The sequence below is a fragment of the Burkholderia sp. Bp8991 genome (assembly GCF_003853795.1).
Lineage (GTDB): Bacteria > Pseudomonadota > Gammaproteobacteria > Burkholderiales > Burkholderiaceae > Burkholderia.
The window spans coordinates 56291-112912 of the sequence record NZ_QTQJ01000021.1 but is presented as its reverse complement, the minus strand read 5'-3'; the positions used below and the strand labels follow the sequence as shown (position 1 = coordinate 112912).

Below are 56622 nucleotides of genomic sequence, written 5' to 3'. Positions count from 1 at the left end.
GTGCGGCCGCGCTGAACGAAGTCGTGCCGCGCGCGCTGGCGCTGCTGACGCCGGACGAGCGCCCGCGCGTCGTGCACCAGGCCGGCGCGAAGCACATCGACGCGCTGAAGGCGAATTACGAAGCGGCCGGTTTCGCGGCCGGCGAAGACGTGCGGCTCGTGCCGTTCATCGACGACATGGCGAGCGCGTACGCGGCGGCGGATCTCGTGATCTGCCGTTCCGGCGCGATGACGGTGTCGGAGATCGCGGCGGTGGGCGTGGCGGCGCTGTTCGTGCCGTTCCCGTACGCGGTCGACGACCACCAGACGACCAACGCCGCGTTCCTCGCCGATGCGGGCGCGGCGGTGCTGGTGCAACAACGCGACCTGTCGGCGGAACTGCTCGCCGACTGGCTGCGCGGCCAGTCGCGGGCGTCGCTCGCGGACATGGCGGAGCGTTCGCGCTCGCTGGCGAAGCCCGAGGCCACCGACGAAGTCGCGCGTGTCTGCGCGAAGGCGGCCGGCGCGAACCTGGAAAAACTGCAATGAAACACATCGTCAAACACATTCATTTCGTCGGGATCGGCGGCGCGGGCATGAGCGGCATCGCCGAAGTGCTCGTCAACCTCGGCTACGAGGTCAGCGGCTCCGACCTGTCGCGCAACGCGGTGACCGACCGTCTCGAGGCGCTCGGCGCGCGGATCGCGATCGGCCACGACGCGGCGAACATCGAGGGCGCGAACGCGGTCGTCGTATCGACGGCCGTGCGCTCGGACAACCCCGAGGTGCTGGCCGCGCGTAGCCAGCGCGTGCCGATCGTGCAGCGCGCGGTGATGCTCGCGGAACTGATGCGCCTGAAGCAGGGCATCGCGATCGCCGGCACGCACGGCAAGACCACGACGACGAGCCTCGTCGCGAGCGTGCTCGCGGCAGGCGGCCTCGACCCGACCTTCGTGATCGGCGGCCGGCTGATCAGCGCCGGCGCGAACGCGCGGCTCGGCACGGGCGACTTCATCGTCGCCGAGGCCGACGAGTCGGACGCGTCGTTCCTGAACCTGTATCCGGTGATCGAAGTCATCACGAACATCGACGCCGATCACATGGACACTTACGGCCACGATTTCGCGCGGCTCAAGCAGGCGTTCATCGAGTTCACGCAGCGCCTGCCGTTCTACGGCAGCGCGGTGGTGTGCGTCGACGATCCGAACGTGCGGCAGATCATCCCGTTCATCTCGAAGCCGGTCGTGCGCTACGGGCTGTCGCCGGACGCGCAGGTGCGCGCGGAAGACATCGACGCGCGCGACGGCCGCATGCACTTCACGGTGATCCGCGAAGGCCGTGCGCCGCTCGCGGTGGTGCTGAACCTGCCGGGCCTGCACAACGTGCAGAACGCGCTCGCGGCGATCGCGATCGCGACCGATCTCGGCGTGGCGGACGACGCGATCCAGCTGGCGCTCGCGGAATTCAACGGCGTCGGCCGGCGCTTCCAGCGCTATGGCGAGGTGCCGAGCGCGGACGGCGGCCAGTACACGCTGATCGACGATTACGGCCACCACCCGGTCGAGATGGCCGCGACGATCGCGGCCGCGCGCGGCGCGTTCCCGGGCCGCCGCCTCGTGCTGGCGTTCCAGCCGCACCGCTACACGCGCACGCGCGACTGCTTCGACGATTTCGTCAACGTGCTGTCGACGGTCGACGCGCTGGTGCTGACGGAAGTCTATGCCGCGGGCGAAGCGGCGATCGCGACGGCCAACGGCGACGCGCTGTCGCGTGCGCTGCGCGCGGTGGGGAAGGTTGACCCGGTGTTCGTCGCGACGGTCGACGACGTGCCGGATGCATTGGCGAAGGTCGCGCAGAACGGCGACGTGGTGATCACGATGGGCGCGGGTTCGATCGGCGGCGTGCCGGCGAAGCTCGTGCAACACACTCAACAGAAGGCATGACATGAGCGGGATCGATCCGAAACGTTTCGGCAAGGTGGCGGTGTTGTTCGGCGGCGAATCCGCCGAGCGCGAGGTGTCGCTCACCTCGGGCCGCCTCGTGCTGCAGGGCCTGCGCGACGCGGGCGTCGACGCGCATCCGTTCGACCCGGCCGAGCGGCCGCTGTCGGCGCTGAAGGACGAAGGCTTCGTGCGCGCGTTCAACGCGCTGCACGGCGGCTACGGCGAGAACGGCCAGATCCAGGGCGCACTCGATTTCTACGGGATCCGCTACACGGGCAGCGGCGTGCTCGGCTCGGCGCTCGGCCTCGACAAGTTCCGCACGAAGCTCGTGTGGCAGCAGACGGGCGTGCCGACGCCGCCGTTCGAGACGGTGATGCGCGGCGACGACTACGCGGCGCGCGCGACGGACATCGTCGCGAAGCTCGGCCTGCCGCTGTTCGTGAAGCCGGCGAGCGAAGGCTCGAGCGTCGCGGTGCTGAAGGTGAAGACGGCCGACGCGTTGCCCGCCGCACTGTCGGAAGCGGCGACGCACGACAAGATCGTGATCGTCGAGAAGAGCATCGAAGGCGGCGGCGAATACACCGCGTGCATCGCCGGCGATCTCGACCTGCCGCTGATCAAGATCGTGCCGGCCGGCGAGTTCTACGACTACCACGCGAAGTATGTCGCCGACGACACGCAGTACCTGATTCCGTGCGGGCTGCCCGCCGAACAGGAAGCGGAACTGAAGCGTATCGCGCGCCGCGCGTTCGACGTGCTCGGTTGCACCGACTGGGGCCGGGCGGACTTCATGCTCGACGCCGCCGGCAACGCGTATTTCCTGGAAGTGAACACGGCCCCCGGGATGACCGATCACTCGCTGCCGCCGAAGGCCGCGCGCTCGATCGGCATCAGCTATTCGGAGCTGGTCGTGAAGGTGCTGTCGCTTACGCTCAACGACTGACGCAGGAACGGAACGACGTATGTGGAACAACGTTCGCCAACTCAACCTTGCCGCCAGCGCGCTGTACGCGCTGTTGCTGCTCGTGTTGGCGGCGGCCGGCTGCTACTGGCTGATCCAGCGTCCGACGTTCGCGCTGCGCGAAATCCGGATCGATGGTGACACCGAGCACATCAACTCGCCGACGGTGCGTGCGGGCGTGGTCGGCCGGCTGAAGGGCAATTTCTTCACGGTCGATCTCGACGCGGCGCGGGCCGCGTTCGAGCAGATGCCGTGGGTGCGCCACGCGAGCGTGCGCCGGGTGTGGCCGAATGCGCTGGCTGTCACGCTCGAGGAGTACAAACCGCTCGGGACCTGGGGCAGTGCGCAGCTCGTGAGCGTCGACGGCGAGCTGTTCACCGCGAACCAGGGCGAACTGGATCAGGAATTGCCCGCGTTCGACGGCCCGGAGGGCAGTGCGAAGGAAGTCGTCACGCGGTATCACGACTTCGCGAACTGGTTTGCGCCGCTGAAGGCGGCGCCGGAAGAAGTGACGCTGTCGGCGCGCTACGCGTGGACGGTGAAGCTGTCGAACGGCATGCAGGTCGAGCTGGGCAAGGAACGCAACAGCGAGTCGCTGCATGACCGGAGCCAGCGCCTCGTCGCCGCGTGGCCGGCCGTCACGGAGCGTTGGGGCAACGACATCGAGTACGCGGACCTGCGTTATCCGAACGGATTCGCGATTCGTGCGGCAGGCATGCGGTTCCTGACCGATACCGACAAGCGCAAGAAGTAACGAGAGATCACACGCAAGAGCACTTTATGAGCAAAGACTACAAGGATCTGCTGGTTTCCCTCGACATCGGCACGTCGAAGGTGGTGGCCATCGTCGCCGAGCTGAAGGGCGAAGGCCATTACGAGGTGATCGGCCTCGGCCAGAGCGAGTCGAAAGGTCTGAAGAAGGGCGTGGTGGTCAACATCGAGGCCACCGTGCAGTCGATCCAGCGCGCGCTCGAGGAAGCCGAGCTGATGGCCGACTGCAAGATCACCAACGTGTTCACGGGGATCGCCGGCAGCCACATTCGCAGCTTCAACTCGAGCGGGATGGTCGCGATCAAGGACAAGGAAGTCACGCAGACCGACGTCGCGCGCGTGATCGAGACCGCGAAGGCGATCAACATCCCGACCGACCAGCAGGTGCTGCACATCCTCACGCAGGAATTCATCATCGACGGCCAGGAAGACGTGCGCGAGCCGATCGGCATGAGCGGGATCCGCCTCGAGGTGAAGGTGCACATCGTGACCGGTGCGGTCAGCGCCGCGCAGAACATCGTCAAGTGCGTGCGCCGCTGCGGGCTGGAAGTGAACGACCTGATCCTGCAGCCGCTCGCGTCGTCGCTGGCCGTGCTGACTGAAGACGAGAAGGATCTCGGCGTGGTGCTGGTCGACGTCGGCGGCGGCACGACCGACATCGCGATCTTCGCCGAAGGCGCGATCCGCCACACCGCGGTGATTCCGATCGCCGGCGACCAGATCACGAGCGACATCGCGATGGCGCTGCGCACGCCGACGCCGGACGCGGAAGACATCAAGGTCGGCTACGGGATCGCGAAGCAGGCGCTCGCCGATCCGGACGAGATGGTCGAAGTGCCGGGCCTCGGCGAACGCGGTCCGCGCACGCTGTCGCGCCAGGCGCTTGCCGCCGTGATCGAGCCGCGCGTCGAGGAACTGTTCTCGCTCGTGCAGCAGGTCGTGCGCGAGTCGGGTTACGAAGAACTGCTGAGCTCCGGCGTGGTCATTACCGGCGGGGCTTCGATGATGCCGGGCATGGTCGAGCTCGGCGAAGACATTTTCCTGAAGCCGGTGCGCATCGGCGCGCCGGAATACGCAGGCGGCCTCGCCGACGTGGTGCGCAACCCGCGCTACTCGACGGCGATGGGCCTGCTGGTCGAAGGCAGTGCACAGCGCATGCGCGGTCGCAAGGTCGCCGTGCAGTCCGGCAACGCGGGGCAGATCTTCTCGCGGATGAAGGAATGGTTCCTGAGCAACTTTTGACATACCGAATCGAAATTCGCGCCGGTGCCGGCGGCTGGCGCGCGACAGGGGGTTGCCCGATCTCCTGCCGAATAACGGCCGAGTAGTTCTATTTTCTTGACGGAGGCAACAATGGAATTCGAAATGCTGGAAACCGAAACCAACGGCACCATCATCAAGGTGGTCGGCGTTGGCGGCGCTGGCGGCAATGCCGTTCAGCACATGATCAACCGTGGCGTGCAGGGCGTCGACTTCATCGTGATGAACACCGACGCACAGGCGCTGTCGCGTGCGCGCGCACCGTCCGTGATCCAGCTCGGCAACACGGGCCTCGGCGCCGGCGCGAAGCCGGAAATGGGCAAGGCGGCGGCGGAAGAGGCGCGCGAGCGCATCGCCGACGCACTGCGTGGCGCGCACATGGTGTTCATCACGGCCGGCATGGGTGGCGGCACGGGCACGGGCGCGGCGCCGGTGGTCGCGCAGATCGCGAAGGAGATGGGCATCCTGACGGTTGGTGTCGTCAGCAAGCCGTTCGAATTCGAAGGCGGCAAGCGCATGCGCGTCGCGGAAGCAGGCTCGCAGCAACTGGAGGATCACGTCGACTCGCTGATCGTCGTCCTGAACGACAAGCTGTTCGACGTGATGGGCGATGACGCCGAGATGGACAAGTGCTTCCAGTGCGCGGACGACGTGTTGAACAACGCGGTTGCGGGCATTGCCGAAATCATCAATGTCGATGGCCTCGTGAACGTCGACTTCGAAGACGTGAAGACGGTGATGGGCGAGCAGGGCAAGGCGATGATGGGCACGGCGACGGTCGCCGGCGTCGATCGCGCACGCCTCGCGGCGGAACAGGCCGTGGCGAGCCCGCTGCTCGAAGGTGTCGATCTGTCGGGCGCGCGCGGCGTGCTGGTCAACATCACGTCGAGCCGTTCGCTGCGCCTGTCGGAAACGCGCGAAGTGATGAACACGATCAAGAGCTACGCGGCGGAAGATGCCACGGTGATCTTCGGTGCGGTGTACGACGACGCGATGGGCGATGCGCTGCGCGTGACGGTCGTGGCGACGGGTCTGGGCCGTGCGGCGAAGAAGCAGCAATCGGCTCCGATGACGCTGCTGCGCACCGGCACCGACAACCAGCCGGTCAACGTCTCGCACGGCTATGCGCAGCCGCAGCACGTCAGCACGGCCGACTACGGCGCGCTCGATACGCCGGCGGTGTGGCGCAACTCGCGCGAAACCGCGGCATCGCACGTGCAGGCGCTGCAGGAGAAGGGTGTCGACACGTACGACATCCCGGCTTTCCTGCGCAAGCAGGCTGACTGACGACGCACACAGGCGAAGCCGCGGCAAGTTTGCCGCGGTAACGCCGGCGTGACGGATGCCACGGACCACGACAGGCCGCGTCGGATGCGACGCCGGGCCGGGAAACGTGCCCTCTTCGCTCGAGCGAGGCGGGATGGGCCGTGCTGTCCGCAACACGCTGAAAAACCGTATCGCTATGAGGGACCAGCCATGATTCAAGTGGGCGACGCGCTGCCCGACGCGCAACTGTTCGAGTTCATCGACGACGCGCGCGAAGGCTGCACGCTGGGGCCGAATGCCTTCAGCGTGCGCGACCAGGTTGCGGGAAAGCGGGTGGTGATCTTCGGATTGCCGGGAGCTTTCACGCCGACCTGCTCGGCGCAGCATGTGCCGGGCTATGTCGAGCACGCCGAGCAACTGCGCTCGGCGGGCATCGACGAGCTCTGGTGCGTGTCCGTCAACGACGCATTCGTGATGGGCGCATGGGGACGTGATCTGCACACCGCGGGCAAGGTGCGCATGATGGCGGACGGCAGCGCTGCTTTCACTCATGCGCTGGGGCTGACGCAGGATTTGTCCGCGCGTGGCATGGGAATCCGTTCCCTGCGCTACGCGATGGTGGTCGACGACGGTGTGGTCAAGACGCTGGCCGTCGAAGCGCCGGGCAAGTTCGAAGTGAGCGATGCGGCGAGTGTGCTCGCGACGTTGAAGTCCTGATCGTGCGGTGCGCCGTTGCCTGCCGGCAACGCTGCTCACCGGCCTCAGGGCAGTTGTAACACGGGCCGATGACCGGAAACGCCTCCGTTCCGGGCATCGGCCCGTCCCGTATCGGCGCGGGTAACCAGTCGAAACAGATTGATACGCAGTTTCAAACAGCGTCGAATAGGGAATTACGCTATAATCTCACCTATCGAATATAACTCCTGATTGATATTCTCAATCAAGACGAAGAACACCATGTTGAAGCAGCGCACCATCAAATCGATCGTGAAGACCGTGGGCATCGGTCTCCACTCGGGCCGCAAGGTCGAACTGACGCTCCGCCCGGCCGCGCCGGGCACGGGGATCGTATTCTCGCGCGTCGACCTGCCCACGCCTGTCGACATTCCGGCATCCGCGATGTCGATCGGCGACACGCGGCTCGCGTCGGTGCTGCAGAAGGATGGAGCGCGCGTGTCGACCGTCGAGCACCTGATGTCGGCGTGCGCCGGCCTCGGCATCGACAACCTCTATGTCGATGTGACGGCCGAGGAAATCCCGATCATGGACGGCAGCGCCGCGTCCTTCGTGTTCCTGATCCAGTCCGCGGGCATCGAGGAGCAGAACGCGCCGAAGCGCTTCATCAAGGTGAAGAAGCCGGTCGAAATCCGCGACGGCGACAAGTTCGCGCGTCTCGATCCGTATTTCGGCTTCAAGCTGAAGTTCACGATCGACTTTCGTCACCCGGCCGTCGACAAGACCGGCCAGGAACTCGAGGTCGATTTCGCGAATACGTCGTACGTGCGCGAGATCGCGCGTGCGCGCACGTTCGGTTTTGCCCATGAAGTCGAAATGATGCGCGAGCTGGGTCTCGCGCGCGGCGGCAGCATGGACAACGCGATCGTGCTCGACGAGTACCGGATCCTGAACAACGACGGGCTGCGTTACGACGACGAGTTCGTGAAGCACAAGATGCTCGATGCGATCGGCGACCTGTACGTGGTCGGCCATCCGCTGCTGGCGTCGTACACCGCGTACAAGTCGGGGCACGGGCTGAACAACGCGCTGCTGCGCGAACTGCTCGCGCACGAAGACGCGTACGAGATCGTCACGTTCGACGATCCGCAGGCTGCGCCGAAGGGCTTCGCGTTCGACGCGCAGACGGCCTTCGCCTGATCGGCGTCCGGCGCGCCGCGATAAAAAGCGACCCTCGGGTCGCTTTTTTATTGGGCGGCCGGCCCGCACGGGCGGTGGCGGTGCGCGTTCAGCGCGACGACTTCGCACCGTGCCGTGCGGCCATCCGCGCGAGCGCGGCCTGCAGCGGCGATGGCTCGAGGTGATCGGCGAGCTCGCGCAACGCGGCGGCGCCGACGGTCGTCATGCGCGCCTGCTTCACGTGCGGCGGTTCCGGCGCGTCCTTCGGCCGCACGCGTACGCGCAGCGCCGAGACCGGCCAGCCGCGCTTCTGGAGATCGGCGAGCAGGCGCGGCTCGACCTGCCGCAGGCGGGCCGCGAGCGCATTGTGCGCGGCAAAGAGGGTCAGGGTGCCGTCCTTGATGGAGCCCGGTTCGACATGACTCGCAAGATAGTCGGGCAGGAGCGCCGCGAGGTCGCGCTGCAGCGACGCGACCTGTTCGACGCCGGCGCGCAGCGCCGCGAACGCGTCGGTGCGGTTGAGCACTTCGGACACGGGTTGCGGGCGATATGCGGGGAGCGGGCCGAAACGCTTGGAAAATCGGTTCATCGAGGCATTCTTCGGGCGCGCACGGGCGCGGACGTCGACGCCGATTGTACCCGCGCCGGCTCCCGCACGGGCGGCTTTCGGGCCGTGCGCCCGGTTGCCTGCACGGGTTCGGCGTGCGGCGTGGGTCGGGCCGGGACACCGGCGCATGCTTCCTCGCGTGCTAAAATTCCTCGTTTGATTCCACTAATTCGCTAAGCCGCCGAGGCTCGGGCGTCGGGGCGCGCAACACGCGCCGGGCGCCGGTGCTGCGACGCAGGATCCGATCCGATGACAACCGGTTTTCTCCAGAAAATTTTTGGCAGCCGCAACCAGCGGCTCGTCAAGCAATACCAAAAGACCGTCGCGACGATCAATGCGCTCGAAACGCAGATCGAGAAGCTGACGGACGACCAGTTGCGCGGTAAGACGGATGAGTTCCGCCAGCGGATCGCGGGCGGCGAGTCGCTCGACAAGCTGCTGCCCGAGGCGTTCGCAGTCTGCCGGGAGGCGAGCCGCCGCGTGCTGAAGATGCGCCATTTCGACGTGCAGCTGATCGGCGGCATGGTGCTCCACTACGGCAAGATCGCGGAAATGCGCACCGGCGAGGGCAAGACGCTCGTCGCGACGCTGCCCGTGTACCTGAATGCGCTGGCCGGCCGTGGCGTGCACGTGGTGACGGTCAACGACTACCTCGCGCAGCGCGACGCCGAATGGATGGCGCGCCTCTACAACTTCCTCGGTCTGTCGGTCGGCATCAACCTGTCCGGCATGGAGCACGACCAGAAGCAGCAGGCCTACGCGTCGGACATCACCTACGGCACGAACAACGAGTTCGGCTTCGACTACCTGCGCGACAACATGGTCTACGAGACCGACGCGCGCGTGCAGCGGGCCCTGAACTTCGCGGTCGTCGACGAAGTGGACTCGATCCTGATCGACGAGGCGCGTACGCCGCTGATCATCTCGGGCCAGGCGGAAGACCACACCGAGCTGTACGTGCGGATGAACGCGCTGCCGCCGCTGCTCGAGCGCCAGATCGGCGAGGAGAAGGCCGATGGCACGGGCGTCGAGAAGCCGGGCGACTACACGCTCGACGAGAAGTCGCGCCAGGTGTTCCTGACGGAGTCGGGCCACGAGAAGGCCGAGCGGCTGCTCGCCGAGTGGGGCCTGATCGGCGAGGGCGAGAGCCTGTACGCGCCGCAGAACATCACGCTGATGCACCACGTGTACGCGGCGCTGCGCGCCCACACGCTGTTCCACAAGGATCAGCACTACGTCGTGCAGAACGGCGAAGTGGTGATCGTCGACGAATTCACGGGCCGCCTGATGGCGGGCCGCCGCTGGTCCGACGGCCTGCACCAGGCGGTCGAGGCGAAGGAGCACGTGAAGATCCAGAGCGAGAACCAGACGCTCGCCTCGATCACGTTCCAGAACTACTTCCGGATGTACGCAAAGCTCGCGGGCATGACGGGCACGGCGGACACCGAAGCGTACGAATTCAACGAGATCTACGGCCTCGAGACGGTCGTGATCCCGACCAACCGTCCGCCGAAGCGGATCGACAAGCAGGACCAGATCTACAAGACGGCCAAGGAGCGCTACGACGCGGTGATCCGCGACATTCGCGAGTGCTACGAGCGCGGTCAGCCGGTGCTGGTCGGCACGACCTCGATCGAGAACTCGGAACTGCTGTCGCACCTGCTGAAGCAGGCCGGGCTGCCGCACGAGGTGCTGAACGCGAAGCAGCACGAGCGTGAAGCGGCGATCGTCGCGGAAGCCGGCCGTCCGAAGCGCATCACGATCGCGACCAACATGGCCGGTCGCGGTACCGACATCGTGCTCGGCGGCAACGCCGAGAAGCAGGCCGCATTCATCGAAGCCGACGAAGCGATCCCGGCCGACGAAAAGGCGCGCCGCATCAAGCAGTTGCACGACGAGTGGGAAACGCTGCACGAGCAGGTGAAGGCCGCGGGCGGCCTCCACATCATCGGCACCGAGCGCCATGAATCGCGCCGGATCGACAACCAGCTGCGCGGCCGTGCGGGCCGCCAGGGCGATCCGGGCTCGTCGCGCTTCTATCTGTCGCTCGACGATCCGCTGCTGCGCATCTTCGCGGGCGACCGCGTGCGCTCGATCATGGATCGCCTGAAGATGCCGGAAGGCGAGGCGATCGAGGCCGGCATCGTCACGCGTTCGATCGAATCGGCGCAGCGCAAGGTCGAAGCGCGCAACTTCGACATCCGCAAGCAGCTGCTCGAATACGACGACGTGTCGAACGACCAGCGCAAGGTGATCTACCAGCAGCGCAACGAATTGCTCGAAGCGCACGACATCACCGAGACGATCTCGGCGATGCGTCACGGCGTGATCACCGAAGTCGTCCGCCAGTTCGTGCCGGAAGGCAGCATCGAGGAACAGTGGGACGTGCCCGAGCTCGAGGAAGCGCTGCGCAACGACTGGCAGCTCGACCTCGCGATCCAGGAAATGGTGAACGAGTCATCGTCGATCACGGCCGAGGAGATTCTCGAAGCCGTGACGACCGCCGCCGACGAGCAGTACGAGGCGAAGGTCGCGCTGGTCGGCCGCGAATCGTTCAGCGCGTTCGAGCGTTCGGTGATGCTGCAGACGGTTGACCGGCTGTGGCGCGAGCACCTCGCGGCGCTCGACCACCTGCGCCAGGGCATCCACCTGCGCGGCTATGCGCAGAAGAACCCGAAGCAGGAATACAAGCGCGAAGCGTTCGAGCTGTTCGCCGCGATGCTCGACGCGATCAAGCAGGAAGTCACGCGCATCGTGATGAACGTGCAGATCCAGTCGCCGGAGCAACTCGAGGAAGCCGCCGAGCAGATCGAGGAGCGCGGCGGTCATCTCGAAAACGTCGAGTTTCAGCACGCCGACTACGCGGAATCCGGCGCGCCGGTCGCGAACGTCGCGGCCGCCACCGCGGCCACGGCGACGGCCGACATGGTCGGCAGTGCGATGACCCACAGCGGCCCCGGCGGCGAGATGCCGAAGGTCGGCCGCAACGACCCGTGCCCGTGCGGCAGCGGCAAGAAGTACAAGCAATGTCACGGGAAGCTGTCATGATCGGCGGCGGCGCGCATCCGCGTGCCGCTTCGTTCGCAGCTTCGAGTCAGTGACGTGAGTTGCGGCGGCCCGCGCGTGCGGCCGCCGGTTCTTCCAATCGATGCCGGCGCGTGCCGGCATTTTCCATCCGGCAGGTGTGCCCCATGGCTGTCAATTTTCCGTCGATCGATCCCGCCCAACTCCATCCCGTCGCCGGCGTCACGCTCGGCTGGGCGGAAGCGAACATCCGCAAGCCGAATCGCAAGGACGTGCTGGTCATCTCCGTCGACGAAGGGGCGACGGTCGCTGGCGTATTCACCGAGAACCGCTTCTGCGCCGCGCCCGTGATCGTGTGCCGCGAGCATCTCGCGAAGGTGCGCGCGGGCGGCGCGGGCATCCGCGCGCTCGTCGTGAACACGGGCAACGCGAATGCGGGCACCGGCGAGCCAGGCCTCGCGAACACCCGCGAAACCTGCGCGGAACTCGCGCGTCTCGCGGGCCTCGACGCCGCACAGGTGCTGCCGTTCTCGACCGGCGTGATTCTCGAGCCGCTGCCGATCGACCGCCTGAAGGCCGGGCTGCCGGCCGCGCTCGCGAACCGCAAGGCCGCGAACTGGTACGACGCCGCGCAGGCGATCATGACGACCGACACGCTGCCGAAGGCCACGTCGCGCCAGGTGACGATCGACGGCCATACGGTCACGCTGACGGGCATCAGCAAGGGCGCGGGCATGATCAAGCCGAACATGGCGACGATGCTCGGCTTCCTCGCGTTCGATGCGAACGTCGCGCAGCCGGTACTCGACACGCTCGTGAAGGAAGTGGCCGACCGCTCGTTCAACTGCATCACGATCGACGGCGACACGTCGACGAACGACTCGTTCATCCTGATCGCGTCGGGCAAGAGCACGCTGCCCGCGATCACGTCGACCGACTCGCCGGCTTATGCGGCGCTGCGCGATGCAGTGACGCAGGTTGCCCAGCAGCTGTCGCAGCTGATCGTGCGCGACGGCGAAGGCGCGACGAAATTCATGACGGTGCAGGTCGAGGGCGGCAAGAGCGTCGCCGAGTGCCGCCAGATCGCGTATGCGATCGGGCATTCGCCGCTGGTGAAGACGGCCTTCTATGCATCCGACCCCAACCTGGGCCGGATTCTCGCGGCGATCGGCTACGCGGGCGTCACGGATCTCGACGTCGGCAAGATCGATCTCTATCTCGACGACGTGCTCGTCGCGAAGGCCGGTGGCCGCAACCCGGCTTATCAGGAAGAGGACGGCCAGCGCGTGATGAAGCAGAGCGAAATCACGATTCGCGTGCTGCTCGGCCGCGGCGACGCGCAGGCAACGGTCTGGACGTGCGACCTGTCGCACGATTACGTGAGCATCAACGCGGACTACCGCTCCTGATCGGGAGCGCTCGAACGACATGGACAAGCTCGAACAGTTTCTGACGCGCGCGGAAGCGCTGCTCGGCCGCCTCGAGGGGATGCTGCCCCCGGCGCCGGCGGCCGTCGACTGGAACGCCGCCACCGCGTTCCGCTGGCGCAAGCGCCAGGGGCGCGGCTATCTGCAACCGGTGCCGGCAGCGTCGACGATCACGCTCGACGACCTGCACAACATCGATCGGCAGAAAGGGCTGATCGAGCAGAACACGCGACAGTTCGTGCAGTGCAAGCCGGCGAACAACGTGCTGTTGACCGGTGCCCGCGGCACCGGCAAGTCGTCGCTGATCAAGGCGTGCCTGAACGCCTATGCGAAGGACGGGCTGCGCCTGATCGAAGTCGACAAGGACGATCTGCACGATCTCGGCGACATCGTCGAGGTGATCTCGCAGCGTCCGGAGCGGTTCATCGTGTTCTGCGACGACCTGTCGTTCGAGGACGGCGAATCGGGCTACAAGGCGCTGAAGGTCGCGCTCGACGGCTCGATCGCCGCGCAGTCCGACAACGTGCTGATCTACGCGACGTCGAATCGCCGCCATCTGCTGCCCGAGTACATGAGCGACAACGAGTCGTACAAGCATCTGCCGGACGGCGAGATCCACCCCGGCGAAGTCGTCGAGGAAAAGATCTCGCTGTCGGAGCGCTTCGGCCTGTGGGTCAGCTTCTACCCGTTCAAGCAGGACGACTACCTCGACATCGTCGCGCACTGGCTGCGCCATTTCGGTTGCGCGGACGCCGAGATCGAGACGGCACGCGGCGATGCGCTCGTCTGGGCGCTCGAGCGCGGTTCGCGTTCGGGGCGTGTCGCATGGCAGTTCGCGCGCGACTGGTCGGGTCGCAAGGAGCAGGCATGAGCACGGATTCCGTAACGAGCGCCGTGCGCGCGCCCGACGGCCGGAAGGTGACGGAAGTCGCGGTCGGCGTGATGGTGCAGCCAGACGGTCGCTACCTGCTCGCGCAGCGGCTGCAGGGCAAGCCGTATGAAGGCTATTGGGAGTTTCCGGGCGGCAAGCTGGAGGCCGGGGAGAGCGTCGAGGACGCGCTGGCGCGCGAGCTGCACGAGGAACTCGGCATCGAAGTCACGGCCAGCCACCGCTGGCATACGCTCGAGCACGATTATCCGCACGCGTACGTGCGGCTTTATTTCTGCAAGGTGACGGGCTGGACGGGCGAGCCGCACAGCAAGGAAGGGCAGGCGTTCGTATGGCAGCAACTGCCGGTCGAGGTCGCGCCGCTGTTGCCGGCGGCGCTGCCGGTGCTGGAACTGCTCGAGAAGGAAGCGGCGTCGCAATGACGCCGTGACGGCTCGCCTGGAAGGCGGGCCACATCCGCCCATGAGCGGTGCCGTGCGCCGCTCAGCTATCTCGGCGGCCGTCGGTGCCGTCTTCCTCCGACGACGGACCCTCGTCGGAGGACCCGCCGATCCGGTACTTTTCCGCGGCCCATGCACCGAGGTCGAGCTGCTTGCAGCGGGCCGAACAGAAGGGACGGAACTTGTTTTCAGGCGTCCAGCGCACTTCTGCGCCGCACGAAGGACATTTCACAACGGTAGTCATACGAAAGCGTCGAACCGGCACACGGCCGTTACAGATTGCACAGTGTCAGATGGAACGGCACGTCGATGTCCACCGCGCGCGGCCGCACGTCGCCGTCCTGCATGGTGAACCGTACCCACAACATGTATTTGTTGGCGCTCGCTTCGGGAATCACGCGCAGCTCCGGCGGCACGCGCACCTGCATCAGCTGATAGGTGCGCCCCGACAGCATCTGCTGGTAGCTGCCCTGCATCGCCATCACCTTCGACGCCTGGCCCGATTCGCGAGCGAGCCGCAGCACGATCGCCGCGGCATCGCGCAGCGGCAGCAGCGGCAGGATCCATTTCGCGATGTCCTGGCGCCGCTGTTCCGCGGGCCATTGCTGCCACGCGTAGTACGACGGAAGGTCGAACTTGCACGTGCCGCCGGGAATCACCGCGCGGCTGCGGATGCTGGCGAGCCACTCGTTGTCGACCAGATGCTGCCCGGTCTTGCCCTGCATCTGCGCAAGATTGGCGAGCGTCTGCTCGATTTCACCGAGCACGGACTCGAGCGCATTCTGTTCGATGCCCGGATTGCCGCGAAAGGGGGCGAGCGTCTGGCGTTGACGTTCGAGCTCTTTCATCAGATCCGATTTCAGGTCCGCGCGGCCCGTGACCTCGGCGATTTCGAACAGCGTCGTCAGCGCGACGTGATGCTCACGCGGGTCCTCCTGAGCCAAAAAGAACGCGAAGCGCTCGAACAGGTCTTCGAGGCGCAACAGCGTGCGAATTCGCTCGTTGAACGGATACTCGTAAAGAATCAAGCGCGCTCGCCTCTAGGGTAGGGATTGAAACAATGCAGGACATTCTAATGCTCACTGTCTACCCTAGCAACGCACCAATTTCGTACACCATCACGATCGCACGCCGCGATCAGTGCGCGGCAGCCGCCAATGCGAGATAGCGTTGGTGCAGTGCATCGACCTGCGCGGCGAGCGCATCGGGTGTCGTCGCGTCGTTGACGATCACGTCGTCGGCCGCTGCGAGACGCGCCTCGCGCGTTGCCTGTCTCGCGATGATCGCTTCGACCTGTTCGCGCGTGAAATCATTGCGTCGCATCACACGTGCGATCTGCGTTTCGACCGGACAGTCGACCACGAGCACACGATCGCTGCGCGCCTTCCAGTTACCTGACTCCACGAGCAGCGGCACGACGAAGATCACGTAAGGGCCTTGCGCTGCGCGGGCTTCGCGATCGGTTTCGGCGCGGATCAGCGGATGCGTGATCGCCTCGAGGCGCCGGCGTGCGTCGTCGTCGCTGAAAATGAGTGCGCGCATCTTCGCGCGATCGAGCGAGCCGTCGGCCGCGACGAAGTCCGGTCCGAATGCGTGTTCGATCGCGGGCATCGCGAGACCGGCCGGTGCGGTGATGCGGTGCGCGATCAGGTCGGTGTCGACGAGCGATGCACCGCGTGCGGCGAACAGGTCGGCGACGGTCGTCTTGCCGCTGCCGATGCCGCCGGTCAGTCCTATTGCAAACATGTGAGCCTCCGCCGGGCCGCCGCGCGGAAGCGAAGCGCCTCCCCGCGACGCAGCGAACATGGCGGACGCCGGCAGCGTGTCATGTCAGCCGCCGAGCGCCGAATAGAAAGGGGTACCGAAAAACAGCGTGGCGACGCCGCCTGCCGCGAGGAACGGGCCGAACGGAATCGGCTCCTCGAAGCGCATGCGCCCGCGCCAGGTCGCGACGAGCCCGACGAGCGCCCCCGTCACCGCGGCGAACAGCACGACCTGCGGCAGCGCGGCCCAGCCCATCCACGCGCCGAGCGCGGCGAGCAACTTCAGGTCGCCGAAGCCGATGCCCTCGATGCCGCGCAGCCACTTGAACAACCAGTAGACCGACCACAGGAACAGGTAGCCGGCCATCGCGCCGACCACGGCCGAACGCAGCGACGTGAACGTGCCGCCGAGATTCAGTGCGAGCCCGGCCCACAGCAGAGGCAGCGTCATCGAATCGGGCAGGTAGCCGGTCTGGATATCGATCGCGCTCATCGCCAGCAGCGCGGCGCACAGTCCGAACGCGGCGAGTGCGGCAACGGTGGGGCCGAACGCGGCGAGCGAACCGGCGGCGAGCAGCGCACCGGCGAGCTCGACGAGCGGATAGCGCACGCCGATCGCATGGCCGCACTGACGGCAGCGCCCGCGCAACAGCAGGTAGCTCACGAGCGGGATGTTTTCCCACGCACGCAGCACGTGACCGCAATGCGGACAGGCGCTGCGCGGGCGCCACAGATCGTAGTGCGGCGGATAGCCGTCGTCCGGCGGCGAGCTTGCGCTGCCGGTTGCTTCCGCGATTTCGGCCTGCCACGCGCGCTGCATCATCACCGGGACCCGGTGCACGACGACGTTCACGAAGCTGCCGACGCACAGGCCGAGCACGACGGCGAACGCATACTGCACCGCGAGCGGCAGCATCGCCAGCGCGTGCAACGTGCTGTCGGGCGAGTCGAAAACGGTGGTCAGGGGCGCGGGCGTCATGGGGCTCGGGTTCGGGCTTGAAAGGCGACAGAATCGGTTGCGATGCTACACCACGTTGCCCAGCTGAAGGATGGGCAGATACATCGCGATCACGAGGCCGCCGACGAGCGCACCCAGGACGATCACGATCAGCGGCTCGCCGAGCGCGGCGAGCGCATCGAGGCGCGCGTCGAGCTGACGCTCGCATAGCGCGGCGATATCGGCGAGCATCGTGTCGAGCGCGCCGGTTTCCTCGGCGACGGCGATCGGCTGCACGACGTCGTCCGGGAAGCAGCCCGCCGCGTGCATCGCATCGGCGAGACGCGCGCCGCGCAGCACGTGCGTCGCGATCTGCGCGGTGGCCTGCTCGAACACCGGATGGCCGGCGGTGCGTTCGAGCGTGGCGAATGCATCGGCGAGCGGGACGCCCGCACCGAGCAGCGTTGCGAGCGAGCGGCACCAGCGCGCGGTGGCGAACCGCGTGAGCGCGCCGCCGACGAGCGGCGCATCCAGCACGTGCCGCGCGGCCGTGTAGCGCAGCGATGGCGAGCGCCGCAGCGCGTGACGTGCGGCGAGCCCCGCCACCGCTGCCCCGGCGACGAACGTGCCGCCCCAGGCCGAGGTCGCGGACGAGAGGGCGAGCAGGGCTCGGGTCGGCGCCGGCAAGGCCGCGCCGAAGCCGTCGAAGATCTGCCGGAACGTCGGCACGACCCACACCATCAGCGCGGCCGAGATCGCGAGCGCGAACACGATGACGGCGACCGGGTAGGCTAGCGCGGCACGCAGCTTGCGCCATTGCGCGTCGGCACGTTCGCGGTGCTCCGCGACGCGGGTCAGTATGGTGCCGAGCGCGCCCGATGCTTCGCCTACCTCGATCAACTGGCGATACAGCGTGCCGAACTGGGACGGGTAGCGTGCGAGCGCGGCGGCGAAGCGTTGCCCGCCGACGATCTCGCGTGCGAGGCCGGCGGCGATGCGCGGCAGCCCGTCGCGCGTGCGGGTGCGCGCGAGCATCTCGAGCGACGGTGCGAGCGGCAGTCCGGCCTGCAGCAGGCTCGCGAGCTGACGCGTGAAGCGCGTGACTTCCCGCGCGCCGGCCGACGGCGGCCGGGCCGTGCCGCGGACATCGAGCGACAGCACCGTGACGCCGTCGCGCGCGAGCGCCGCACGTGCGGCGGCGGCATCGAAGGCGATGATGTTCCCGCGGCATGGCGTGCCGTCGCGACGACGGCCACGCCACGCGAAACGCGTCTCGTGCGGCGGTGCAGGCATCGCGATCACGCGTCGGGCGTCGCGGCCAGTGCTTCCGCGACGCTCGTCGTACCGTCGCGAACGTGCGCGAGTGCCGCGTCGCGCAGACTACGTACGCCCTCGGCTGCCGCGCATTGCGCGAGCGCACCGACGCTTGCGCGTGCGACGATGCGTTCCGCCATCTCCGGTGAAACCGGCATCGTCTGATGCAGGCCGATGCGGCCTCGATAACCGATGCCGTGACAGGCGGCACAGCCGCGCGCGACGAACGGGCGCCACCCGGATTCCAGTGCTGCCGGATTGCAGCCTGCTTCGCGCAGCGCGCGCACCGACGCGTCCGAACGCACGCGGCAGGTGAGGCACAGGCGCCGCACGAGGCGTTGCGCGGTGACGAGGCGCAACGCGGCGGCGAGGTTGTATGGCGCGACGCCGATGTCGAGCAGTCGCGCGACGGCTGCCGGCGCGTCGTTCGTATGCAGCGTGGACAGCACGAGGTGCCCGGTCTGTGCGGCCTTGATCGCGACGTCGGCCGTCTCCGCATCGCGAATCTCGCCGACCATGATGACGTCCGGGTCCTGACGCAGCAGCGCGCGCAGCGCAGTGGCGAACGTCAGCCCGGCTTTTTCGGCGACGCCGACCTGGTTGATGCCGTCGAGCTGGATCTCGGCCGGATCCTCGACCGTGCACACATTGTGCGCATCGCGGTCGAGCATCTGCAGCGCGCAGTAGAGCGACAGCGTCTTGCCGCTGCCGGTCGGCCCGGTCACGAGCACGAGACCGTGCGGCGCGCGTATCGCGGCTTCCATCGCCGCGGCCTGCCGCGCGTCGAAGCCGAGACGCGCGAGCGTGAGGTCGGGCGGCAGCGTTTCGAGGCGGCGCAACACGAGCTTCTCGCCGAACAGCGTGGGCAGCGAGCTGACCCGGTAGTCGCCGCGCGTGCCGCCGTCGACCGCGATGCGCAGCCGGCCGTCCTGCGGAAGCCGGCGCTCGGCGATGTCCATGCGGGCGAGCACCTTGATCCGCGTCACGAGCGCGTCGCGCAGATGAGCGGGCGGCCGCGCGTGTTCATGCAGGACGCCATCGATGCGCAGGCGGATGCGCCAGCCTGCTTCGAACGGTTCGACGTGGATGTCGGACGCGTCGCGCACGCGGGCGGCGTGCAGCGTGTCGGTCAGCAGCCGTACGGCGGGCGAGTCGTCGAGTTGCGCCGCATCGAGCGACCGCGGTGTTTCGGCGGGCGATGCGTCGGTGGAGACAGGCGGCCGCTGCGTGTGCAGCGGCGCCCCGGGAAGTGGGAAGTGCATGTGAGCCGGCGCTCGGCCGCCTGTTGATCGTGACCGGCAAATGGTCTCGTATCGTGCGCGGCGCCGACAGTCGGCCGTTCGGCTAGCGCGCGCCGCGTGCGCGCGTGCTGCGCGGCTTGAAGAGCTTGACGGTGCGCACGGCCTGGTCGTCGCTGCGCATGACCTCGAGCATCACGTCGCGGATCTTCAGGCACACGTCGCCTTCGGGGATTTCCTCGAGGATTTCGAGGATCAGGCCATTGAGCGTCTTCGGTCCGTCGGTCGGCAGTTGCAGGTGCAGCCAGCGGTTCAGTTCGCGCAGCGGCATGCTGGCGGCGACGATGCATTCTCCGTTCTCGTTCCAGCCGCCCGCGCGTTCGCCGCGCGGCATCGACGTCGTGAATTCGCCGATCAGTTCCTCGATGATGTCCTCGGGCGTGACGAGCCCCTCGAGTTCGCCGTACTCGTTGACGACGAGCGCGGTCCGCTGGCGGCTTTCCTGGAAATACTGGAGCTGCTGGACGACCGGCGTGCCCGACGGCACGTAGTACGGCTCGGCGAGCAGCGTGCGCAACGTTTCGCGGTCGAAATCCTGGTTGTGCAGCCCGGTGAGCGTCTTGCGGACGTGCAGCACGCCGAGCACCTTGTCGATGTCGCCTTCGTAGACGACAAGGCGGTTGTGATAGCAGGTCTCGAGCTGATGCAGGATGTCGTCGAGCGGCGCGTAGAAGTTGAGCGACTCGATCTGGCGGCGCGGCACCATCACGTCGTCGACCGTGATGTTCTCGAGGTCGAACAGGTTGAGCAGGATGCTGCGGTGCTTGGTCGGCATGAAGCTGCTCGACTCGAGCACGATCGCGCGCAGCTCGTCGGCGGACATCCGCTGGTCGCGGCCCTTCTTCGTATTGATGCGCAGCATCCAGAGCACGCCGTTCGCCAGTTCATTGACGAACCAGACGACCGGCTTGAACACGCGCATCAGCGGCGCGATCACGAGACTGGCGGGCAGCGCGATGCGTTCGGGAAAGGTCGCGCCGACGATCTTCGGCGCGATTTCCGCGAACACGATGATCAGGAACGCGACGATGCCGGTCGCGATCGACAGCGCCAGGTTGTTACGGCCGAACGTGTGCAGCGCGAGCGACGTCGTCAGGACCGGGATGATCGTGTTGAACAGGTTGTTGCCGATCAGGATCACGCTGAGCAGCAGGTCGGTGCGCGTGAGGAGACCCTGCGTGGTTTTCGCACCGAGCACGCCCTGGCCGGCGAGATGCTTCAGCCGATGGCGGTTGAGCGCCATCATCGCGGTCTCGGAAATGGAAAAGAAGCTGGAGCAGAGGAGAAGCAGGAAGACGGCGCCGATTTGCGCCCATAAGGGAATTTGGTCCACGCGTCAGAAGGGCAGTGAAGGACAGGGATGGAGGGAATATAGCAGAGGCCGGCGGCCGGGATGTGTCGTGCGCGACACGCGCGCTCGCGAGACCAGGCAGAAGAAGGCAAAAAAAAACCGTGCACACGGTGCACGGTTTTTTCAAAATCTGGTCGGGGTGAGAGGATTCGAACCTCCGGCCTCTACGTCCCGAACGTAGCGCTCTACCAGGCTAAGCTACACCCCGATTTTTTGCTCTTCCGACTTCGCCGCTTTCGTTCAGATCGCTGCGTCGTCACAAGCAAGAACGTAACTATAACGATGTTTTTTCGAAAAGGGAATACCTTGATGAAGAAATTTTTCGAAAAGCGGTTCGTGTCGTGGTCGCCGCGCGCTTACGACTGTCGCGACGTCGAGTACGAGCACAGCGCGAGCAGGCTTTCCTTGTAGATCGAATCCGGGAACGCGGCGATCGCGGCCGCGGCGGCCTGTGCTTCCTGGCGCGCGCATTCGAGCGTATGGTCGAGCGCGCCCGAACGCGTGATCGCGTCGAAGATCGTGTCGAAGCGATCGGTGCCGCCTTGTTCGATCGCCTCGCGGGCGAGCGCCGATTGCTCGGGCGTGCCGCGTTCGATCAGATAGATGAGCGGCAGTGTCGGCTTGCCTTCGCGCAGGTCGTCGCCGGCATTCTTGCCCATCGCTTCGGCCGTGCCCGCGTAGTCGAGCCAGTCGTCCATGATCTGGAATGCGGTGCCGATCCGGCGGCCGTATTCGGCGGCGGCGGCTTCGGTCGGCGCATCGGCGCCGGCGAGCACCGCGCCCAGGCGGGCCGATGCCTCGAACAGCTTCGCCGTCTTGTAGCGGATCACCTGCATGTAGCGCGTCTCGTCGACGTCCGCGTCGTGCATGTTCAGGAGCTGCAGCACTTCGCCTTCGGAAATGATCGTCGTCGCTTCCGACAGGATTTCCATCACGCGCATCTTGCCGACGCCGACCATCATCTCGAACGAACGCGAATAGAGGTAGTCGCCGACCAGCACGCTCGCCGCGTTGCCGAACAGCGCGTTGGCCGTCTGGCGGCCTCGCCGCAGTTCGGATTCGTCGACGACGTCGTCATGCAGCAGCGTGGCCGTGTGGATGAACTCGACGACGGCGGCCAGCACGTGCCGCTGGTGCGACGTCTCGCCGAGCGCGCCGGCGACGAGCAGCAGCAGGGCCGGACGCAGCCGCTTGCCGCCCGCGCCGATGATGTACTCGGCGATCTGGTTGATCAGCAGCACGTCGGACGCGAGGCTTTGCCGGATAACGCGATTCACCTGCTCCATGTCGCTGGCGATCGGGGCGAGCAGGTGGGCGGCGCTGAGGGTGGGGGAGGCGGTGGACGACGACATGATGATCGAAATGGGTGATGCCGCGGATTATAAGTCGAATCCGCGATATGCCGGTCTGTCGGACGTGTCTGCCCGGTGATTTTGGCCGTCCGGCCAGGGCTTGCGGGCGGCAATCGTGGATCGGCTTTGACTTGGGTGCTAAGCCCATGTATAATCACGTGTTTTCCGCGCGTGGTGTGCGGAAAAATTGGATCCAGAGTGAGGTTCTCAATGTACGCGGTCATAAAAACCGGCGGCAAGCAGTACAAGGTTGCCGTTGGCGAAAAACTCAAAGTAGAACAGATACCGGCTGACATTGACGCTGAAATCACGCTCGACCAGGTTCTCGCAGTGGGCGAAGGCGAATCGATTAAGTTCGGTACGCCGCTGGTCAGTGGGGCTTCCGTCAAGGCCACCGTTGTGTCGCACGGTCGTCATGCCAAGGTCACCATCTTCAAGATGCGTCGCCGGAAGCACTACCAAAAGCACGGCGGCCACCGCCAGAACTACACTGAGCTGCGCATCGACGCGATCAACGCGTAAGCGCCTCGGTAAAGGAGCAATCAGATGGCACACAAAAAGGCAGGCGGCTCTTCCCGGAACGGCCGCGACTCCGAGTCGAAACGTCTCGGCGTGAAAGTGTACGGCGGCCAGGCGATCAACGCTGGCGGCATCATCGTGCGTCAGCGCGGTACGCGCATGCACGCTGGCGAGAACGTCGGCATGGGCAAGGATCACACCCTGTTCGCGCTGGTCGACGGTCACGTCAAGTTCGCGACCAAGGGCGCGGACAAGAAGCATCTGGTCATCGTTGTCCCGGCGGCTGCCTAAGTTCAGGCACCCACGGGCTTCGTAGCCGAAAGGCCCCGCAGTCTTCGCGGGGCCTTTTTTTATTTGGCCGCCGGGCGCATGTGCGCGCCGGCGGCTGTCGCGACACTGGCGGGCAATCGGCCGAACGGCAGATTGTTCAAGCATGCCGGCGCGCGGCACAATAGCGGAAATACTGGTCGGAGTGACGAATGAAGTTCATTGACGAAGCACGAATCGAAGTCATCGCCGGCGACGGAGGCGATGGCAGCGCGTCGATGCGCCGCGAGAAATTCGTTCCGTTCGGCGGGCCGGACGGCGGCGACGGCGGCCGGGGCGGCAACGTCTACGCGATCGCCGACCGCAACATCAACACGCTGATCGACTACCGTTACGCGAAGAAGCACCTGGCGCGCAACGGCGAAAACGGTCGCGGCTCGGATTGCTACGGCAAGGGCGGGGACGACGTCACGCTGCGCATGCCGGTCGGCACGGTCGTGACCGACATGGATACGGGCGAGCTGATCGCCGACCTGACCGAGCACGATCAGCAGGTGATGCTCGCGAAGGGCGGCGCAGGCGGTCTCGGCAACCTGCATTTCAAGTCGAGCACGAACCGCGCGCCGCGCCAGAAAACCGACGGCAAGCCCGGCGAACGGCGCATGCTGCGGCTCGAGCTGAAGGTGCTCGCCGACGTCGGTCTGCTCGGCATGCCGAACGCCGGCAAGTCGACCTTCATCTCGTCGGTGTCGAACGCGAAGCCGAAGATCGCCGACTATCCGTTCACGACGCTCGCTCCGAACCTTGGCGTCGTGCGGGTCGGCCCGAGCAAGAGCTTCGTGATCGCCGATATTCCGGGGCTGATCGAGGGCGCCGCCGAAGGCGCGGGCCTCGGCCACCAGTTCCTGCGACACCTGCAGCGCACCGGCGTGCTGCTGCATCTCGTCGATCTGGCTCCGTTCGATGAAAGCGTCGACCCGGTCGCTGAAGCGACCGCGATCGTCGGCGAGCTGCGCAAGTACGACGAGGCGCTGTACGAGAAGCCGCGCTGGCTCGTCCTCAACAAGCTCGACATGGTGCCGGAAGACGAGCGCGAGGCGCGCGTCGCCGATTTCCTCGACCGTTTCGGCTGGGACGGCCCGGTGTTCGAGATTTCGGCGCTCACGGGCCAGGGCTGCGAAGCGCTCTGCTACGCGATCTACGATTACCTCGCCGAGCATTCGGACGCACATCGTGCGGCGGAAGAGGAAGATCTGGCCGCGGACGTGCGGTTCCGCGATGCGCCGCAAGCCGATGGCGGCGCGACGCCCGGCGACGACGCCTGAGCGGGCCCGACACGCACCGGGCATCGCGTCCGGTGCCTGAATTCAATTGCGCCCGGCCGGGCAGGCATCAGATACAGGAGACGGCGCACGATGCGTTCGATCATCGCGGATTCGAAGCGATTGGTGGTGAAGGTGGGCTCCAGCCTCGTGACCAACGACGGCAAGGGGCTCGATCATGCTGCAATCGGCCGCTGGGCGGCCCAGATCGCCGCGCTGCGCGCGCAGGGCAAGGAAGTGGTGCTCGTCAGCTCGGGCGCGATTGCGGAAGGGATGCAGCGGCTCGGCTGGAGCAAGCGTCCGCGCGAGATCGACGAGCTGCAGGCCGCCGCCGCGGTCGGCCAGATGGGGCTCGCGCAAGTTTATGAAAGCCGCTTTACCGAGCACGATATCCGCACCGCGCAGATCCTGCTGACGCACGCCGACCTGGCCGATCGCGAGCGCTACCTGAATGCGCGCTCGACGCTGCTGACGCTGCTGCGGCTCGGCGTCGTGCCGATCATCAACGAGAACGACACGGTCGTCACCGACGAAATCAAGTTCGGCGACAACGACACGCTCGGCGCGCTCGTCGCGAACCTGATCGAAGGCGATGCGCTGATCATCCTGACCGACCAGACGGGCTTGTTCACCGCCGATCCGCGCAAGGATCCGAATGCGACGCTGGTCGCGGAAGCCAGCGCGGGCGCGCCGGAGCTCGAGGCGATGGCCGGCGGCGCAGGCTCGAGCCTCGGCCGCGGCGGGATGCTGACGAAGATCCTCGCGGCGAAGCGCGCGGCGCACAGCGGCGCGAACACCGTGATCGCGAGCGGCCGCGAAGCCGACGTGCTGGTGCGGCTGGCGGCGGGCGAGGCGATCGGCACGCAGCTGATCGCGCGCACCGCGCGGATGGCCGCGCGCAAGCAATGGATGGCCGATCACCTGCAGGTGCGCGGGCACGTCGTGATCGATGCGGGCGCGGTCGAGAAGCTGACGGCCGGCGGCAAGAGCCTGCTGCCGATCGGCGTGATCGGCGTGCAGGGCGCGTTCGCACGCGGCGAGGTGATCGCGTGTGTCGGCCCCGACGGGCGTGAAGTGGCGCGCGGCCTCACGAACTACAGCAGCGCGGAAACGAAGCTGATTCACCGCAAGCCGAGCGGCGAGATCGAGGCGGTGCTCGGCTACATGCTGGAGCCGGAGCTGATTCACCGCGACAACCTCGTGCTCGTGTGACCGTTCGGCCAGGCGTCGCGAGACAGCAAAAAGCCCGCATCGCGCGGGCTTTTTGTTGTGACGAAGCGAAACGAGGCCGGGCAGCCGGCCTCGGTTGTGCGGTCAGCGCAGCTGGCTCATCGCGGTGCGATGGAACTTGATGTTCTCGAGGATCTGCTGGGTCGTGCCCTGCGGCATCTTGTTCGCGCAGAAATAGTCCTGGTACAGCGCCGAGTGGTACGCGTTCAGCTCGCCGTTCTCGATGCGACGCCAGTCGTTCTCGACCGTGCGGTCCCAGCCGTCGTGATCCGAATTCAGGCCTGCATACTGACGCCATTCGTAGGTGTCGCAGCGGATGCCTTCGTAGTTCACGTTGCGCGCGCCGGCCGGGCTCGTGATGACGACTGCGTAGCGCACGACGCCGTCGCTGCCGACCGCGAGCGACTTCGCATCGACGGAGAACTTGAGCGGCGTGTTCTGCGACACGTTGAACGGCAGCAGATCGCCCGCTTGCGGCAGCGGCGGCAGCGTGTCGACCGGGTTTTCCTTCCAGTTGCCCTGGCGGTCCAGCAGGTACACGAACTCGCTGTCATCCTTGTTGGTCGGCGTCTTCGAATTCGCGCAACCGGCCAGCGTGGCCGCCGCGACGATCGATGCGAGCGCGAGAGCAATCGCTTTCAATATGCATTCCTCGTAAAAAAAGGGCGCGACACCAAGGTCGCGCCCGGTCATGCAGTCCGACTCGTCATTTGCCGACGATCACGCGGGGCGGCATCTCGTCGAGCGTGCTCGCCTCCACTTCGATCTCGGAACAGACCACCGATGTGTCGACAATCGTCAGCGTCTGCTGGGCCTGCGCGCCGATGACGCGCGGATAGCGCGACAGACGCGGCCCACGCGGCTTTTCGGCTCGCTGCGCCGGGCGGCGCAGGAAGCGCGACAGTTCCGTCAGCGCCAACTGATAGACATCCCGCTTGAACTCGATCACCGCATCGAGCGGCACCCAGTACTCGTTCCAGCGCCACGCATCGAACTCCGGGTGGTCGGTCGCGCGCAAGCAAATGTCGCAATCGCGTCCGACCATCCGCAGAAGGAACCAGATCTGCTTCTGGCCGCGGTAATGTCCGCGTACTTCGCGCTTGATGAACTTGTCAGGCACCTCGTAACGCAACCAGTCGCGAGTGCGGCCGATTATCTTGACGTGTTCCGGGTGCAGGCCCGTCTCCTCGTGCAGCTCCCGGTACATCGCCTGCATGGGGGTCTCGCCGTACTTGATCCCACCTTGAGGAAACTGCCAGGAATGCTCGCGGAGCCGCTTGCCCCAAAACACCTCGTTGCGCGCGTTCAAGAGGATGATGCCGACGTTCGGGCGAAAGCCTTCACGATCCAGCATACAACCACCTTCGAATCCTTTAAAATTGCTTTGATTATAAACAGATAACGGGCGCTGCGCACCGTGACGGAGCGAAACCGCGCGGGGTACACCGGCTGAATTGTCCCTGATTTGTCTGCTAAGTCATCTGCGCCATCGTCGTTCGTCGCGCGCAGCTTTTTCACCTTGAAACTTTTTCGGGCGCCCCGCCTGGGGGCGCCGTATTTGGAACCGTCCGCATGAAAGCTTCCCGTTTCTTTATCGGCACCCTCAAAGAAGCACCGGCCGACGCAGAGATCGTCAGCCACAAGCTGATGGTGCGCGCCGGCATGATCCGTCGCGTCGCCGGCGGCATCTACAACTACCTGCCGGTCGGCCTGCGTTCGATTCGCAAGGTCGAGGCGATCGTGCGCGAGGAAATGAACCGGGCAGGCGCCATCGAGCTGCTGATGCCGGCCGTGCAACCGGCCGAGCTGTGGCAGGAATCGGGCCGCTGGGAGCAGTACGGCCCCGAACTGCTGCGCTTCAAGGACCGCAAGGACAACGACTTCGTGATCGGGCCGACGCACGAGGAAGTCATCACCGACATCGCGCGCAACCAGATCAAGAGCTACCGGCAGATGCCGGTGAACTTCTACCAGATCCAGACGAAGTTCCGCGACGAGATCCGTCCGCGCTTCGGCGTGATGCGCGGCCGCGAGTTCATCATGAAGGACGCGTATTCGTTCGACAAGGACGCGGCCGGCCTGAACGAGTCGTATCGCAAGATGTACGACGCATACGTGCGCATCTTCACGCGCCTCGGCCTCGAGTTCCGCGCGGTTGCGGCCGACAGCGGCTCGATCGGCGGCAACTTCTCGCACGAGTTCCACGTGATCGCCGATACCGGCGAGGACGCGATCGCCTACTGCCCGACGTCCGACTTCGCGGCGAACGTCGAAGCGGCCGAAGCGCTGCCGCTGATCGCCGAACGCGCGGCACCCGCCGAAGCGATGGAAAAGGTCGCGACGCCCGGCAAGGCGAAGTGCGAGGCCGTCGCCGAACTGCTGTCGATCCCGCTCGAGCGTACGATCAAGTCAATCGTGCTCGCCACCGACAACGAAGGCGCCGAGCCGACCATCTGGCTCGTGATGCTGCGCGGCGACCACGACCTGAACGAGATCAAGGTGTCGAAGCTGCCGGGGCTGAAGAACCACCGCTTCGCGACCGAGCAGGAAATCGTCGAGTGGTTCGGCACGCCGCCGGGCTACCTCGGCCCGGTCGGCACGAAGAAGCCGGTGAAGGTGATCGCCGATCGCACGGTCGCGAACATGAGCGACTTCGTCGTCGGCGCGAACGAGGTCGACTATCACATCGCCGGCGTGAACTGGGGCCGCGACCTGCCGGAGCCGGACGTCGCCGACGTGCGCAACGTGAAGAAGGGCGATCCGTCGCCGGACGGCAAGGGTGAGATCGACATCTGCCGCGGCATCGAAGTCGGCCACGTGTTCCAGCTCGGCACCAAGTACTCGGAAGCGATGGGCGCGACGTTCCTCGACGAGTCGGGCAAGCCGCAGCCGATGCTGATGGGCTGCTACGGCGTCGGCGTCACGCGCATTCTCGGCGCGGCGATCGAACAGAACTTCGACGAGCGCGGCATCATCTGGCCCGAGTCGATCGCGCCGTTCGAAGTCGTGCTGTGCCCGATGGGCTACGATCGCAGCGACATGGTCCGCGAGGCCGCCGACAAGCTGTACGCGGAACTGGCCGCGGCCGGCATCGACGTGATCCTCGACGATCGCGGCGAGCGCCCGGGCGTGATGTTTGCAGACTGGGAATTGATCGGCGTGCCGCATCGCCTGGTGATCGGCGAGCGCGGCCTGAAGGAAGGCAAGATCGAGTATCAGGGCCGCCGCGACGCCGAGGCGACGCTGCTGCCGGCCGACGCGGCCGCGGCGACGGTGACGGAGAAGATCCGCGCCGCGCTCGCGCGCTAAGCGCTTCGACCGGAGGATACGGTGGAATACACCTTCCTGTCGGCCACCGTGCTCCTCGTGCTGATCACGGATCCGCTCGGCAACATCCCGCTGTTCATCACGGCGATGCGGGATGTGCCGCGCGAGCGGCGCGTGAAGCTGATCCTGCGTGAAGTCGGGATCGCGTTCGTGATCCTGCTGTTCTTCATGGTGGTCGGCGACCGCTTCCTGCGGATGATGAACCTCACCGACCTGTCGCTGCGGCTCGGCGGCGGGATCGTGCTGTTCCTGATCGCGCTGCGGATGATCTTCCCGCATCCGGACGGCGCGCTCGGCAGCGATCCGCGCGCCGGCGGTGAACCGTTCATCGTGCCGCTCGCGATTCCCGCGCTCGCCGGGCCGTCCGCGCTCGCGACGGTGATGCTGCTGACGTCGCAGGCGCCGGGCAAGATGTTCGAGTGGGTCGGCGCGCTGACGGTCACGATGATCGTCTGCGCGATCACGCTGGTGCTGGCCGAACGGATCCAGCAGTGGCTCGGCGAGCGAACCGTCGCCGCGTTCGAGCGGCTGATGGGTCTCGTGCTCGTCGCGATCTCGGTCGAGATGCTGCTCGCCGGCATCAAGGCGTTCGTGCACCAGCTGCAGATGTAACGCGTTGGTGCGTACCGACGAAAAAATGCGGCGCTCCGGGTAACCGGAGCGCCGCTTTCCATTTATATAGCGGGCAGGGCGGCGATCAGACGTTCGCGGTCAGCGCACGGATCGTCGGCAGGTTGCGCCAGTAGCCCTTGGCGTCCATCCCGCAGCCGAACACGTAGCGGTCGGGCACCGAGAAGCCGCAGAAGTCGGGATGCAGCGGTTTCGCCTTCGTGAGCGTCTTCTCGCACAGCACCGCGGACATGAAGCGCTTCGCGCCCATGTCGAGGATGCGGTCGCGGATCGCGGCCATCGTCTCGCCTTCGTCGAGGATGTCGTCGAGCACGAGCACGATGCGGTCCTTCACCGATTCGCGCGGCGCGACGCGCCAGTGCATCTCCGGGCTGCCCTGCGTCGTGTTGCGGTAGCGGGTCAGGTGGATGTAGTCGAATTCCAGCGGGAAATCGAGATGCGGCAGCAGCATCCCGGTAAACACCGCGGCGCCGCCCATCACCGAGAGGACGAGCGGGAACGCGTCGCCGATCTCGGCGCGGATCGCTTCGGCCATCCGGGCGATCGACGCGTTGACGGCGTCCGCCGAGACGATCTCTTCGGAGTGTTCGAAAATGTGGAGGGCTTCTTCGCGGTTCATGAGTTCTGGCGGGCAGTCGGTATACAAATAAGAATGAAGCAGAACGGCTGGCGCGCGCTACGGCAAAAACCCGCGCGCCGGCCGACGGGCGGAATCAGCGCATGCCGGGCATCATGCCCTTCAAGCCGCGCATCATCTTCTGCATGTTGCCGCCCTTCAGCTTCTTCATCATCGTACGCATCTGGTCGTACTGGTTCAGCATCCGGTTGACTTCCTGCACCGGCACGCCCGCGCCGGCTGCAATGCGGCGCTTGCGCGTCGCCTTGATGATTTCGGGTTTGGCGCGCTCGGCGGGCGTCATCGAGCTGATGATGCCTTCCATCCGGCGGATCGACTTCTCGGCCTGGCCCATGTCGGCGCCGGCCGCCGCCTGCTGGAACTGCGCGGGCAGCTTGTCCATCAGCGACGACAGGCCGCCCATGTTCTTCATCTGCGAGATCTGCGCGCGGAAATCGTTCAGGTCGAAGTCGCCGCCTTTCTTGACCTTGTCGGCGAGCTTCTGCGCGGCCTGCACGTCGACGCCGCGCTGCGCTTCCTCGACGAGCGCGAGGATGTCGCCCATGCCGAGGATCCGGTTCGCCATCCGGTCCGGGTGGAACACCTCGAGGCCGTCGAGCTTCTCGGCGACGCCGACGAACTTGATCGGCTTGCCCGTGATGTGGCGCACCGACAGCGCGGCACCGCCGCGCGAATCGCCGTCGAGCTTGGTCAGCACGACGCCGGTGAGCGGCAGCGTGTCGTTGAACGCCTTCGCGGTGTTGACCGCGTCCTGGCCGAGCATCGCGTCGACGACGAACAGCGTTTCGGCCGGCTTGAGCGTGCCGTGCAGCGCGGCGATTTCCTGCATCATCGCCTCGTCGATACCGAGGCGGCCGGCCGTGTCGACGATCAGCACGTCATGGTAGTGGCGCTTCGCCCAGTCGACGGCCGCGAGTGCGATGTCGACGGGCTTCTGGTCCGGCGTCGACGGGAAGAAATCGGCGCCGACCTGTTCGCTCACCGTTTTCAGCTGCATGATGGCGGCCGGGCGATACACGTCGCACGACACCGTCAGCACCTTCTTCTTGTACTTCTCGCGCAAGAGTTTCGCGAGCTTGCCGGCGGTCGTGGTCTTGCCGGCGCCCTGCAGGCCGGCCATCAGGATCACGGCGGGCGGCGTGACCGCGAGGTTCAGCTCGGCGGCCTTGCCTTCGTAGTCGCCGCCGATCACGGCGGTCAGTTCCTTCTGGACCACGCCGACGAGCGCCTGGCCCGGCGACAGGCTGCTGATCACTTCCTCGCCGAGCGCCTTTTCCTTGACCTTGGCGATGAATTCGCGGACGACCGGCAGCGCGACGTCGGCTTCCAGCAGCGCGAGACGCACCTCGCGGAGCATCTCCTGGGTGTTCGCCTCGGTAAGCCGGGCCTCGCCGCGCAGCGTCTTGACGACGCGCGCCATCCGTTGAGTGAGATTGTCGAGCATGGGGAGCGATGGACAGTGGGGCCCGAAGGCGCAACGGAACCGTACAAAAGGGAGCCGTCGCGGGAAGGGGGCCTAGTGTAAACTTCGAACATGGATATTGTACTGTATGCCCTCACCGCATTCCTGTACGGCGGCCTCGCCGTCGCAGGCTGGCGCACGCACCGCCAGGGTGCGACGCCGCTCGTCGCGAGCGTGCCGGCCGTGCCGGTGCCGGCGTCCGCCGCGTCGGGAATGAGCGGCGCCGGCCGCGCGCTGCTGTTCGCGGCGCTCGTCGCGCACGGCGTGCTGCTGCACACGACGATCTTCCCGCACGACGCGATGGTCTTCGGCTTCGCGTTCGCGCTGTCCGCGATGTTCTGGCTCGGCGCCGGCATCTACTGGATCGAGAGCTTCTTCTTCCCGCTCGACAGCCTGCGCCTGCTCGTGCTGCCGCTCGCGTGCGGCGCGTCGCTGCTGCCGCTCGTGTTCGGTGGCGTGCGGGTGCTGCCTTATGCCGCAGCGCCGCTGTTCAAGATGCACTTCCTGATCGCGAACATCGCGTACGGCCTTTTCGCGATCGCCGCGCTGCACGCGGTCCTGATGCTGATGGTCGAGCGGCGCCTGCAGTCGCTGAGGAGCGGCGGGCGCGACGGCTCGACCGGCTGGATCGCGAGCTGGCTCGAAACGCTGCCGCCGCTGCTCACGCTCGAGAAGCTGCTGTTCCGTCTGATCGGCGCCGGCTTCGTGCTGCTGACGCTGACGCTCGCGTCGGGGATCCTGTTCAGCGAGCAGGTCGATGCACGCGCGCTGCGGCTCGATCACAAGACCGTGTTCGCGGTGCTGTCGTGGCTGATGTTCGGCGGCCTGCTGGTCGCGCACAAGACGTCGGGCTGGCGCGGGCGCGGCGCCGCGCGCTGGGTGCTCGTGTCGTTTGCCGCGCTGCTGCTCGCGTATGTCGGCAGCCGGTTCGTTTTCGAGGTGCTGCTGCACCGCTCCGTGGTTTGAACGCAGGTTTCCGATGCGACAGATTCTTCTCCTGATTCTTCTCTTCTTCGCGGGTTCGTGGCTCACGCGCAAGCTGCGCCAGGCCCAGGAGCACGCGCAGGCGCGCGCCGGCCGCGGTGGCGGCAACGACGGCGCACCGGGTCCTGGCGCCGGGGCGGCACGCCCGAACGGCGACGCGCGCTCGCTGCCCGAACCGATGGTGCGTTGCGCCGAGTGCGGCGTGCATACGCCGCAGGGCGACGCCGTCGCCGCGGGCGGCGAATACTTCTGCAGCACCGAGCACGCGCAGCGCCACGGCGCACACGCGAGCGGCCACGACGCCCGATGAGCGACGCAGCGCTGCTGTCGGTCGACGCGAACGGCTGGGTGCGCGAAGCGCGCCACGCGCCGTCGCCGAATTTCGAGGCGCGGCCCGCGGGCGCGGTGCCGACGCTCGTCGTCGTCCACAACATCAGCCTGCCGCCCGGCGAGTTCGGCGGCGATGCGATCGAGGCGCTGTTCCTGAATCGCCTCGATTGCGATACGCACCCCTATTACCAGCGTCACCTGCGCGACGTGCGCGTGTCCGCGCACTTCCTGATCCGCCGCGACGGCGAACTCGTGCAGTTCGTGTCGTGCGACGAGCGTGCATGGCATGCGGGCGCGTCCGAGTTCTTCGGCCGGCCGCGCTGCAACGACTTCTCGATCGGCATCGAACTCGAAGGTGCGGACGACGTGCCGTTCGACGCGGCGCAGTACGCGACGCTCGGGGTGCTCGCACGCACGCTCGCCGCGCGCTACCCGATCGATGCGGTGGCCGGGCATTCCGACGTCGCGCCGGGCCGCAAGACCGACCCGGGTCCGCACTTCGATTGGCAACGCTTCGCGAGCGATGCCGGGTTTTCCGCCGAATACTTTCCTTTCCGTCAGCACTGATCGCAGGGTTTTTGAGCGGGCGAAATTTTTTTTTCCGACCAATGCCTTGTCGCGTCTGCCCGTCCGGGCGGCCGGGTTGATGTCAATACCTCCGGCGAAAATTCTCCGTTTTGATGTCGCCGGAATGTCCACTATACTTGGTGCCAGTTGAGCGGTTCTGTACTAGATATAGTGTGTGTCGCAGGGGAAACCCGAGCGGCACCGGCCGGCGGGCAACGCCGGCGGCCAGGGTTCTCAGTGCGGCGCGCCAGGCCGGGCGGTCCGGGCGTCGCAATCAAGCGCAGCGAACTTCGACGGGGCAGCGTACACATGACGAAGCACACGACCGGATCGGTTGTCGCGCATCGACCGAACCGGCTTCCCCGACGCATCGCTCGCCTCTTACCGCTCGCGCATCCGATAGCGCAGCGTTCGTTTTAATCCGCGGTTCTCTCCGCACCATCCAACACCAGGAGCTTTGCACATGCAAACCACCGACAACGCGACGTCCCAGTACGAGAGCGCCTCGAGCCGTCCGCTCGGCGGGACCGAACAGGGCGCGCAGGCGCTCGCGCCGCAGGCCACGTTCGCCGACTACAAGGTGATCCGCCGCAACGGCAGCGTGGTGTCGTTCGAGCCTTCGAAGATCGCGATTGCGGTGACCAAGGCTTTCCTGGCCGTCAATGGCGGGCAGGGCGCGGCATCGGCACGCGTACGCGAACTCGTCGAGCAGCTCACGCACAACGTCGTGCGCGCGCTCGTGCGCAGCCGTCCGAACGGCGGTACGTTCCATATCGAAGACATCCAGGACCAGGTCGAACTCGCGCTGATGCGCGGCGGCGAGCACAACGTCGCGCGTGCGTACGTGCTGTATCGCGAGAAGCGTCACCTCGAGCGCCAGCATGCGGGCGAGGAAGCAGCGGCAGCGGGCGGCGAGTCGAGCACCGGCATCAACGTCGTCGACAACGGCGTCACGCGCCCGCTCGACCTGAACGCACTGCGCGCGCTGATCGTGTCGGCATGCGACGGTCTCGGCGCTGCGGTTAACCCTGACCCGATCGTCGCGGAAACGGTGAAGAACCTGTACGACGGCGTGCCGATGAGCCAGGTCTACGACTCGGCGATCCTCGCTGCGCGCACGATGATCGAAAAGGATCCGGCATACAGCCAGGTCACGGCCCGCATCCTGCTGCACACGATCCGTCGCGAGATCCTCGGCGAGGAAGTGGTCCAGGCCGAGATGTCGGCCCGCTACGCGGAATACTTCCCGCAGTTCCTGAAGCGCGGCGTCGACGCCGGCCTGCTCGACGACAAGCTGCTTCAGTTCGACCTGAAGCGTCTGGGCGAAGCGCTCGACGCGAACCGCGACCTGCAGTTCGGCTACCTCGGCCTGCAGACGCTGTACGACCGCTACTTCCTGCACGTCGACGGCAGCCGCATCGAAATGCCGCAGGCATTCTTCATGCGCGTCGCGATGGGCCTGTCGCTGAACGAGATCGACCGCGAAACGCGCGCGATCGAGTTCTACAACGTGCTGTCGAGCTTCGACTTCATGAGCTCGACGCCGACGCTGTTCAACTCGGGCACGCACCGCTCGCAGTTGTCGTCGTGCTACCTGACGACGGTCGCGGACGATCTCGACGGCATCTATGAAGCGCTGAAGGAAAACGCGCTGCTGTCGAAGTTCGCCGGCGGTCTCGGCAACGACTGGACCCGCGTGCGCGCACTCGGCTCGCATATCAAGGGCACGAACGGCAAGTCGCAAGGCGTGGTCCCGTTCCTGAAGGTCGTCAACGACACGGCCGTCGCGGTCAACCAGGGCGGCAAGCGCAAGGGCGCGGTGTGCGCGTACCTCGAATCGTGGCACCTCGACATCGAGGAGTTCCTCGAGCTGCGCAAGAACACCGGCGACGATCGCCGCCGTACGCACGACATGAACACGGCGAACTGGATTCCCGACCTGTTCATGAAGCGCGTGATGGAAGGCGCCGACTGGACGCTGTTCTCGCCGTCGACCTGCCCGGACCTGCACGACAAGTTCGGCGCCGATTTCGAGAAGGCTTACACGGCTTACGAAGAGAAGGTCGCGCGCGGCGAGATCAAGCTGTTCAAGAAGATCCCGGCGCAGCAGCTCTGGCGCAAGATGCTCGGCATGCTGTTCGAAACGGGCCACCCGTGGATCACGTTCAAGGATCCGTGCAACGTGCGCTCGCCGCAGCAGCACGTCGGCGTCGTCCACTCGTCGAACCTGTGCACGGAAATCACGCTGAACACGAGCGACACCGAAATCGCGGTGTGCAACCTGGGCTCCGTGAACCTCGTCGCCCACCTGGTGAAGCAGGCCGACGGCAGCTACGCGCTCGACCACGACAAGCTGAAGCGCACGATCAGCGTCGCGATGCGCATGCTCGACAACGTGATCGACATCAACTACTACGCGGTGCCGAAGGCGCGTAACTCGAACCTGAAGCACCGTCCGGTCGGCATGGGCATCATGGGCTTCCAGGACTGCCTGCACCTGCTGCGCACGCCGTACGCGTCGGAAGCGGCGGTCGAGTTCGCCGATCGTTCGATGGAAGCGGTCTGCTACTACGCGTACTACGCGTCGACCGAGCTGGCCGAGGAACGCGGCCGCTACTCGAGCTACCGCGGCTCGCTGTGGGATCGCGGCATCCTCCCGCAGGACACGCTGAAGCTGCTGACGGAAGCGCGCGGCGGCTACGTCGAGGTCGACACGTCCGAGTCGCTCGACTGGACGACGCTGCGTTCGCGGATCGCCGCACACGGCATGCGCAACTCGAACTGCGTCGCGATCGCGCCGACGGCGACGATCTCGAACATCATCGGCGTGTCGGCATGCATCGAGCCGACCTTCCAGAACCTGTACGTGAAGTCGAACCTGTCGGGCGAATTCACGGTGGTCAACGAGTACCTCGTCCGCGACCTGAAGGAACGCGGCCTGTGGGACGAAGTGATGGTCGCCGACCTGAAGTACTTCGACGGCATGCTGTCGCGCATCGACCGTATCCCGGCCGACCTGCGCGCGATCTACGCGACCGCGTTCGAAGTCGACCCGACGTGGCTGGTCGAAGCGGCATCGCGTCGCCAGAAGTGGATCGACCAGGCGCAGTCGCTGAACATCTACATGGGCGGCGCGTCGGGCAAGAAGCTCGACGAGGTCTACAAGCTCGCCTGGCTGCGCGGTCTGAAGACGACCTACTACCTCCGCACGATGGCAGCGACGCACGTCGAGAAGTCGACGGTCGCACACGGCGTGCTGAACGCGGTGCCGACGAGCGGCGGCTCGAGCAGCGGCGGCGCGCAAGGCGCGGCAGGCGGCTTCGGTGCAGCGGGCGGCGCAGCGTCGTCGTCGGGCGCAGTCGACGCGGCACCGGCACTCGCGCCGGTTGAAGCGGACGGTCCGGTATGCACGATGCGCCCGGGCGATCCCGGCTTCGACGAGTGCGAAGCCTGCCAGTAACGCGGCGCGCATGACCTGAAGAAGGTTCGGGCGGCGCGCACGACAACCGATCGAGGTTGAAGTGTGCGCCGCTCTCAACTAAAAAAATGATAAGGAATCTGTAACGCGGCACTCGCGTTGCAGGCAGTGACAAGCGATCGAAACATCCCCGACGACGTCGCGTTTCGATCAGCGTTCGATGCGTCGAGCGCACCTCGCGATACACGTGCGACACACGTCGCGCGCTGCATGAACGACGATGCGTTGCTCAAAGTGTTGTATCGAGGTCGCAACGCGAATCGAAAAAAGGATTTTTCGTGAGCGAGCCCTTTTATCGCTCAGGAAAAGATGGTACAAACCGTTCTAAATTGATGGTGAGAATTTATGCTCAACTGGGATGACGAGAAGACTGCCGTAACCCCCGCGAGCGGAGCGCAGCAAAACGCGTTGCGCACCTCCGCAGGGATGGCTGTCGGAATGCAGGCTGCAACGCCTGCCGCCCATCAGGTCCGCGACATTTTCGAAGGCGATCTTGCGGTGCCGCCGCAAGCATCGGCTGTTCCCGCCGGCGGTTCGGAAGCGCGGGTCAACGTTGCAGACAAGCGCATCATCAACGGCCAGACTGACGTCAATCAGCTGGTGCCGTTCAAGTACAAGTGGGCGTGGGAAAAGTATCTGGCGGGTTGCGCGAACCACTGGATGCCGCAGGAAATCAACATGTCCCGCGACATCGCCCTGTGGAAGGATCCGAACGGTCTGACCGAGGACGAGCGCCGCATCGTCAAGCGCAACCTCGGCTTCTTCGTGACGGCCGATTCGCTCGCCGCGAACAACATCGTGCTCGGCACGTACCGCCACATCACGGCGCCCGAGTGCCGGCAGTTCCTGCTGCGCCAGGCGTTCGAAGAGGCGATCCACACGCACGCGTACCAATACATCGTCGAATCGCTCGGTCTCGACGAAGGCGAGATCTTCAACGCGTACCACGAGGTCACGTCGATCCGCGCGAAGGACGAATTCCTGATCCCGTTCATCCACACGCTGACTGACCCGGCCTTCAAGACCGGCACGCTCGAAGCGGATCAGAAGCTGCTGAAGTCGCTGATCGTGTTCGCCTGCATCATGGAAGGCCTGTTCTTCTATGTCGGCTTCACGCAGATTCTCGCGCTCGGCCGCCAGAACAAGATGACGGGTGCTGCAGAGCAATATCAGTACATCCTGCGCGACGAGTCGATGCACTGCAATTTCGGCATCGACCTGATCAACCAGATCAAGCTCGAGAACCCGCATCTCTGGACCGCGGAATTCCGCGCCGAGATCCGCGAGCTGTTCAAGCAGGCTGTCGAACTCGAATACCGCTACGCCGAGGACACGATGCCGCGCGGCGTGCTGGGTCTGAACGCGTCGATGTTCAAGAGCTATCTGCGCTTCATCAGCAACCGCCGTTGCCAGCAGATCGGCCTCGACCCGCTGTTCCCGAACGAGGAAAACCCGTTCCCGTGGATGAGCGAGATGATCGACCTGAAGAAGGAACGCAACTTCTTCGAGACGCGTGTGATCGAGTATCAGACGGGCGGCGCGCTGTCCTGGGAATAACCCGCAGCAGCGAACCCGTCACATGATGTGAGCAGCCGGCGGCCTCTCGGCCCCGGCCCAAGGTTTAGGAGCAAGAACGCCTGATGCAAAGCATGCCCGGTGCCTTAACGGCCCAACGACATGATCGGCACTTTGCGAACCCTTCAGTGGGATGGGCAAACTTCCCTCCGGAAAAAGCGGACGGCCGTGTGGCGGTCCGCTTGATCAAGCGATTAGGGGTGGCGGCGCGAGGCGCGCCGGCTACCGACTTGATTTGGCGCGCGAGGCCATGGGGTCACGCGCGCCATACCGTATTCATTAGCGTAAGCGCGTGGTATCCGCGTACGCCGATGAATAGCCCGCTTCGAAGCGCACGTCCTGAACAGCGTCCGCGGGAAGCGGGTTTTGACGAAGGGTGTAGTTTGAACTGACTCTCATCTGAACCTGAAGGAGAACAACATGGCTACTGCCAAGAAGAAACCGGCTGCTAAGAAGGTTGCTGCCAAGAAGACCGTTGCGAAGAAGGCTGCTGCTCCGGCGAAGAAGGCCGCTGCGGTGAAGAAGGTTGCTGCGAAGAAGGTCGCGGTGAAGAAGGTTGCCGCGAAGAAGGCAGCACCGGCGAAGAAGGCTGCTGCGAAGAAGGTCGCGGCAAAGAAGGTCGCAACGAAGAAGGTTGCTGCGAAGAAAGTCGCGGTGAAGAAGGTTGCCGCGAAGAAGGCAGCACCGGCGAAGAAGGCCGCTGCGAAGAAGGTTGCAGCCAAGAAAGTCGCGGTGAAGAAGGTTGCTGCGAAGAAGGCAGCACCGGCGAAGAAGGCCGCTGCCAAGAAGGCCGCGCCGGCGAAGAAGGCTGCCGCCAAGAAGGCTGCGCCTGCGAAGAAGGCTGCTGCGAAGAAGGCTGCGCCTGCCAAGAAGGCTGCCCCTGCGAAGAAGGCTGCCGCTGCACCGAAGGCTGCTGCTGCACCGAAGGCTGCCGCTGCTCCGAAGGCTGCCGCACCGGCGAAGAAGGCCGCTGCACCGAAGAAGGCTGCTGCTCCGAAGAAGGCCGTCGTGAAGAAGGCTGCACCGGCAACCACCGCGTCGACCGCATCGGTCGCGCCGGCATCGGGCGTGAAGACCGCGCTCAACCCGGCAGCGGCATGGCCGTTCCCGACCGGCAGCCGTCCGTAATCGCGGCTGACCAGCACTACCCGGACACTCACGCGGTGTCCGCGGGTTGAGTAGCGCTACTCAATCGATCCCGCCATCTGGCTCAGGTGGCGGGATTTTTTTCGTCCCTCTGCATCGATGGGCCGGCCGGCTGCCGGGCACGGACGAAAAAAAACGCATGTGCAGCTTCGCACATGCGTTCGACCGCGGCTTGCGCCGCGTGCTGAGGATGCTCGTTAGTGCGTGACGCGCGTGACGCCGCCGCTCGACAGCAGTCGCACCCGTTCGCCGGCGCGGAACACTTCGCCGCTCGCCGCCTGCGTGATCGAGCGCAGGTCGCCGTTGTCGAGGCGCACGGTGATTTCGACACCGTTCGCCGTGCTGAGGTTTTCGCCGACCGCGTTGCCTGCGACCGCGCCGACGAGACCGCCCGCGATGGCCGTCAGGATCGATCCCTTGCCGCCGCCGATCGCGCTGCCCGCGACTGCGCCGAGCGCGCCGCCGCCGAGCGTGCCGATCGCGCTGCCGCCGCCATCGGACTGGATGCGCACCGCACGGACGCTTTCGACGGTGCCCATGCGCACGGTTTGCTCGCGCTGCGCCTGGCCGACGCTATAGACATCTGCCGAGCCCGGCGCCGTGAAGCAGCCGGCGAGCGTCAGCGTGGCCGTCAGCATGGCAGCGAGCGTGAGGGTTTTCTTGGTCAACATCTTTGCTCTCCCACAATATTCATTTGAGACTGTACCCGAAGGCAGCCTCGAAGCGCGCGTCGATTTCGGCGCGCGTCAGTGCGTAAGTTTGAGGCCCCTGGTGGGCGATCTTGATCGAGCCCATCAGGCTCGCGAGGCGGCCCGTGGTTGCCCAGTCGAGGCCATTCTCGATGCCGTACAGCAGGCCGCCCCGGAAGGCGTCGCCGCAGCCGGTCGGATCGACGACACGCTCGGCTTGCACGACCGGAATCTGTTCTTCGCCGTTTTTGTGAAGAATGGTGGCGCCGCGCTCGCCGCGCGTGATGATCAACGCCTGAACCCGGCTGGCGATTTCCTGTTCGGACCAGCCCGTCTTGTCGCTGACGAGCTTGCCCTCGTAGTCGTTGACCGCAACGAAGGTGGCGAGTTCAATGATGCGGCGCAGCGTCGCACCGTCGAACAGCGGCAGGCCCTGGCCCGGATCGAAGATGAACGGGATGCCGGCCTTCGCGAATTGCTCGGCGTGCTGGACCATCCCGTCGAAGCCGTCCGGCGCGACGATGCCGAGCTTCACGCCCGACACTTCGTCCGCGCGGTTCAGGTGCGACTGCATCATCGCGCCGGGGTGGAATGCGGTGATCTGGTTGTTCTCGAGATCGGTCGTGATCATCGCCTGCGCGGTGTGCGTTTCGGGCACCACGCGTATGCTGGCCTTCGACAGGCCGAGGCTGTCGAGACGCTCGAGATAGCGATCGGCGTCGTTCGCGCCGACCGTCGCCATGATGCGCGCGTCGCCGCCGAGCATGTGCAGCGCGTAGGCGATGTTCCCCGCGCAACCGCCGAATTCGCGACGCATCGTCGGCACGAGGAAGCTCACGTTCAGAAGGTGAACCTGGTCGGGCAGGATGTGCTCGCGAAACCGGCCTTCGAAGGTCATGATGTTGTCGTAGGCGAGCGAGCCGCAAATCAGCGTAGTCAAGGCGTGCGTTCCTGTAGAGAGCAAAGGGAGGCGGCTGCCCGGCCGGCGCGCGCAGGCCGTCGGGCCTCGCGCGGCAGGGCCGGGCGGCTGCGGGTTACTTCAGTGCGGCGAGCGCTGCGTCGTAGTTCGGCTCGTCCTTGATCTCGCCGACGAGTTCCGCGTGGAGCACCTTGTCCTGCGCGTCGAGCACGACGACCGCGCGGGCCGTCAGGCCGTTCAGCGGGCCGCTCGTCACGTCGACGCCGTATGCGTTCGCGAACGCGCGGCCGCCGCGGAACGTCGAAGCCGTCACGACGTTCGCGAGGCCTTCGGTCGTGCAGAAGCGCGTGGCGGCGAACGGCAGGTCGCCGGACACGACCACCACGACCGTGTTGTCGAGCGACGACGCGGCTTCGTTGAACTTGCGGGTCGACGTCGCGCAGGTGGGCGTATCGAGGCTCGGGACGATGTTCAGCACCTTGCGCTTGCCGGCGAAGCTGGCGAGCGACAGGTCGGCGAGGTCCTTGCCGACCAGCTTGAAGTCGGGGGCTTGCGAGCCGACGGCCGGGAACGTGCCGGCGAGATCGATCGGGTTGCCACCCAGCGTAACTTTGCTCATGTTCGTGCTCCGAAATAGCGCGCCGCAGCGGCGCGCGGGTTGAGACGGCGCGCATGCGCGCGCCGCGGGGCGTCACGGATAGAAGATCTGGACGCGGAAATTCGAGGCGGGCGCGCCGTTCGTGTCGAGACGGACGACCATCGTCTGCGTCGTGCCGGGCGGCAGCCCGGCGTCGATCGGCATGCCCGGGCGCACGTAGTCGCGCGGCGCGAGCACGCGGCGCACGGTCACGTGATTCGTGTCGTCGAGCAGCGTCAGCTCGAGCGACGGGTAGGCGAGCGCGACGCGGTAGCGGTTCGTCAGCGGCACCTTCAACTCCAGCACGCGCGGGCCGTCGATCTGGCGCAGGTCGGCCGCGTCGAGCCGCAGGCCGTCGATCGCGCGCGGCGGCGTCACCTTGCAGCCGAGCGGCGCGCACGCCTGCCGGAACCAGCCCTGCGTGACGGGCCAGTAGATCATCACGGTTTCGCGCTGCCACCACGCGAGCTGCGCGACGAGCAGCACCGCGAGCACGGCCGCGACGAGGCCGCCGAAAAAGCCGCCGAGCGTTCCACGTCGCTGCTGCGCGCGCGGCTCGCGCGTCACGGCGAAGGGCGGGCGGTCGTCGTCGGACAGTGCGGCGGGGAAGGGGGCGGCCGGCTGGGCGACCGGCTCGGCGGCCGGTTGTACGTCCGGTTCGGCACCGGGTTCGCTGGCGGCTGCGGCCGGTGCGGCGGCACGTTCGGCGTGGGTGTCGGGTTCGGGTTTCGGTTCGAGTCCGGGCTCGGCTTGTACCGGCCTGAACGCGAAGCGCGGTTCGCGTGGCGCGTGCTCGTCGTCGGGCACGGCGAAGCGCGCGTTGCCGACCGGTTCGACGGGCGCTGCTGCGGCGGGTTCGATCGACGGCGCGGGCGCGACGAAGCGCGGTTCACGCAGGTCGGGTTCGGTGAGCGGCGTGAGCGGTTCGTCGGTCTCGGGCGGCACTGCATCCGGTCCGGCCGATCGCGCGGCGACGGCGTGCAACTCGGCCGGCTGCGATGCGATCGGCGCCGGCGTGCCGGACAGGTGAACCACACCGGATTCCGTCGACGGCAGCGCAAGCGGGATCAGCGGCTCGGCGCGCACGGTCTCGACACTGTGCTGCAGGGACGGGTCGACGCCGCCATCGAGCCACGGCGCCCACATGTCCCAGCCTTCCGGCTGGTAATCGGAACCCGCTGCCGGTTCGACCGGTGCGTCGGTGGTGAAGAGCCGCGCGGGCGCGGCGTCGTGTTGCGGGTTGGCGGCGGCCGGCTCGACCGGCGCCGCTTCGGTCAGCGCGGATTCCGGCGGTGCCGGATCGGGTACGAGCGACTGCGATGCGTTGAAGACCTGCTGACAGTGTCCGCAACGCACGAGCCCGTCATGCAGCGCGAGCTGCTCCTGCTGCAGCCGGAAGACGGTTTCGCAATGAGGGCAGCGCGTCGCAAGAAGCATGTCGAGCCGGGCGGCCTGCTGGCCAGAGTGAAGGACAGCGCTATTCTAATGGCTTTCCCGCCGCGTTCCGGCGAGGCATACCCAACCTTCGTGTTCGCGCCAGACCGAGATGTCGACGTAGCGCGCATAGACGGCCGCGACTTCGTCCGCCTGGCGCGCGAGCACGCCCGACAGTGCGATGCGCCCGCCCGGTTTCACCTTCGATGCGAGCATCGATGCCATCAGTTTCAGCGGGTTCGACAGGATGTTGGCGACGACGATGTCGAATTCGCCGGCCGGGCACGCATCGGGCAGCCCGTACGTGACTTCCGCATGGTTGCGTTCGCTGTTCTGGCGCGCCGATTCGACCGCCTGCGGATCGATGTCGATGCCGACCACGGGGTTCGCCCCGCATTTCCGCGCGAGGATCGCGAGAATGCCCGAGCCGCAGCCGTAGTCGAGCACCGACTGGCCGGGCTTCACCGACTGTTCGAGCCATTCCATGCACAGGCGGGTGGTCGGGTGGCTGCCGGTGCCGAACGCGAGACCGGGGTCGAGTTCGAGGATCAGCGCGTCGGGGTCGGGCGCGTCGTGCCACGACGGCACGACCCAGATCCGCTCGCCGATCGGAATCGGCTCGAACTGCGACTGCGTGAGCCGCACCCAGTCCTGTTCCTCGACTTCGCGCACGTCGAACTTCGGCGTCTCGGCGACGCCGATCTCGTTCGCGGCCGCCGCGAGCAGCACGGCCGGGTCGTGATCGGGCGACAGCAGCGCGATCACGCGCGAGTGCTGCCACGCGGTGCGTTCGGGAACAAGGCCGGGCTCGCCGAAGAGCGGCTGTTCGTCGGGCGTGTCGGCGTCGGCGTCCTCGACGGACACCGACAGCGCGCCGAGGTCGAGCAGCGCGTCGGACAGCGCCTCCGCATGCTCACGGGCCAGTTCGACGACGAGTTCGCGATAGCTCATGCTTACGCTTCTTCCGGTGCGACCTGCTGCTTCTGGGCGAGCCGGTGTTCGAGATAGTGGATGCTGGTGCCGCCTTCGACGAACTTCGAGTCGATCATCAGCTCGCGGTGCAGCGGGATGTTGGTCTGGATGCCTTCGACGACCATTTCCGACAGCGCGATGCGCATCCGGCGGATCGCCTGGTCGCGCGTCGCGCCGTAGGTGATCAGCTTGCCGATCATCGAATCATAGTTCGGCGGCACGAAATAGCCATTGTACGCATGCGAGTCGACGCGCACGCCAGGGCCGCCCGGCGTATGCCACGACGTGATCCGGCCCGGCGACGGCGTGAACTTGAACGGATCTTCCGCGTTGATCCGGCATTCGATCGCATGTCCGCGGAACTCGATGTCGCGCTGGCGCAGCGCGAGCTTCTCGCCGGCAGCGATGCGGATCTGTTCCTGCACGATGTCGACGCCCGTGATCATCTCCGACACCGGGTGCTCGACCTGCACGCGCGTGTTCATCTCGATGAAGTAGAACTCGTTGTTCTCGTACAGGAATTCGAACGTGCCTGCGCCGAGGTAGCCCATCTTCTTGCACGCGTCCGCGCAGCGGTCGCCGATGCGCTCGATCAGGCGGCGCGGAATGCCGGGCGCCGGCGCTTCCTCGATCACCTTCTGGTGACGGCGCTGCATCGAGCAGTCGCGCTCGCCGAGCCAGATCGCGTTCTTGTGCGCGTCCGACAGCACCTGGATTTCGATGTGGCGCGGGTTCTCGAGGAACTTCTCCATGTACACCTGCGGGTTGCCGAACGCACGGCCGGCTTCCTCGCGGGTCATGTTGACCGCGTTCACGAGCGCGGCTTCGGTGTGCACGACGCGCATCCCGCGCCCGCCGCCGCCGCCCGCTGCCTTGATGATGACCGGATAGCCGATCGCGCGCGCAATCTTCACGATCTCCTTCGGATCGTCCGGCAACGCGCCTTCCGAGCCCGGCACGCACGGCACGCCGGTCTTGATCATGGTCTGCTTCGCGGTGACCTTGTCGCCCATCATCCGGATCGTTTCCGGGCGCGGGCCGATGAACGTGAAGCCCGACTGCTCGACGCGTTCGGCGAAATCGGCGTTCTCGGACAGGAAGCCGTAGCCGGGGTGGATCGCCTCGGCATCGGTGACTTCCGCGGCGCTGATCAGCGCCGGCATGTTCAGGTAGCTCAGGTTCGACGGGGCCGGGCCGATACAGACGGCTTCGTCCGCGAGGCGCACGTACTTGGCTTCCTTGTCGGCTTCCGAGTAGACGACCACCGTCTTGACGCCGAGCTCGCGGCACGCGCGCTGGATGCGCAGCGCGATTTCACCGCGGTTGGCAATGAGGATTTTTTCAAACATAGCGAGTATTCGTCTCTTCGAGGGGCGCGCGAACGGCGCCTGGCGAGCATCGGCGGCGCGCGGCCGGACGGGCCGCGCGGCGGACTTAGCCGATCACGAAAAGCGGCTGGCCGTATTCGACGGCCTGGCCGTTCTCGACGAGGATTTCCTTGATCACGCCGGCCTTGTCCGACTCGATCTCGTTGAGCAGCTTCATCGCTTCGATGATGCAGATCGTCTGGCCTTCCTTGACCGTGTCGCCCACCTGGACGAACGGGTCCGCGCCCGGCGACGGCGCGCGATAGAACGTGCCGACCATCGGCGACGTCACGACGTGGCCTTGCGGGGCGGCCGGTGTGGCGGCGGCGCCTGCTGCCGGCGCGGCAGCACCTTCGGTCGGCAGCGCGACCGACGGAGCGGGCGCGCTGACTTGCGGGGCATACCCAGCCGTCGGCTGCACGTAGACCGGCGGCGCGTTCTTGACGATACGCACCTTGCCTTCGCCTTCCGTGACTTCCAGCTCGGAGATGCCGGATTCGGAAACGAGGTCGATCAGAGTTTTCAGCTTACGAAGATCCATCGGGAATTCCCCTTTCAATACGTGAAAGCGCCGGTGGGACCGGCGCTGAATCTAGATCGCGAAATCAGCCGCGCGACGCGCCTTGCAGCTTGTCCAGCGCGTACTCGAGCGCGTACAGATAACCTTTCCAGCCGAGCCCGCAGATCACGCCTTCGGCCTGGTCGGAAAAGTAGGAGTGATGCCTGAACGCTTCGCGGCGGTGCACGTTCGACAGGTGAACCTCGACGAACGGGATGCCGACGCCGGCGATCGCGTCCCGGATCGCGACGCTCGTGTGCGTATACGCGGCGGGATTGATCAGGATGAAATCGGTCTGTTCCTCCCGCGCGGCCTGAATGCGGTCGACGAGCGCGCCTTCATGGTTGCTCTGGAACGACGACAGTTCGGCGCCGGCTTCCTGGGCTCGCGCGGCAAGCGCCTGATCGATCTGCGCAAGCGTGACGCGGCCGTACACCTCCGGTTCCCGGGTGCCGAGAAGGTTCAGGTTGGGGCCGTGCAGCACCAGCAATCGTGTCATGGTCGCTTCTATTTCTGCGGAATTGCGCGAACTTTAGCGCTATTTAGAGAAATTTGTCTAGTTTTGCCGAACGGCCGGGCGCGCCGGACCTGCAAGAATTACCGGTGCGGCTGCAAAGTATCAGCGAATTCACGTGAAATTGCGGCGATCGACGTACAAATCGCTGCCAACGTGCGGGCCGCCGTTCAGGGCGATCACAACGCGTCGAGGGTCTTTTTCAGCTCGGCCGGTTGGATTTGTCCTAATTTTGTCTCGCGAATCTTGCCGGTTTCGTCGATGACGACCGTAAACGGCAGCGCGCCGGCGGTATTTCCGAAATTACGGGCCAGATCGGCGCCCGCATAACCGCTGACGAAAACCGGATAGTCGACCTTCACCTTCTGCAGAAAGTTCTTCACGTTCTGGTCGGAATCGACGCCGATCCCGATGAAGCGGATGCCTTTCTGCTTGTATTGGTGCGACAGCGCGACGAGCTCCGGCATCTCCTCGACGCACGGGCCGCACCACGACGCCCAGAAATTGACCACGACTTTCTGGCCCTTGAAGGAAGCGAGTGACGCCGGCTTGCCGTCGACGCCGGTCAGCGACGCGGCCCACAGCTGGTCGACCGGGCTGCCCTGCGCAGCGGGCGCGGCGACGGCGACGCCGTCATCGGCGCTGCCGCCGCGGAACCAATGGCCGGCGGCGAGCCCGCCGGCGACGGCGGCGGCCGCGACTACCGCGAGCGGCAACATGCGTTTCATCATCATCGTTGAATCATTCCGGTTCGGAAGGGGCGTTGCTGGCTTCGACGAGCGCACGCAATGCGGCGGCGTCCGCGCGGGCGACCCGGCCGCGCGCGTCGGCCTTGACCGCGCCGCGCAGGTCGTCGCTCGCGTAGAGCGCGACGTGAATGCCGATCGCGTCCACGTCGCGCCGCGGGCGCCACAGGAAGCTGAGCGTCTCGACGTCGGCGCGACCGGCGAAATGCCGCGTCTCGGACACGTCGTACTGAACGTTCTGGTTCAGCAGGTAGATCGCGACGTCCTTCGGGTTGTCGGTGAATATCTGCAAATGGATGTCCGAATGCGCGTTCGCGGTGCCGTTCAGCACCGCGCCCGTCACGTACGGATTGAACTCGGCGAGCCGGCGCATCCAGTCGAGCGCGATCTCGCGCAGGCGGCGCAGTTCGTCCGGCTGCGTGTCGCTCTGGAACAGGGCGAGGTACTCGCGCAGTTCTTCCTCGATCAGGTCGTTATCCGGCAGCCATTCGCCGGCAACGCGCGTATCGCCGAACAGCTGGCGCGCGGCCTTGCGCTTCGCGCTGGCGTAATCGAGGCCGTCCTCCGCGATCAGGCGCGCGGCGGACTGGGCGATTTCCTCGCGGGCGCGCCGCGGGTCGACAAGAGGTTTGCGAGACATGATCCGGCAATCATACTCGATCGCGCGGCGGCCGAACGCGGTGCGGCCGCGCGTCGTCCGCCGTGCCGCGCGGCATCCGGATCCGTCGTTCGGGCCGCCGGGCACGGCGGGCCGTCAGTTACAATGACGGTCTTTGTGTCGCGGCGAAAGTCGTTGGCCGGGCGGCCTGTCCGGCGTGCCGCAGACCATCTTTCCGAATCGACGGCGCCCGGCGGCGCGAAAGCATTCATCTATGCACATCCACATTCTTGGCATCTGCGGCACCTTCATGGGCGGTCTCGCCGTGCTCGCGCGCGAGGCCGGCCACACGGTGACGGGTTGCGACGCGGGCGTCTATCCGCCGATGAGCACGCAGCTCGAGGCGCAGGGCATCACGCTGATCGAGGGCTACGGCGCCGAGCAGATCGACCTGAAGCCAGACCTGTTCGTGATCGGCAACGTCGTCACGCGCGGCAACCCGCTGATGGAGGCGATCCTCGATCGCGGCCTGCCTTATGTATCCGGCCCGCAATGGCTCGGCGAACACGTGCTGGCAGGCAAGTGGGTGCTGGCGGTCGCGGGCACGCACGGCAAGACGACCACGTCGTCGATGCTCGCGTGGCTGCTGGAAGATGCCGGCCTGAACCCGGGCTTCCTGATCGGCGGCGTGCCGCTGAACTTCGGCGTGTCGGCGCGGCTGACCGATTCGAGTTTCTTCGTGATCGAGGCCGACGAATACGACACGGCGTTCTTCGACAAGCGCTCGAAGTTCGTCCATTACCGGCCGCGCACCGCGGTGCTCAACAATCTCGAATTCGATCACGCCGACATCTTCCCGGATCTCGCCGCGATCGAAACGCAATTCCATCATCTCGTGCGCACCGTGCCGGGCGTCGGCCGGATCGTGACCAACGGCCGCTCGGACGCGCTCGAGCGCGTGCTCGCGCGCGGCTGCTGGAGCGAGGTCGAGCGCTTCGGCGTCGATGGCGGCTGGCAGGCACTGCCGGCCGAGGACGGCGTACCGGTCGACGAGCGCTTCGCGGTGTATTCGCAGGCCGAGCGTGTCGGTGAGGTCGCGTGGCAGGTGCAGGGCGACCACAACCGGATGAACGCGCTCGCGGCGATCGCCGCCGCCCGCCACGTCGGCGTGCCGCCCGCGCAGGCCGCCGAATCGCTCGCATCGTTTCGCAACGTGAAGCGGCGCATGGAAGTGCGCGGCAGCGTGGATGGGGTAACCGTCTACGACGACTTCGCGCACCATCCGACCGCGATCGAAACCACGATCGCCGGCCTTCGTGCACGCATCGGCCGCCAAAACTCCCGTATTCTCGCCGTGCTCGAGCCGCGTTCGAACACGATGAAGCTCGGCGTGATGAAGGCGCAACTGCCGGCCAGTCTCGCCGACGCCGACCTGGTGTTCGGCTACGGCGCACCGACCGGGCGCGACGCGCTCGGCTGGAACCTCGGCGACGCGCTCGCGCCGCTCGGCGACAAGGCCCGCGCGTTCGACGATCTCCATCTCTTGGTGAAGTCGGTCGTCGAGGCCGCGCGTCCGGGCGACCACGTGCTCGTGATGAGCAACGGCGGCTTCGGCGGCGTGCACCAGAAGCTGCTCGACGCGCTCGGGAGCCGCGCGTGATCCTGTACCTGCACGGGTTCCGGTCGTCGCCGGAGTCGCAGAAGTCGCGGCTCCTCGCCGCGCGCATGGCCGAGCTCGGCCGCACGCCCGAATGGCGCTGCCCGTCGCTGTCGGTGTCGCCGCTCGAGGCGATCGCCGTCGCGGAAGCCGCGGTGGCCGGGGTGCGCGACGTGACGGTGATCGGCAGCTCGCTCGGCGGCTACTACGCGACCTGGCTCGCCGAAAAGCACGGCTGGAAGGCGGTGCTGCTGAATCCGGCGATCGTGCCGCAGCGCGACCTCGAGCAGCATCTGGGCGAACAGCCGCTGTGGCACGGCGGCGGCTCGATTGTCGTCGAACGCCATCACCTGCAGGAGCTCGACGCGCTGCGCGTGCCGGCGATTTCGCGGCCCGAACGCTACTATCTGTTCGCGGCGACGGGCGACGAAGTGCTGGACTACCGCGAGATGCTCGCCCACTACCCGGGCGCGAAAACGCGCGTGATCGAAGGCAGCGACCACGGAATCAGCGAATTTGCCGACTATGTCGACGACGTTCTCGCCTTTTGCGACGACCGAACGTCATGAACCCGGCGTCATGCCGATCGAATTCCCATCATCATGCGGCGCCGCCGATGCGGCGCCCGGCAGTCTGAACGAGAGTACTGAGTGAACGTTTTCTTCGAGGAATCGGGCAGTTTCAAGGCGGGCAGCGTGCTGTCGCGCCAGGGCGACGCGTTTCAAGTCGAGTTGCCCGGCGGGCGGCGGGCGAAGGTGCGCGCGAAAGACGTGCTGATCGAATTCGAGAAGCCGGCCGCGAGCGAGCTGATGCAGGAAGCCGACACGGCCGCGCAGCAGATCGACCTGGATTTCCTGTGGGAATGCGCGCCGGCCGACGAATTCGCGTATACGGCGCTGGCCGCGGAATACTTCGGCGCGACCTACGGCCCGGTCGAGCGCGCGGCGCTGGTGCTGCGGCTGCACGGCTCGCCCGTCTACTTCCGCCGCAAGGGGCGCGGCCAGTATCAGCGCGCGCCGGAAGAGCAGCTCAAGATGGCGCTCGCGTCGCTCGAGCGCAAGCGCCAGCAGGCGCTCGTCCAGGCGCAGTACGAAGAGGAGCTGAAGGCCGGCAAGCTGCCGGAAGCGTTCGCGGGCAAGGTGCTCGGGCTGCTCACGCGGCCGGACAAGAATGCGATCGAATACAAGGCGATGGAAGCGGCGGCCGGCGCGCGCGGCGTGTCGCCGGCGCGGCTGATGCTCGACTGCGGCGGCATCGCGTCGCCGCGTGCGCTGCACGAGGCGCGCTTCCTCGCGGAATTCTTCCCGCACGGCACGGGCTTCCCGGCCGTCACGGTCGGCCCGCTGCCGGACGACCTGCCGCGCGCGGACGTCGAGGCGTTCTCGATCGACGACATCACGACGACCGAAATCGACGACGCGTTCTCGGTCGAGCACCTGTCCGACGGTCGCGTGCGGATCGGCGTGCACATCGCGGCGCCGGCGCTCGGCATCGTGCGCGGCGACGCAGTCGACGCGATCGCGCGCGCGCGCCTGTCGACCGTCTACATGCCGGGCGACAAGATCACGATGCTGCCGGACGACGTGGTCGACGTGTTCACGCTGAAGGAAGGCGACTACCGCCCGGCGCTGTCGCTGTACATCATCGTCAACCGCGAGACGCAGGAGATCGTCGCGAACGAGACGCGCGCCGAACTCGTGTTCGTGAAGAACAACCTGCGCCACAACACGCTCGACGAGCTCGTCAACGAAGAGACGCTCGCCGCCGGCACCGGCGACTATCCGCACAAGGACGACATCGCCGTGCTGTGGCCGCTCGCGCAGGCGCTGTTCGAGAAGCGCCAGGTCGCGCGCGCGGGCTACGGCCTGAAGCGCGAAGTGCAGCGCAACACCGACTACAACTTCTACGTCGAAGGCGAGCACGTGACGATCACGCCGCGCCGCCGCGGCTCGCCGCTCGACCTGATCGTGTCGGAACTCGCGATCCTCGCGAACTCGACGTGGGGCGCGTTCCTGCACGACCACACGGTGCCCGGCATCTACCGCTCGCAGCGCGGCTTCGGCGCGCCGGGCCCGAAGCGCACGCGGATGCAGACGACGGCCGCGCCGCACGAAGGCCTCGGTGTCGCGCAATACGCGTGGAGCACGTCGCCGCTGCGCCGTTACGTCGACCTCGTGAACCAGTGGCAACTGCTGGCGTGCGTGCAGCACGGCGTCACCGCGAAGCTCGCCGCGCCGTTCAAGCCGAAGGACGCCGACCTGTACGCGGTCGTGCAGGGCTTCGACGACACCTATACCGCGTACGCCGACTATCAGCGCCGGATGGAGTACTTCTGGTGCCTGCGCTGGCTCGCGCAGGAGCAGAAGAAGCAGGTCGTCGCGAGCGTCGTGAAGGGCGATCTGGTGCGCCTCGAGGAAATTCCGCTGCTGCTGCACGTGCCGGGGCTTGGCGTGCATGCGCGCGGCACGCGCGTGCTGCTCGACGTGATGTCGCTCGACGAGCTGACGATCGAGGCGTCGGTGCGGCTGCTTAACGTGCTCGACGCGCCGACCGTGACGAGCGGCGACGCGTCCGACGACGAAGACGAGAACGAAGGCGGCGACGACACGCTGGTCGATGCGCAGGACGCGTCGGCGCAAGCCGAGGCCGAAGCACTGGCCGAAGCGGACGGCGCGACTGCCGCGGGCGACGCGGCCGCGACCGCCAACGGCCAGGATGGCGAAGAGGGGCGCGCATCGTGAACGCAGCCGCGTCGACGAGCGGCGCCGACCGCTATGTGGTGTTCGGCAACCCGGTGGCGCACAGCAAGTCGCCGTTCATCCACGCGCAGTTCGCCGCGCAGACGGGCGAGGCGATCGTCTACGAGCACCGGCTCGCGCCGGTCGACGGCTTCGAGGCCGCCGTGCGTGCGTTCATCGCCGAAGGCGGACGCGGTGCGAACGTGACGGTGCCGTTCAAGCTCGACGCGCATGCGCTCGCCGACACGCTGTCGCCGCGCGCGGCGGCGGCGGGCGCGGTGAACACGCTGCGCATCGATGCCGACGGCGGCATCTACGGCGACAACACGGACGGCGTCGGCCTCGTGCGCGACATCGAATCGAATCTCGGCGTGTCGCTCGCGGGCGCGCGCATCCTGCTGCTCGGCGCGGGCGGCGCGGCGCGTGGCGTCGTGCTGCCGATGCTCGAGCGCGCGCCGCTGTCGATCACGATCGTGAACCGCACCGCGAGCAAGGCCGAGGCGCTCGTAGGCCAGTTCACGCAGGCCGCGCACGATGCGGGCTGCGTACTGTCGGGCGGCGGCCCGGACGCCGTGCGGGCCGAGCCGTACGACGTGATCGTCAACGCGACGGCAGGCAGCCTCGATGCGGCGCTGCCGGCGTGCGACGCGGCCGCGTTCGGCGCGGGCACGCTCGCGTACGACATGATGTACGGCGCGCAACCGACGGTGTTCATGCAGCATGCGGCGTCGCTCGGCGCGCGTACGGCCGACGGGCTCGGGATGCTGGTCGAGCAGGCGGCCGAATCGTTCTTCATCTGGCGCGGCGTGCGGCCGGACGGCGCACCGGTGCTGGCCGCGCTGCGCCAGGCGCTCGCGGCGGCCTGAGCGGAGCGCCGCAGGTGGTGGCGGTAAGCGGCACGCAACGCACGCGGACGATCAGCCCGACCCGCTGGATCGTCTATGCGGGTTCGGTGTTCGCGGGCGCGTGGCTCGCGACGCAGCTGTTCTATCTCGTGCAGATCGCCGCGTGGTCGTTCATCAATCCCGGTTCGACCGCGTTCATGCGTACCGACGCATGGTGGCTGTCGCACGACAACCCGCCCGCGCGGATCCAGCACCAGTGGGTGCCGTACGACCAGATCTCGCGCAACCTGAAGCGCGCGCTGATCGCGTCGGAGGATTCGACCTTCGCGACCAACAACGGCTACGACGTCGACGCGATCCTGCAGGCATGGGAGAAGAACAAGGCGCGCGGCCGGATCGTCGCGGGCGGTTCGACGATCACCCAGCAGCTCGCGCGCAACCTGTTCCTGTCGCGCGAGAAGAGCTACATCCGCAAGGGGCAGGAGCTGATCATCACGTGGATGCTCGAGACGGTGCTCGACAAGGAGCGGATCTTCGAGATCTACCTGAATTCGGTCGAATGGGGTCGCGGCGTGTACGGCGCCGAGGCCGCCGCCCGTTATTACTACAGGATTCCCGCGAGCCGGCTCGGCGCGTGGCAGTCGGCGCGCCTCGCGGTGATGCTGCCGAAGCCGCGCTGGTTCGACGCGCACCGCGGCTCGGCCTACCAGGCGCAGCGCGCGGCCGTCATTGCCCGCCGCATGGGCGCGGCCGAACTTCCGCAATCGCAGTGAGCGGCGCACCCGCGCCGTCGCATTGTCCGTTCCGTCGCCGGTGCGCCATTGGTGCACTGCAGCGCATTCGTGATGCCCGCATTTCGGGCCGCATCCATTAGACGAATTCGTCTATTTCGCTTTGCTGAGCAATGCCCGCACGCGCGGAATTTTGTTTGTCGATATGGCACGAAATCCGCGTGATTTTTAGTGCTCCGGAGTAAACACGAAAGCAATCGAAAGGCGACTGAAAAGCGCCGGTTCGCGAATCGAAGCATTCCTGAAAGGTGTGCACTGCACCGGCCATCGATCGAATATTTCCAAATTTTTCAAAGCCGACCCGCTCGCGTATATTGGCCGGCGCCTCGGCTTATCGGCCGCAATCGAGGCGGGGGGCGGCTCACCCGGCTGCTCGACACAAAAAAACATTCGAGAGAAGGAAAGCAACGATGCCAGCGAGCAAAGCGAAGCTGTGGTTGGGAGTTGTGTTCTCTTCGCTGATTCTGGCGGCCTGCAACGACGACGTGACCCCGTCCTCGGCAGCAGGTACCGCCAATTCAGCCGATCCCGCCGCTCAGGTGGACAGGCCGTACAACGATCCCAACAGTTATTCATCGAGCGCGACCGCATCGCTCGACGCGTCCGCCGCGGTCGAAAAGGCCGCCGTCACCCATCACCAGATCACGCTGAACGGCAAGACGATTCGCTACACGGCCACCGCCGGCCATCTCGTCGCGCGCAATCCGCGGACGGGCGCGCCCGAAGCCTCGTTCTTCTACATCGCGTACACCGCGGACAACCAGCCCGCGGCGAAGCGGCCCGTCACGTTCCTGTACAACGGCGGCCCCGGTTCCGCATCGGTGTGGCTGCATCTCGGCTCGTTCGGTCCGAAGCGGATCCAGACGGGCGACCCGAACGCGAATGCCTCGACGTTCCCGTTCGTCGACAACGCGGAAAGCCTGCTCGATACGACCGACCTCGTGTTCGTCGATGCGATCGGCACCGGCTTCTCGGAGGCGATCGCGCCGAACACGAACCAGACGTTCTGGGGTGTCGACCAGGACGGCGGCGCGTTCCGCGACTTCGTGATGCGCTACATCGCCGTGAACCAGCGCAACGATTCGCCGAAATACCTGTTCGGCGAGTCGTACGGCACGCCGCGCACCGACGTGCTCGCGAACCTGCTCGAGACGGCCGGCGTGAAGCTCGACGGCATCGTGCTGCAGTCGTCGATCCTGAACTACAACGCGAACTGCGACATGGCGAGCGACTATGTCGGCAACTCGAACAACGGGGCGAGCCCGGTGAGCTGCGCGGGCTTCGTGCCGTCCTACGGCACCGTCGGCGCGTACTACCAGCTCGACAATCCGAACCCGTCGAGCCTGCCGCAGTACGCGGACCAGATGCGCCAGTTGACGGCCGGCAGCTACACGCCCGCCGTGAACGCCTATCTCGCGAGCCACACGCCGCCTCCGCCTGCGCTCGTCACGACGATGGTGAATTCGACCGGCGTGAAGCAGTCGCTTTGGAATGCTGACTTCAACGTGGTCCCGACCTTCTTCGACAACAGCTTCCAGGTAGCGCTGATCCCGGGCACGCTGATCGGCCGCTACGACGCACGCGTGAACGTGCCGTCGTCGAGCCCGCTCGCGGCGGACGGGGACCCGTCGAGCACGTTCATCACGAAGCCGTTCACCGACACGATCGGCAGCTACCTGCCGAACGTGCTGAAGTACAGCGCGCAGTCGGCGTATTCGCTCAGCAGCAATGCGATCGAGACCTGGGACTGGACGCACGACGGCCTCGCGATGCCCGACACGATTCCCGATCTCGCGGCTGCGCTGACGTTGAATCCGTCGCTGAAGGTGCTGTCGCTGAACGGGTATCACGACATCGCGACGCCGTTCTACCAGACCGAGCTCGACCTCGCGCGGCTCGGCACGCAACCGAACCTGACGATCAAGGACTATCAGGGTGGACACATGGTCTATCTCGACGATACGTCGCGTCCGCAGGAGAAAGCCGACCTCGTCACTTTCTACAACGCGGCCGCGCACTGATGCGATGTGCGGGCCTGGCGACGCGCGCCCGCGGCGGCGCCGTTCGCCGGCCGTCGACGACCTCATTCCAGACTGGAGCCTGACATGAAGAAACGTTTCATCGTCGTTGCCGCGGCGCTCGCATGCGCCGGGGTTGCAGCATCCGCATCGGTGTCCGCGTTCGCGCAGGCGAGCGACGCCGCCACCCCGGCGCGCGCGCGCCAGGCGCAGCTCGGCGATCCATACG

At 66.4% G+C, this 56622-nt stretch carries 55 protein-coding genes and 1 tRNA gene (2 of these 56 only partly in view); 32 read left to right on the top strand and 24 right to left on the bottom strand.

The window, feature by feature from the left end:
* From murG to lpxC, 8 genes are all read left to right on the top strand, one after another.
* A protein-coding gene (gene murG / locus DIE02_RS23375; protein ID WP_044844235.1) for an undecaprenyldiphospho-muramoylpentapeptide beta-N-acetylglucosaminyltransferase crosses the window boundary here: on the top strand, nt 1-527 show its final stretch. The gene continues 577 nt to the left of window position 1, outside the view; the window shows 527 of its 1104 coding nt (coding positions 578-1104); its start codon lies beyond the left edge, outside the window; its stop codon occupies nt 525-527.
* On the top strand, nt 524-1921 hold the full coding sequence (gene murC, locus DIE02_RS23370; protein WP_044844234.1) for a UDP-N-acetylmuramate--L-alanine ligase: 1398 nt from the start codon (nt 524-526) through the stop codon (nt 1919-1921). The genes murG and murC overlap by 4 nt, the downstream gene beginning before the upstream one ends.
* A 1-nt stretch (nt 1922) precedes the next feature.
* On the top strand, nt 1923-2864 hold the full coding sequence (locus DIE02_RS23365) for a D-alanine--D-alanine ligase (protein WP_040143319.1): 942 nt from the start codon (nt 1923-1925) through the stop codon (nt 2862-2864).
* Nucleotides 2865-2883: 19 nt separating this feature from the next.
* A complete protein-coding gene (locus DIE02_RS23360; protein WP_124520021.1) occupies nt 2884-3636 on the top strand; it encodes a cell division protein FtsQ/DivIB in 753 nt (250 codons plus the stop codon).
* 26 nt (nt 3637-3662) lie between these two features.
* Nucleotides 3663-4895 (top strand): cell division protein FtsA, encoded by a 1233-nt coding sequence (gene ftsA, locus DIE02_RS23355; protein WP_044844232.1) that lies wholly within the window; start codon nt 3663-3665, stop codon nt 4893-4895.
* 111 nt (nt 4896-5006) lie between these two features.
* A complete protein-coding gene (gene ftsZ, locus DIE02_RS23345) occupies nt 5007-6200 on the top strand; it encodes a cell division protein FtsZ (RefSeq protein ID WP_044844231.1) in 1194 nt (397 codons plus the stop codon).
* Nucleotides 6201-6389: 189 nt separating this feature from the next.
* Nucleotides 6390-6896 carry a peroxiredoxin gene (locus DIE02_RS23340; RefSeq protein WP_044844230.1) on the top strand — a complete coding sequence of 169 codons (507 nt, stop codon included), beginning with the start codon at nt 6390-6392 and terminating at the stop codon, nt 6894-6896.
* 240 nt (nt 6897-7136) lie between these two features.
* A complete protein-coding gene (gene lpxC / locus DIE02_RS23335; RefSeq protein ID WP_044844229.1) occupies nt 7137-8054 on the top strand; it encodes a UDP-3-O-acyl-N-acetylglucosamine deacetylase in 918 nt (305 codons plus the stop codon).
* An 88-nt stretch (nt 8055-8142) separates the two neighbouring features.
* On the opposite strand, the gene DIE02_RS23330 is transcribed toward lpxC, so the two are convergent.
* The gene (locus DIE02_RS23330) at nt 8143-8622 is read right to left on the bottom strand and encodes a DUF721 domain-containing protein (RefSeq protein ID WP_044844228.1); all 480 of its coding nucleotides are present in this window, start codon (nt 8620-8622) and stop codon (nt 8143-8145) included.
* Between the two features lie 267 nt (nt 8623-8889).
* Between DIE02_RS23330 and secA the strand changes: the two genes are divergently transcribed.
* The 4 genes from secA to DIE02_RS23310 all read left to right on the top strand — a co-directional run bounded on the left by secA (nt 8890) and on the right by DIE02_RS23310 (nt 14402).
* A complete protein-coding gene (secA, locus tag DIE02_RS23325) occupies nt 8890-11688 on the top strand; it encodes a preprotein translocase subunit SecA (protein WP_124488223.1) in 2799 nt (932 codons plus the stop codon).
* Nucleotides 11689-11831: 143 nt separating this feature from the next.
* Nucleotides 11832-13073, top strand: a complete 1242-nt coding sequence (gene argJ / locus DIE02_RS23320) for a bifunctional glutamate N-acetyltransferase/amino-acid acetyltransferase ArgJ (RefSeq protein ID WP_124488224.1) — start codon at nt 11832-11834, stop codon at nt 13071-13073.
* Between the two features lie 19 nt (nt 13074-13092).
* Nucleotides 13093-13962 (top strand): ATP-binding protein, encoded by an 870-nt coding sequence (locus DIE02_RS23315; protein ID WP_044844225.1) that lies wholly within the window; start codon nt 13093-13095, stop codon nt 13960-13962.
* Nucleotides 13959-14402 (top strand): NUDIX domain-containing protein, encoded by a 444-nt coding sequence (locus DIE02_RS23310; RefSeq protein ID WP_044844224.1) that lies wholly within the window; start codon nt 13959-13961, stop codon nt 14400-14402. The genes DIE02_RS23315 and DIE02_RS23310 overlap by 4 nt, the downstream gene beginning before the upstream one ends.
* 61 nt (nt 14403-14463) lie before the next feature.
* On the opposite strand, the gene DIE02_RS23305 is transcribed toward DIE02_RS23310, so the two are convergent.
* From DIE02_RS23305 to DIE02_RS23265, 9 genes are all read right to left on the bottom strand, one after another.
* Nucleotides 14464-14664, bottom strand: coding sequence for a DNA gyrase inhibitor YacG (locus DIE02_RS23305; RefSeq protein WP_039317342.1), 201 nt, complete (start codon nt 14662-14664; stop codon nt 14464-14466).
* 28 nt (nt 14665-14692) lie between these two features.
* On the bottom strand, nt 14693-15448 hold the full coding sequence (gene zapD, locus DIE02_RS23300) for a cell division protein ZapD (protein WP_044844223.1): 756 nt from the start codon (nt 15446-15448) through the stop codon (nt 14693-14695).
* A 109-nt stretch (nt 15449-15557) separates the two neighbouring features.
* Nucleotides 15558-16166, bottom strand: coding sequence for a dephospho-CoA kinase (gene coaE / locus DIE02_RS23295; RefSeq protein WP_124488225.1), 609 nt, complete (start codon nt 16164-16166; stop codon nt 15558-15560).
* Between the two features lie 84 nt (nt 16167-16250).
* On the bottom strand, nt 16251-17162 hold the full coding sequence (locus DIE02_RS23290; protein WP_124488226.1) for an A24 family peptidase: 912 nt from the start codon (nt 17160-17162) through the stop codon (nt 16251-16253).
* A 45-nt stretch (nt 17163-17207) separates the two neighbouring features.
* The gene (locus tag DIE02_RS23285) at nt 17208-18413 is read right to left on the bottom strand and encodes a type II secretion system F family protein (protein WP_124488227.1); all 1206 of its coding nucleotides are present in this window, start codon (nt 18411-18413) and stop codon (nt 17208-17210) included.
* Nucleotides 18414-18418: 5 nt separating this feature from the next.
* Entirely contained in the window at nt 18419-19696 is a 1278-nt protein-coding gene (locus tag DIE02_RS23280; RefSeq protein WP_124488228.1) for a GspE/PulE family protein, read from the bottom strand.
* 82 nt (nt 19697-19778) lie between these two features.
* On the bottom strand, nt 19779-21065 hold the full coding sequence (locus DIE02_RS23275; protein WP_082088470.1) for an HlyC/CorC family transporter: 1287 nt from the start codon (nt 21063-21065) through the stop codon (nt 19779-19781).
* Nucleotides 21066-21214: 149 nt separating this feature from the next.
* Nucleotides 21215-21291, bottom strand: a tRNA-Pro gene (locus DIE02_RS23270).
* A 148-nt stretch (nt 21292-21439) separates the two neighbouring features.
* Nucleotides 21440-22435 carry a polyprenyl synthetase family protein gene (locus tag DIE02_RS23265; RefSeq protein WP_044844218.1) on the bottom strand — a complete coding sequence of 332 codons (996 nt, stop codon included), beginning with the start codon at nt 22433-22435 and terminating at the stop codon, nt 21440-21442.
* A 210-nt stretch (nt 22436-22645) separates the two neighbouring features.
* Here DIE02_RS23265 and rplU point away from each other — a divergent pair, with 210 nt between their 5' ends.
* From rplU to proB, 4 genes are all read left to right on the top strand, one after another.
* Nucleotides 22646-22957 (top strand): 50S ribosomal protein L21, encoded by a 312-nt coding sequence (gene rplU / locus DIE02_RS23260; RefSeq protein WP_006025184.1) that lies wholly within the window; start codon nt 22646-22648, stop codon nt 22955-22957.
* Nucleotides 22958-22981: 24 nt separating this feature from the next.
* Nucleotides 22982-23245 carry a 50S ribosomal protein L27 gene (gene rpmA / locus DIE02_RS23255; protein WP_006476999.1) on the top strand — a complete coding sequence of 88 codons (264 nt, stop codon included), beginning with the start codon at nt 22982-22984 and terminating at the stop codon, nt 23243-23245.
* Between the two features lie 188 nt (nt 23246-23433).
* Nucleotides 23434-24546: an Obg family GTPase CgtA gene (gene cgtA, locus DIE02_RS23250; RefSeq protein ID WP_044844217.1), complete on the top strand. Its 1113-nt coding sequence runs from the start codon at nt 23434-23436 to the stop codon at nt 24544-24546.
* A gap of 90 nt (nt 24547-24636) precedes the next feature.
* Nucleotides 24637-25755 carry a glutamate 5-kinase gene (proB, locus tag DIE02_RS23245; protein ID WP_124488229.1) on the top strand — a complete coding sequence of 373 codons (1119 nt, stop codon included), beginning with the start codon at nt 24637-24639 and terminating at the stop codon, nt 25753-25755.
* Between the two features lie 102 nt (nt 25756-25857).
* Here proB and DIE02_RS23240 read toward each other — a convergent pair whose 3' ends face one another.
* A complete protein-coding gene (locus tag DIE02_RS23240; protein ID WP_044844215.1) occupies nt 25858-26466 on the bottom strand; it encodes a CNP1-like family protein in 609 nt (202 codons plus the stop codon).
* A 13-nt stretch (nt 26467-26479) separates the two neighbouring features.
* Nucleotides 26480-27127 (bottom strand): RNA pyrophosphohydrolase, encoded by a 648-nt coding sequence (locus DIE02_RS23235; protein ID WP_044844214.1) that lies wholly within the window; start codon nt 27125-27127, stop codon nt 26480-26482.
* Nucleotides 27128-27345: 218 nt separating this feature from the next.
* Here DIE02_RS23235 and DIE02_RS23225 point away from each other — a divergent pair, with 218 nt between their 5' ends.
* Both DIE02_RS23225 and DIE02_RS23220 read left to right on the top strand, forming a co-directional pair.
* Nucleotides 27346-29082 carry a proline--tRNA ligase gene (locus tag DIE02_RS23225; protein ID WP_044844213.1) on the top strand — a complete coding sequence of 579 codons (1737 nt, stop codon included), beginning with the start codon at nt 27346-27348 and terminating at the stop codon, nt 29080-29082.
* 21 nt (nt 29083-29103) lie between these two features.
* Nucleotides 29104-29712 (top strand): MarC family protein, encoded by a 609-nt coding sequence (locus tag DIE02_RS23220; protein ID WP_044844212.1) that lies wholly within the window; start codon nt 29104-29106, stop codon nt 29710-29712.
* Between the two features lie 85 nt (nt 29713-29797).
* On the opposite strand, the gene DIE02_RS23215 is transcribed toward DIE02_RS23220, so the two are convergent.
* Together DIE02_RS23215 and ffh are read right to left on the bottom strand one after the other, a co-directional pair.
* Nucleotides 29798-30349, bottom strand: coding sequence for a hypoxanthine-guanine phosphoribosyltransferase (locus DIE02_RS23215; RefSeq protein WP_044844211.1), 552 nt, complete (start codon nt 30347-30349; stop codon nt 29798-29800).
* Between the two features lie 94 nt (nt 30350-30443).
* Complete coding sequence (ffh, locus tag DIE02_RS23210; protein WP_039317379.1) at nt 30444-31811, bottom strand: signal recognition particle protein; 1368 nt, start codon at nt 31809-31811, stop codon at nt 30444-30446.
* 90 nt (nt 31812-31901) lie between these two features.
* Here ffh and DIE02_RS23205 point away from each other — a divergent pair, with 90 nt between their 5' ends.
* From DIE02_RS23205 to DIE02_RS23170, 7 genes are all read left to right on the top strand, one after another.
* Nucleotides 31902-32795 carry an inner membrane protein YpjD gene (locus tag DIE02_RS23205; protein ID WP_124488230.1) on the top strand — a complete coding sequence of 298 codons (894 nt, stop codon included), beginning with the start codon at nt 31902-31904 and terminating at the stop codon, nt 32793-32795.
* 13 nt (nt 32796-32808) lie between these two features.
* Complete coding sequence (locus tag DIE02_RS23200; RefSeq protein ID WP_124488231.1) at nt 32809-33123, top strand: PP0621 family protein; 315 nt, start codon at nt 32809-32811, stop codon at nt 33121-33123.
* The gene (gene ampD, locus DIE02_RS23195; RefSeq protein WP_124488232.1) at nt 33120-33710 is read left to right on the top strand and encodes a 1,6-anhydro-N-acetylmuramyl-L-alanine amidase AmpD; all 591 of its coding nucleotides are present in this window, start codon (nt 33120-33122) and stop codon (nt 33708-33710) included. The genes DIE02_RS23200 and ampD overlap by 4 nt, the downstream gene beginning before the upstream one ends.
* 463 nt (nt 33711-34173) lie before the next feature.
* The gene (locus tag DIE02_RS23190; RefSeq protein ID WP_124488233.1) at nt 34174-37170 is read left to right on the top strand and encodes a ribonucleoside-diphosphate reductase subunit alpha; all 2997 of its coding nucleotides are present in this window, start codon (nt 34174-34176) and stop codon (nt 37168-37170) included.
* Nucleotides 37171-37533: 363 nt separating this feature from the next.
* A complete protein-coding gene (locus DIE02_RS23180) occupies nt 37534-38745 on the top strand; it encodes a ribonucleotide-diphosphate reductase subunit beta (RefSeq protein ID WP_044844206.1) in 1212 nt (403 codons plus the stop codon).
* An 83-nt stretch (nt 38746-38828) separates the two neighbouring features.
* Complete coding sequence (locus DIE02_RS23175; RefSeq protein WP_082088468.1) at nt 38829-39155, top strand: hypothetical protein; 327 nt, start codon at nt 38829-38831, stop codon at nt 39153-39155.
* Between the two features lie 28 nt (nt 39156-39183).
* Nucleotides 39184-39891: a histone H1-like DNA-binding protein gene (locus DIE02_RS23170; protein ID WP_044844205.1), complete on the top strand. Its 708-nt coding sequence runs from the start codon at nt 39184-39186 to the stop codon at nt 39889-39891.
* 215 nt (nt 39892-40106) lie between these two features.
* Here DIE02_RS23170 and DIE02_RS23160 read toward each other — a convergent pair whose 3' ends face one another.
* The 10 genes from DIE02_RS23160 to DIE02_RS23115 form a co-directional block, all read right to left on the bottom strand.
* A complete protein-coding gene (locus DIE02_RS23160) occupies nt 40107-40580 on the bottom strand; it encodes a glycine zipper 2TM domain-containing protein (RefSeq protein WP_011883213.1) in 474 nt (157 codons plus the stop codon).
* Between the two features lie 19 nt (nt 40581-40599).
* Nucleotides 40600-41538: a carbohydrate kinase family protein gene (locus tag DIE02_RS23155; RefSeq protein ID WP_044844204.1), complete on the bottom strand. Its 939-nt coding sequence runs from the start codon at nt 41536-41538 to the stop codon at nt 40600-40602.
* A 94-nt stretch (nt 41539-41632) separates the two neighbouring features.
* Entirely contained in the window at nt 41633-42136 is a 504-nt protein-coding gene (gene tpx, locus DIE02_RS23150) for a thiol peroxidase (RefSeq protein WP_044844203.1), read from the bottom strand.
* 72 nt (nt 42137-42208) lie between these two features.
* A complete protein-coding gene (locus DIE02_RS23145) occupies nt 42209-43591 on the bottom strand; it encodes a DUF3426 domain-containing protein (protein WP_124488235.1) in 1383 nt (460 codons plus the stop codon).
* Between the two features lie 45 nt (nt 43592-43636).
* On the bottom strand, nt 43637-44539 hold the full coding sequence (prmA, locus tag DIE02_RS23140) for a 50S ribosomal protein L11 methyltransferase (RefSeq protein ID WP_124488236.1): 903 nt from the start codon (nt 44537-44539) through the stop codon (nt 43637-43639).
* 2 nt (nt 44540-44541) lie between these two features.
* Nucleotides 44542-45909 carry an acetyl-CoA carboxylase biotin carboxylase subunit gene (gene accC / locus DIE02_RS23135; protein WP_044844200.1) on the bottom strand — a complete coding sequence of 456 codons (1368 nt, stop codon included), beginning with the start codon at nt 45907-45909 and terminating at the stop codon, nt 44542-44544.
* An 85-nt stretch (nt 45910-45994) separates the two neighbouring features.
* Nucleotides 45995-46468, bottom strand: a complete 474-nt coding sequence (gene accB / locus DIE02_RS23130; RefSeq protein WP_124488237.1) for an acetyl-CoA carboxylase biotin carboxyl carrier protein — start codon at nt 46466-46468, stop codon at nt 45995-45997.
* Between the two features lie 64 nt (nt 46469-46532).
* On the bottom strand, nt 46533-46985 hold the full coding sequence (gene aroQ / locus DIE02_RS23125) for a type II 3-dehydroquinate dehydratase (protein ID WP_040143361.1): 453 nt from the start codon (nt 46983-46985) through the stop codon (nt 46533-46535).
* Nucleotides 46986-47179: 194 nt separating this feature from the next.
* Nucleotides 47180-47734, bottom strand: a complete 555-nt coding sequence (locus tag DIE02_RS23120; protein ID WP_124488238.1) for a TlpA disulfide reductase family protein — start codon at nt 47732-47734, stop codon at nt 47180-47182.
* 7 nt (nt 47735-47741) lie between these two features.
* The gene (locus DIE02_RS23115) at nt 47742-48386 is read right to left on the bottom strand and encodes a UDP-N-acetylmuramate--alanine ligase (protein WP_124488239.1); all 645 of its coding nucleotides are present in this window, start codon (nt 48384-48386) and stop codon (nt 47742-47744) included.
* Nucleotides 48387-48618: 232 nt separating this feature from the next.
* Between DIE02_RS23115 and mpl the strand changes: the two genes are divergently transcribed.
* The 7 genes from mpl to DIE02_RS23080 all read left to right on the top strand — a co-directional run.
* A complete protein-coding gene (mpl, locus tag DIE02_RS23110) occupies nt 48619-50004 on the top strand; it encodes a UDP-N-acetylmuramate:L-alanyl-gamma-D-glutamyl-meso-diaminopimelate ligase (RefSeq protein WP_059689100.1) in 1386 nt (461 codons plus the stop codon).
* Nucleotides 50001-50570: a YqiA/YcfP family alpha/beta fold hydrolase gene (locus tag DIE02_RS23105; protein ID WP_044844196.1), complete on the top strand. Its 570-nt coding sequence runs from the start codon at nt 50001-50003 to the stop codon at nt 50568-50570. Before mpl ends, DIE02_RS23105 begins: the two co-directional genes overlap by 4 nt.
* A gap of 81 nt (nt 50571-50651) precedes the next feature.
* Nucleotides 50652-52742: an RNB domain-containing ribonuclease gene (locus DIE02_RS23100; RefSeq protein ID WP_124488240.1), complete on the top strand. Its 2091-nt coding sequence runs from the start codon at nt 50652-50654 to the stop codon at nt 52740-52742.
* A complete protein-coding gene (gene aroE, locus DIE02_RS23095; protein WP_124488241.1) occupies nt 52739-53605 on the top strand; it encodes a shikimate dehydrogenase in 867 nt (288 codons plus the stop codon). Before DIE02_RS23100 ends, aroE begins: the two co-directional genes overlap by 4 nt.
* Nucleotides 53606-53619: 14 nt before the next feature.
* A complete protein-coding gene (gene mtgA / locus DIE02_RS23090) occupies nt 53620-54357 on the top strand; it encodes a monofunctional biosynthetic peptidoglycan transglycosylase (protein WP_124488242.1) in 738 nt (245 codons plus the stop codon).
* A gap of 428 nt (nt 54358-54785) precedes the next feature.
* On the top strand, nt 54786-56396 hold the full coding sequence (locus DIE02_RS23085) for a S10 family peptidase (protein WP_124488243.1): 1611 nt from the start codon (nt 54786-54788) through the stop codon (nt 56394-56396).
* A gap of 84 nt (nt 56397-56480) precedes the next feature.
* Nucleotides 56481-56622, top strand: the beginning of a protein-coding gene (locus tag DIE02_RS23080) for a hypothetical protein (RefSeq protein WP_044844191.1). The gene runs 263 nt beyond the window's last position; 142 of the gene's 405 nt are visible here — the first part of the coding sequence; the start codon lies at nt 56481-56483; its stop codon lies beyond the right edge, outside the window.

Excerpts from the sequence above, each read along its gene's own strand:
- murC (WP_044844234.1), top strand. The coding sequence starts at position 524 with ATGAAACACATCGTCAAACACATTCATTTCGTCGGGATCGGCGGCGCG.
- DIE02_RS23365 (WP_040143319.1), top strand. The coding sequence starts at position 1,923 with ATGAGCGGGATCGATCCGAAACGTTTCGGCAAGGTGGCGGTGTTGTTC.
- DIE02_RS23360 (WP_124520021.1), top strand. The coding sequence starts at position 2,884 with ATGTGGAACAACGTTCGCCAACTCAACCTTGCCGCCAGCGCGCTGTAC.
- ftsA (WP_044844232.1), top strand. The coding sequence starts at position 3,663 with ATGAGCAAAGACTACAAGGATCTGCTGGTTTCCCTCGACATCGGCACG.
- ftsZ (WP_044844231.1), top strand. The coding sequence starts at position 5,007 with ATGGAATTCGAAATGCTGGAAACCGAAACCAACGGCACCATCATCAAG.
- DIE02_RS23340 (WP_044844230.1), top strand. The coding sequence starts at position 6,390 with ATGATTCAAGTGGGCGACGCGCTGCCCGACGCGCAACTGTTCGAGTTC.
- lpxC (WP_044844229.1), top strand. The coding sequence starts at position 7,137 with ATGTTGAAGCAGCGCACCATCAAATCGATCGTGAAGACCGTGGGCATC.
- DIE02_RS23330 (WP_044844228.1), bottom strand. The coding sequence starts at position 8,622 with ATGAACCGATTTTCCAAGCGTTTCGGCCCGCTCCCCGCATATCGCCCG.
- secA (WP_124488223.1), top strand. The coding sequence starts at position 8,890 with ATGACAACCGGTTTTCTCCAGAAAATTTTTGGCAGCCGCAACCAGCGG.
- argJ (WP_124488224.1), top strand. The coding sequence starts at position 11,832 with ATGGCTGTCAATTTTCCGTCGATCGATCCCGCCCAACTCCATCCCGTC.
- DIE02_RS23315 (WP_044844225.1), top strand. The coding sequence starts at position 13,093 with ATGGACAAGCTCGAACAGTTTCTGACGCGCGCGGAAGCGCTGCTCGGC.
- DIE02_RS23310 (WP_044844224.1), top strand. The coding sequence starts at position 13,959 with ATGAGCACGGATTCCGTAACGAGCGCCGTGCGCGCGCCCGACGGCCGG.
- DIE02_RS23305 (WP_039317342.1), bottom strand. The coding sequence starts at position 14,664 with ATGACTACCGTTGTGAAATGTCCTTCGTGCGGCGCAGAAGTGCGCTGG.
- coaE (WP_124488225.1), bottom strand. The coding sequence starts at position 16,166 with ATGTTTGCAATAGGACTGACCGGCGGCATCGGCAGCGGCAAGACGACC.
- DIE02_RS23290 (WP_124488226.1), bottom strand. The coding sequence starts at position 17,162 with ATGACGCCCGCGCCCCTGACCACCGTTTTCGACTCGCCCGACAGCACG.
- DIE02_RS23285 (WP_124488227.1), bottom strand. The coding sequence starts at position 18,413 with ATGCCTGCACCGCCGCACGAGACGCGTTTCGCGTGGCGTGGCCGTCGT.
- DIE02_RS23280 (WP_124488228.1), bottom strand. The coding sequence starts at position 19,696 with ATGCACTTCCCACTTCCCGGGGCGCCGCTGCACACGCAGCGGCCGCCT.
- DIE02_RS23265 (WP_044844218.1), bottom strand. The coding sequence starts at position 22,435 with ATGTCGTCGTCCACCGCCTCCCCCACCCTCAGCGCCGCCCACCTGCTC.
- rplU (WP_006025184.1), top strand. The coding sequence starts at position 22,646 with ATGTACGCGGTCATAAAAACCGGCGGCAAGCAGTACAAGGTTGCCGTT.
- rpmA (WP_006476999.1), top strand. The coding sequence starts at position 22,982 with ATGGCACACAAAAAGGCAGGCGGCTCTTCCCGGAACGGCCGCGACTCC.
- cgtA (WP_044844217.1), top strand. The coding sequence starts at position 23,434 with ATGAAGTTCATTGACGAAGCACGAATCGAAGTCATCGCCGGCGACGGA.
- proB (WP_124488229.1), top strand. The coding sequence starts at position 24,637 with ATGCGTTCGATCATCGCGGATTCGAAGCGATTGGTGGTGAAGGTGGGC.
- DIE02_RS23240 (WP_044844215.1), bottom strand. The coding sequence starts at position 26,466 with ATGACCGGGCGCGACCTTGGTGTCGCGCCCTTTTTTTACGAGGAATGC.
- DIE02_RS23235 (WP_044844214.1), bottom strand. The coding sequence starts at position 27,127 with ATGCTGGATCGTGAAGGCTTTCGCCCGAACGTCGGCATCATCCTCTTG.
- DIE02_RS23225 (WP_044844213.1), top strand. The coding sequence starts at position 27,346 with ATGAAAGCTTCCCGTTTCTTTATCGGCACCCTCAAAGAAGCACCGGCC.
- DIE02_RS23215 (WP_044844211.1), bottom strand. The coding sequence starts at position 30,349 with ATGAACCGCGAAGAAGCCCTCCACATTTTCGAACACTCCGAAGAGATC.
- ffh (WP_039317379.1), bottom strand. The coding sequence starts at position 31,811 with ATGCTCGACAATCTCACTCAACGGATGGCGCGCGTCGTCAAGACGCTG.
- DIE02_RS23205 (WP_124488230.1), top strand. The coding sequence starts at position 31,902 with ATGGATATTGTACTGTATGCCCTCACCGCATTCCTGTACGGCGGCCTC.
- DIE02_RS23200 (WP_124488231.1), top strand. The coding sequence starts at position 32,809 with ATGCGACAGATTCTTCTCCTGATTCTTCTCTTCTTCGCGGGTTCGTGG.
- ampD (WP_124488232.1), top strand. The coding sequence starts at position 33,120 with ATGAGCGACGCAGCGCTGCTGTCGGTCGACGCGAACGGCTGGGTGCGC.
- DIE02_RS23190 (WP_124488233.1), top strand. The coding sequence starts at position 34,174 with ATGCAAACCACCGACAACGCGACGTCCCAGTACGAGAGCGCCTCGAGC.
- DIE02_RS23180 (WP_044844206.1), top strand. The coding sequence starts at position 37,534 with ATGCTCAACTGGGATGACGAGAAGACTGCCGTAACCCCCGCGAGCGGA.
- DIE02_RS23175 (WP_082088468.1), top strand. The coding sequence starts at position 38,829 with ATGCAAAGCATGCCCGGTGCCTTAACGGCCCAACGACATGATCGGCAC.
- DIE02_RS23170 (WP_044844205.1), top strand. The coding sequence starts at position 39,184 with ATGGCTACTGCCAAGAAGAAACCGGCTGCTAAGAAGGTTGCTGCCAAG.
- DIE02_RS23160 (WP_011883213.1), bottom strand. The coding sequence starts at position 40,580 with ATGTTGACCAAGAAAACCCTCACGCTCGCTGCCATGCTGACGGCCACG.
- tpx (WP_044844203.1), bottom strand. The coding sequence starts at position 42,136 with ATGAGCAAAGTTACGCTGGGTGGCAACCCGATCGATCTCGCCGGCACG.
- DIE02_RS23145 (WP_124488235.1), bottom strand. The coding sequence starts at position 43,591 with ATGCTTCTTGCGACGCGCTGCCCTCATTGCGAAACCGTCTTCCGGCTG.
- prmA (WP_124488236.1), bottom strand. The coding sequence starts at position 44,539 with ATGAGCTATCGCGAACTCGTCGTCGAACTGGCCCGTGAGCATGCGGAG.
- accC (WP_044844200.1), bottom strand. The coding sequence starts at position 45,909 with ATGTTTGAAAAAATCCTCATTGCCAACCGCGGTGAAATCGCGCTGCGC.
- accB (WP_124488237.1), bottom strand. The coding sequence starts at position 46,468 with ATGGATCTTCGTAAGCTGAAAACTCTGATCGACCTCGTTTCCGAATCC.
- aroQ (WP_040143361.1), bottom strand. The coding sequence starts at position 46,985 with ATGACACGATTGCTGGTGCTGCACGGCCCCAACCTGAACCTTCTCGGC.
- DIE02_RS23120 (WP_124488238.1), bottom strand. The coding sequence starts at position 47,734 with ATGATGATGAAACGCATGTTGCCGCTCGCGGTAGTCGCGGCCGCCGCC.
- DIE02_RS23115 (WP_124488239.1), bottom strand. The coding sequence starts at position 48,386 with ATGTCTCGCAAACCTCTTGTCGACCCGCGGCGCGCCCGCGAGGAAATC.
- mpl (WP_059689100.1), top strand. The coding sequence starts at position 48,619 with ATGCACATCCACATTCTTGGCATCTGCGGCACCTTCATGGGCGGTCTC.
- DIE02_RS23085 (WP_124488243.1), top strand. The coding sequence starts at position 54,786 with ATGCCAGCGAGCAAAGCGAAGCTGTGGTTGGGAGTTGTGTTCTCTTCG.